Raw genomic sequence first — 57,671 nt, forward strand, 5'->3', positions numbered from 1 at the left:
CGGTTATTGGCGCCGGACAGATAACCGAAGGTCATTTGATGGCAATGAATGAGCTGCAAGATCGATTGAAGCCTGTTGCCATTGCGGATATCAGGATTGATCGGGCTGAACAGCTATCTAAGACGTACGGAATGATTGCGTATGAGGATTATCGTGAAATGGTGCTGAGGGAGAAGCCGGATATCGTTGTCATTACGCTGCCTCATCATTTGCACATGGAAGCAGCGCTCTTTTGCGCCGAAGCAGGCTGTCATATACTGCTTGAGAAACCAATGGCATTAAATGCGAAGCAATGCGATGACATCATGGATGCTGTACAGCATAACAACGTTCGACTGATGGTCGGCCATACGCAGCATTTTCTTGCGGAAAACATGGCGGCAAAGAAGTTCATTAAAAATGAAGCAAAGCGATTAGGACAGCTTGTCATGATGAATGATACGCGCCACAAAGCATACTACAACACGGATCGCCCGGCCTGGTTTCTCGACAAGCAGCGTGCGGGAGGCGGTATCTTGTTTAATTTGGGATCGCACTCTATTGATCGAATGATGTGGCTCGGAAATGCGAGAATCGTGAAAGTTCGAGCATCAATCAGCCATTACGGACCGGCAGGCGATGTTGAGGGCAGCGGGGTTGTTTTCCTTGAGAATGAGTCGGGAGTGCCATCCACTATGGTACAATCGGGTTACGGAGGCGTGCCGAAGAACGAGCTTGAGCTTATTTTTACGGAGGCTATGATGAAAGTCATTCCGGGCAAAGGTGTGTGGCTCAGCCGTAACGGTGTTTACGAACAAATCCCAGTGCCTCGAGAGGATTCCCCCTTTGTCTTGCAATTCCGCGAGTTGCTTGCAAGCATCGAAGGGGAACGCGAACCAGAATGTTCAATGGATTATTCCAGAGATGTCATTGCAGTTCTGGAGGGCATCTATCGATCACATGAGTTAAAAGCCGAAGTGAATATTTCTACGCCAATGCTTTCCTAAGAGCTTGGGCACATTTAGATACTGTTTAATGCAGAATAGGCGCTAGCATTGTTTCGATGGTTCATGAGACCGTCTCACCTTCCGTAGAGTTTGTAGGGGTACAAACACTACACCGAAATGAGCGGTCTTTTTTCTGCCATTTTGTAGATAATCAACAGCTTTGCTCTTAATCGTACGCCCCTCGGGGCAGGATGATATAAACCATACTGAATTGAAAGAGAGGATCTTACCGTGAAAAAACATGTGTTCTCTATCATTGGATGCCAGCATGCCCATATTGATAGATTCATTCAGGAAATGCTGGAGCTTGGCCATGAATGCGCCGGTATTTATGATCCGAATCCTGCTGGAATCGCAGAAACGGTTGCCGATAAATATGGTGTTTCACTTGTTAGCAGCATGGAAGACATGCTCGCTCCTGATATCGATATTGTAGGGTGTGCTGCGATCAACAATCAAAAGATAGACATCGTGGAGATCTGTGAACGTAAAGGCAAGCACATTATGGTTGACAAACCTATTGTCACATGTAGAGGTGATTATCATCGTCTGGAAATGTTGAGTAGAAGGAGAATTATCCAAATTGGCATGCTGTTGACGGAACGCTTCAGCCCGCCGGTCTACACGTTGAAAAAACAAATCGAACGCGGTACGTTCGGAAGGATCGTTAGCATTGGGATGCGCAAGCCGCATCTCCTTTCTTCAAATGAAAGGCCGCATTGGTTTTTTTCGAAAGAACAGTCGGGAGGTATCTTGATAGATCTTCTCATTCATGACTTTGATCTCTTGCGTTGGCTTACAGGAAGTGAGGTTGTAGGCTCTGAAGGCTATCTAGCCAAAAACATTTTGCCAGATCACACCACTTTCTTTGACATGGTTGGTTTGCAGGTGCTATTAGAAAATGGGATAACGGCGCAGCTTTATGCAGATTGGCATACTCCTCTTTCAAGCTGGACATGGGGCGATTGCAGGATTTTCGTTTCAGGTACTGAGGGCAGCGCCGAGCTTCGTTTGACGGGAGATCCTTTTGTTTCCAGGAAGCCTCTTTATATGCACGTCACCAATCAGGAGGCGCCTTCCATTATGGAGGTGGCGACACCGCCCTGCACGATTACCGAGGATTTTTTGAATCGCATCAATGGTAAAAAATCTATTCTAGATGCAGAAGATATTCTCGCTGCTACACTGGCAACAATTGAAGCAGACGAACGGGTTCATGTTATCAATCTTTCTGAACGAGGGCAAGTGCGTTGAAATTGCAGTAGAAGATGGCGTTATAAGGTCTGTAACCGAAGGTGTCATGCTGGAGGATGCTCTATGGATATCGCCTGGCTGGATAGATCTGAGGGGGGATTTCAGAGCACAAGCAGCTTTTCTCTTGTGATACGTCGAGCTATTAAATAGCTATGAGTATGATATCTGGGGCAGGCCTATAATCGCTGCAGAGATGGTTGCGAATTCCTTCCGCTACTCGGGCGAATATTGGGTTAGTGCGACAGAGCTGCAACACCTTCGAGCCCGCTGGTACAATCCGAGTATGGGACGGTTTAATAATTAGGATACATATGAAGGAGAGAGCACGAATAGGCGGAGTCAGAACCTTTATACTTATGTGCATAATGCGAAACATGACGTCACGGCGAAAGAAACCAAAAACAGTCGCAATGGGAAAAGCAAGAAAACCGTCATGAGCGAATACGGTGAACAAGAAATCTCCGTGCCGCGCGACCGTCTTGGTGAGTTTGAACCGCTCGTAGTGAAGAAGCACCAGTCGAACGTAAACGGCATTGAAGAGCAGATTATCGCGCTGTATGCCAAGGGTGTCAGTACACGTGAAATCCAGGATCATTTGCACCAGTTATACGGCATAGAGGTCTCTCCGACACTGATCTCAAACGTGACGAACAAGATCGTCCCTATGATTAAGGAATGGCAGAATCGACCACTGCAAAGCGTTTATGCGGTCGTCTTTCTCGACGCCATTCACTTCAAAGTGAAGCAGGACGGGGCCATTGTGAACAAAGCCGCATACAGGGTTATCGGCATCGACCTGGACGGAAACAAGGACGTACTGGGCATGTGAATTGGCGAGAACGAGTTCGCCAAGTTCTGGCTTAGCGTCTTAAACGAGCTTAAGAACCGCGGCGTACAAGACATTCTCATCACATGCGTGGATAATCTGACGGGCTTCTCACAAGCCATTGCCGCCTGCTATCCACAGACGGAAATCCAAAAGTGTATCATCCACCAAATCCGTAATTCAACTCGCTTTGTGTCGTACAAAGACCTCAAGAAGGTGACGGCGGCGTTAAAGCCGATCTACAAGGCAGCAACGGAGGAAGCAGATCTTGTCGAGCTTGACCGCTTCGAGGAAGAATGGGGTACGAAGTACCCGCTGGCTAAGCAGGTATGGCTGCGCGCCGAAAGCGAAGGCCGCTTCTCCGACAACTTCTTCGACTTCGTGCCGGGCAAGCCGGTCGAGGTGGAATTCCAGCACCGCGCCCCGGGTCAGGCATCCAGCGTTCCGGCTGCGGCCGGAGTCGTAACCGCAACCTCGATGAAAGATTATTTGGCTTAAGATATATTTCGAACAGCCGGGAGATGAAGCAGAGCTTGTTTCTGCTTCATCTGTTCGTCTCTGGATTGATGTTTTCCCTACCCGAAGTTGACTTGTGGGAAGTTAGTGTTATAATTTGTTTGAACGTTCATTCAATATTAGGAGGTTTATATGGGACCAAAAACAGATAACAACACCAAGATCAGACTTGTTGCAGCAGCCTTGAAAGTGCTTGCCGAGCAAGGATATCATAAAACCTCGATGAAGGAAATTGCCAGAGAGGCTGGCGTCGCGCAGGGCTTGATCAATTATTATTTTCCCAGCAAGGACGATCTGATGTTTGAAGTATTCCAGATGGAGAGTCTTAAATATGCGGAGGAGATGCAACGGATCGCGGACATCCCGAAGGGCGAGCATTTCATACGGCATGCCCTGGAGGTTCCCAAGGGGATGGTGAATGCCTACCCGGACTGGCATCGATTGCGTTACGAGCTGTTTGCGATCGGACTTCGCAGCGAGGCTGGTAGACAAAAAATAAAAGAAAGCCTGGCTGCAGGACGTCGTCTTGTCCATCAATCTTTGGATACTTTTTCGAATAACGATCATGTCAACAAATCGGCATTGGCCTCGATTATAAACGCGGTCATCGATGGATTTGCGCTAGAGCTTATGGCGGACCCGAATTATGATATTGAAGCCGCCTATCTTACATTCGCAGAGCTGCTCGAAGCTTATTTGTCGGAGGGAAGGAGATGATTTTTTTTTGAAATATTATTGAATGAACGTTCAAACAAAAAAAGGAGGAGATAAGCAATGCTAGAGTATGCAAGCCTGGTTTTATGGCTGCCTTATATCGCTTTATTGGTACACACAATAGAGGAACTGCCCGAATTCTCATCGTGGTCGACCCGTCATTTTCGAGATATGTCTGCCATGCAGCATGCCGTCATCCAATCTATTATGTTGATTGTTTTGTTAGTATGCTCCGTCATGGCAACGGCCGAGGAGAGCAATGGCGTCTGGATCATTATAGTTGCAGGATTTCAGCTTCATGTCGGTCTTAATGCATTGTTTCATATCGTCATGGCCGTTCGTTTTCGTGAATATTCTCCAGGGATGCTGACGGGCATCGCGGTGTCTCTTCCGACTACCTTCGTGTTTTTTGGTTATGTAAGCCAGCATGCCATCCTGACAGGGACGGCATACGCGATTGCGATAACGGCCGGAGTGCTGCTGGCCGCTGCTGCTGTCGGAACTTTATTTCTACCCCGCAAGTCCAACAAAAAAACGATGAGGGCGGAGATATAATATGATTTTGTTCCTTGTAGTGCAAATGCTTCTCGCTATTCTTTTCCTTTTCTCCGGCTTTGGCAAGCTACTCGGCTGGTCTTCATACAAAAGAAGCTTTAAGCATTTGCGATTGCCCAAACGCATTCGCATCCTGGCAGGAATTGTTCAATTAATGGGGAGCATTGGATTAATTACAGGCTTTTGGTTCTCCTCGGCGACGGCAGCATCTGGCCTATTATTGTCGTTTACGATGTTTGCGGCCATTGCATCGCATATTCGAGTCAAGGATACACTGGTTCAAACCGCGCCTGCGATCTTTGTATGCATGCTCACTGTTTTACTGCTCTTCATATAGGCAGCGTTGCATCTGATGACCGGTCTCAAAAAGAGTTTTCAAAAACTATGAGGTGTGCCGTTTTCGCGAATCCAAACGTAAGCAACCCGCCTTCCAAGGGGCAACACAGACGCATTTCAAGTCGGGCAAGAGGTTTTAGTGACTGGCTTTGAAATGGGAATGACACATACGGGCTGTTTTTCGGAGTATGTGCAAGTTCCCGAAAGATGGATTGTTCCACTTCCAAGCGGGCTTTCCTTGCGTGATGCAATGGTCATCGGTACAGCTGGTTTTACTGCCGCCCTCTCAATTGATGCGTTGGAAAGCAAAGGGATGACAAAATCTGAACAGCCTGAAATTTTGGTAACCGGAGCTTCTGGCGGTGTGGGTAGTGTGGCACTTCGGCTTTTATCGCAAAGCGGCTATAAAAATATATTTGCACTAAGTCGCAAAAAACAAGAAGAAAGGCTGTTTTTATCACTTGGAGCGAAAGAAGTTGTTTACCCGGAAGATGTGATAGCAGAGAAATCAAAACCTTTGGGGCAGCAGCGATTCCATTATGTGTGAATATACTTGGCGTTGATTACGTAAATTATCCCATAGAAAAGCGCACTTATATATGGAAGGCGATTTGCGGATGAATGGCATATCATGGACTCATTATTCATTCATGAAATTGAATTAGATGAATTAGGCAGTACGTTCTCCGCAATTGAACAGGGAACGCATGTCGGGAGAACTATAGTTAAAATTAATTAATAGATTCGGTGAACTACCAAGCACAAAGTTAACGAAAAAGAGGGCGCCAAATCAGGTGTCCTCTTTGCGTTGTACAGCTAGCCGTTAGACCGCCACAGCGGGATAGTGGAAACATTGTAATATTCTAAAATTTAGCAATAAGACTGCTTATTCGAGTTTCTGCAAGGAGTAATGGTAAATCATCAGTATAGGAAAGGCTTCATGAAAATTTCATGGCTCTCAAGTTAGCTCAGAGTCGTATTGCTGCTCAGTTGCCCTGTAGAGAAACGAGCTGCTTTTTCATGCCAAGGTTGACTTAGGTAGAGGACAAAAAGGAATGTGTTCGAAGCCGAGCTGGAAGTGACTGGGTAGGCCGTATGTCCAATGATAGTTTTCAGCAAAAAGGCGTTAGCACCCTATAGCGGCTTTTTGCTTTCAAGATTTTTCGATTGAGCGAGAAAACTATTGCCTCTCCTACCCGATTCTGCCCCCAAAATGAACAGGCTTATAGAAAGAGAAATTCGATGCTGCTCCTTGTTACGGAGAGCAGCAGATTTGCAGCAAGGAGGCATGTGTGATGGATAACAGCAGGAAAGCGGATCAATACGCGAGATTCAACAGGGCCGAACTCCATACATCGTGCACAGCCATTACAGTGGAACGGATACCATGAGGGAGAAACTCAGGAGGGGAATCCTTACACGGACGACGGCTGGAGCGGCACCAACTTCGACCGTCCTGATTTTCAGCGGATGAAGCGTCGCCATGCCGACATGGCCAATGAGGAAGAACAGGAATTTGTGGACATGCTGGCGAATCAGCACGAGAGCCAACAAGAGATACAGTGGAAAGCTGCGAGGAAGGAACGCGGGCAATTGGAAAAGAGGGATATCGAGCTTCAAACCATTATAAAGAAGTTGTATGAAGACAATGCGCTAGGACGGATTTCCAATGAGCAATATGCATCGCTATCGCGAGACTTCGTAGAAGAACAGGCTCAAATGAAGGAACGGTTCAAACTGCTGGAGGAACAACTCGGTCAATCCGAGAGCAAGCGGGAGAATTCGCTGCGCTTCTTGGATGCAGTACGGCAATACACCAATGTAAAAGAACTAACGAAACTTAACGGAACTGATCGACAGAGTTGTTGTGTTCGATGCCGAGCAGGTGAACGGCAAGCGTGAGCAGCGCATTGAAATCTACTACAGATTTGTAGGTTTACTTTCGTAAACGTCAAAAGTTATTAGTTCGCTAAAACCACCACACTCCGTTGATTTATATTGACCCTACAGGGCATTATTGTGTTTCTGCAGATGGAAAATGGGCACATCAGGGCAAGTGTAACTCTAGTTCGTCAATTTATTTGGGGGCAAGCAATGGCTTCAGAAAGCTTTTTATGGGGAAAGTCATCTGACGAGGTTGCAGACGTGCTGGGAGAAGGATGGGGAAAAGGTGTTTACGGAACAAATGATTTAGGATGAAAGTTTACAAAATATGCAATGTCAGTCTTTTATTATACAAGTGTAGGAAATCACAAAGGTTCATATTGGAGCTTGTTTACTAGAGCGTAAAAGGAATAAGGTAGTAGATTCAGGAACATAAGTACTAACTTGGGATGATAAAGCAACTATCTTTTATATTGAGAAATGTGGTTGTGTTGAAGTGGTTTATGAGACAACAGTAACAGAAAGAATGGAACTATTTTTGGATACTCTGCAGAAGTGTGGTACATATTTATTAGATGCAGATAAAACTACGATTGAGTACAATATTTTCGAAGAGTTTGATATTGGAGCGATTTCGTTTCTCCACATTAATAATTTGATTATTTTAAAAGATGCTGGACTCATTAATGAACTCGTTATGAGTAAAAGTATTGAACTTCGTGATAAATTCATGGAGCTGCAAGGTAATGAAAAATGGAATATAGAGTCTGTGAAAAATTCAACTGAATGGTTGGAAATATTAGAGCTTTCAGATGAAATGAAAAGAATGTTGCAATAATAATTTGTGTGGATTGATTCAGAATTAGCCACATGCGATTGTAACAACTCCATGTGGTTTTTCTATCGCCCAAAAGTCATAACCACCGACTTAGCCGGTGGTTATGACATATTTGCTTCTGCCTGCATGCACGTCATTAGGCAATCTCTAGAAAATCGTACCGTAAGCCCGGAAGTAGGCAAGCGGGCCGACTTCTTGCCAGGTTACCGTCCCGTCGGAGACCGTCGCCCCTGAGCCGTTCGGCCATGCCGGCGAAGTTGTCCCCGACGTGCCGGAGTTCATGGCCTCGTAGACGCGCCCGGAAGCGAAGACGCGATCTCCACGAATCCGAGCTGCCGAAGCTCTCCAAGGGATGTCGCTTGCCGGGCCCGGGGATACGCAAACCCATCCCACGTTGCCTCCTGCCGATGGAGCGGCGTTGCCGTAAATGTCGCCCTTGAACCAGACGCCGTCAGTCGGCGGAGCGAGACCTTCGATATCGGGATCATATTCGATGACAATCCCTGCTTCGGGAGCCGGAGGGTTAATATTCCGCAAAATGTTCCGGCTGGTCGCGAAGAGCCTCACGGCTCGTTTGTTGGTTGGATTGTAATATTGCAGGTTTAATCGTCCCGTTCCCGTATAAGTCAAAGTGGAGCGTTTGATGGAAAAAATGATCGTGCTGGCGACGTTAAATACATTCGTCAACAGATAAGCGAAAGTCGAGTTCGCAATGATGATTCGACAACGGTTGACCTCGATTCTACCCACCCCTGTGTTAAACTCTCCTTGGAACATATAGGTGATCGTACTCACGTACAAGTCGCATTCATTCAACGTGGTGAGAGGCGACTCCTCGGGCGTATTGATGTTGCCGAGCTTTACCACGGTATCCGTCAGCTTGCTGCCGTTAATCTGCACTTGCCGCTGTCTCGTGGATAACTGATGGTTGTTAAGAATGCAACGCGTAAACGAGGATGAACGGAAAAGAACATTCTCCGCCGTTTTAGCTCCGTTCCTCGTCTCGATGCGTACATTGAGATTGGTGAAAATGGAATCCGACGCCTCGTATGCCTTTAAGGTGAACTCCCTCTGAGCATTCCAGCCCTCGAACGAACATTGCTCCACACGGTTCGCCGTAATCGTAGGGATACCGCTGAATTGATCGGTCCAGACAAAATGGTTGCCTCTGCAAATAATCGTATCGTCATCCGCCATGGCGAAGGAATTCGTGTCGATCAACGTGTTGCCGTAAAAGTACACATCGTAACCCGTGCCCCCGAGTCCGGCATTACTTGCGTACGCGATCGTATTGTCTTCGATGTTGACATGCGCGTGAGGCAGATGGGCGTCCATTAAGCCGATGCCGGTCTGACAACGGTACAGGTAGTTCTCCCGTACGTTGGCCATATGAAGAGAATACAAGTTGATGCCGATGCCGCTTAAGTTGTAGAAATGATTATTATGAATTTCGATTGTCCAGCAGCCGACCAGAGCGCCATGGAACAGATTGTAGAACAGATTATTCCGAATAACGCAGTTGTCGCCGTAGGAATCTTCTTGATTAATGCCGTACCGGGTCGGATCGGGGAAAATGGGCTTGCGGTCCAGCACGCCGGTCCCGTCATGGATACTGTTGTGCTGTACAATATTGTAATTGCCTCCGAGCGTAATGCCGCCGCGATGCAGATTGTATACTTCGTTAAATTCAATCGTGTTATGGTGCGGCGTCAATCCGAATTTCAAGGTCATTTGCATGTTTTTGGCCGTGTTGGTTTCGTTGTTGAAGAGGAAACGGAATTTACGCGCTTCCGGCGGAATGGAGATCGGCGTATATATTTTTTTGTTGCTGTAGTAGCCAAGATAGGTGTTGTCTACAGCATAATAGGCAACGTCGACTTCCTTGTTGGTTATGGCCGTCTGGCGCGAATAGCCTGCTCCGGCAACCAGAAAGCTGCTGTAGCCTGTCGTTGGGATGGTCAGCAGCTGAGACACAAGCGTCTTGCCCGTAGCGGGGATGACGGCTCCCGTAGTGCGGTTGATATCGTTTACCGTCAGACCGAGAGCAAATTCCGCATAATCGAAAAATCCTGTACTGTCAAGCGATATGCCGTCACCCATGTAGCTGCTTATGGTGCAATTGCGGACGGAGCAATAGGAAGAACCGCGAACGATTTGAATCCCGTAAGTCCATTCAATGGCGGCTTCGGCCGAGTTCGTGAAACTCCGATCCGCCTTGTCTCCGATCAGGATCAGATTGCGGATATGGGAGTCGGTAACGCTTTGAAGCTTGATGCTGACTCCGTCGTTGCCACTGGAATCGCGTCCAGGAAAGTTGTAGAAGTCGGTTACGCCGGTTCTCGTATCGAACGGAGACTTGCGCGTCGAATCATAGATGACTTTTAGCGTGGAGCCTCCGAAGTCGAACGTCATATTGTTCTGCGTGACCATTATGGTGCGCGGGTAACAGATCGCATAGCTGCCGGTCGGTACGATTACCATTCTGTAACCGTTCTCGTAAGCCCATTGCAGGGCATTGTTGAAGCCCTGAACGTTTTTGTCGGCTTGAAGGTAGTTGGCATCCGTATAAGGTTTGGCAGGAAGGCCTGCCATGATGCCCCAGCGGGCCAACTCCAATGTGTAGCTTATTGGGCTTCCCGATCCGGAGCTTGTTCCCGGCGGTCCTTGCGGGCCGACGGGTCCTTGCGGACCGACATCCCCCTTCGGTCCTTGCAGACCTTGCGGCCCGGCAGCGCCAGTTACGCCGGTAGCTCCGGTTGACCCGGTGGCGCCTTTAGCGCCATCAGCACCAACAGCTCCCTGAGGGCCAGCGGGTCCGACAGCGCCAGCAGCGCCAACAAGACCCTGAGGGCCTGCAGCCCCAGTAGCACCAGTGTTGCCGGTAGCCCCCGTCGCCCCAGTTGCGCCTTTAGCGCCTGCAGCCCCGATAGGACCCTGAGGGCCCGTGGCCCCGGTAACGCCAGTATTGCCGGTCGCCCCTGTCGCCCCAGTTGCGCCTTTAGCGCCTGCAGCCCCGATAGGACCCTGAGGGCCCGTGGCCCCGGTAACGCCAGTATTGCCGGTCGCCCCTGTCGCCCCGGTGGCTCCTTTGGCGCCAGCAGCACCAACAGGACCTGCCGGCCCTTGCGGGCCAATAGCCCCGGCAGTGCCTGCGGGTCCGACCGCACCTGTCGGGCCGACCGGGCCCGTGGCGCCCGTCGCCCCGGTAGGACCCGTAGCTCCGGTCGCTCCGTAGTCGCTCGGCAACGCCGATGTTCTAATTTTTCCCGTAGCGGAATCGTAGATCGTGTTCATTTTCTCTTGCAGCTCTCTATCATCATATACGAGGAAATTTTGACCGTTCACGTTCAGATATCCGTTATCTGGCATGCGCTCACCTCTCGTCTCTATGAATTAGGGGATATGATTACTATATGAAGGGACGGCGATCGTCGGAAGTGTAATCGTCTAGTGTCGGACAGAGATAGGGACTCGTCTAATGCTGCCAGATGGTGCAGCGACGCCGGAACGACGGTCTAATCTTCTTTTAAGCTTTATCCTTTATACTAGGACCACCAGTTGATAGACGGGAAGGTTGGGGCGAATGTGCAAGTGTTGGTCATAGAGGACGACGAATCTCTTAATCACGCTGTATCAAGCGTGCTGCGCGAGGAAGGTTTCCAGGTGCATGTTTCGCTGCGCGGGGATGACGGGGCTTTCATGGCGGAGCAAAATATTTACGATCTCATCATTCTGGATTTAATGCTGCCCGGCATGACGGGTATCGCGATCATCCATTATTTGCGCGCAAGGGGGATCGATACCCCGATCCTGTTGCTGACGGCGCTCGACGCGGTGGAACGGAGGGTTGAGGGGCTCGACGCCGGAGCAGACGATTACGTCGTGAAGCCGGTCGCCTTTCAGGAGCTGCTGGCGCGGGCGAGAGCGATATTGCGCAGGCACGGTACGTTGACCGAGAACGGCGATATCGGCATAGGTCCATTGACGGTACGGCCGCGCCTTCAGGAGGGTTACTATAACCAGGTACCGCTTAAGCTTTCGGCGAAGGAATTCGAGCTGCTAGAATTTCTGGTCATTAACCGCAATCAAATTCTGACCCGCGAGCAAATTCTCGATCGCGTATGGGGGTTCGACTCGGACACGGGCATAGGCATCGTGGAGCTGTATGTCCATTATTTGCGCAAGAAACTGACTGCAGCAGGTTGTCCGGAGCTGATCCATACGGTGCGTGGCATCGGCTATATGATGAAGGAGAAGGCGCATGTTCCAAAAGACGAAAATTAGGCTGACGCTGCTCAATGCCACCGTTTTGTTCCTCATATTGACCGTACTGGGGACAAGCTTGTACTTGTATATGAGGACGACGATTATCGGCGGCATCGACAAGGCGCTGGAGGAACGTTCTGTCATGTGGAGACCCGTGACGACGATTTCGACTATGCCGACGCAGGGCTTGCCGTTTGTCATGGCGCAGGAAACGAAGCTTTCCCTCGCTACCGTCAGTTCGGCCAGCAGCGTTTTCGCGCGCAATGTGGACATTCTCTTCTGGAACGATGAGGGACAACTGCTGAATATGGATATTACCTATTCTTATCCGCCCAATCTGCTGGACGTGCTGCAGCGTTCGCTGCAAAAGGAAGGTCTCTATTCCATTAGTCATAAGGGAGCCGAATATAGACTGTTAAACATACGGGCTAACGGCGGCGATTCCGAAGTGGGTTATTATCAATACGTGAGCGACATCAGCTCGGAGATCAGCATGCTTAACACGATTATGACCCTTATCATCGTAGGCATCATATTCGGGGGAGGCATATCGATTCTCGCCGGCTTGTATTTGGCCAAGCGGGCGCTCGTGCCGATCCGTTCCTCCTGGGAGAAGCAGCAGCAGTTCATGGCGGACGCTTCTCATGAGCTGCGGACTCCGCTTGCGGTTCTCCAGACGCATACGGAGCTGTTGCTTCGCCATCCGGGTCATACGATTGAAGAGGAGAGCATGGAGATATCGACGATGCTGAAGGAGATCAAACGGATGAACAAACTTGTAAATGGGCTCCTGACGTTGGCGCAAAGCGATTCCGAAGGACTCGAGCTTCAGATGCGGCCGGTCAGGCTCGACGATTTGACAAGGGGAGCCGCCAAGCAATTTCTGCCGCTGGCCGCCATGAAGAACATCCTGTTATCGGTGTATCTTCCCGAAGAATCGACGATATCCGGCGATGAAGAGCGGCTGCAGCAACTGCTCATGATCCTGCTCGATAACGCGATCAAATATACGCTTCACGGAGGCAAGGTTCGGGCGTCTTGCAAGAAGACGGCGTCAGGCGTCGTGCTTAAGATCCAGGATACAGGGCCGGGCATTCCGAGAGAAGAGCTACCGTTTATATTCGAGCGCTTTTACCGTGGAGACAAGACGAGAAATCGGACGGAAGGCGGCACGGGGCTCGGGCTTTCGATCGCGCAATGGATCGTAACCCGTCATGGCGGCAAGATCGAAGCGGACAGCGTGCTTCATAAGGGTACGACGATCGTGATGACGTTTCCGACATAGTAACCACATAGATCAGCTGGAACGTCGTTAGACATTTTGGAAGGCCACCTTCGTTTTATCTTTGAAGGTGGCTTTTCATATGCCTCTTAACTACAGGAATGACAATATCGTACAAAACGGGCTTGCTCACTGCTGTCATTTTGCCGTTTCCCGGCGAATCCTCTTGCTCGAGAGGCGTATCTATTGTAAAGACTTCCCGCTTCTCCGGATGTACACTTTACTGGAGTCAAATAACTGCACTTAAAGAGGGGTGATGAATGGACGGATTTTTGAAATCGTTTAATGTAAGCGCATTATAATTGGTTGTTAGGTGCGCAATACACAGTAACGGAAACAAAATAAGGATGAACATCAAGAAGGAGGAGTCAATTTGTTTACCAAAAAAATTTTAAAGGTATCCCTTGCGTTATTAATGGTATTTTCCGTGTTGCCGCTTTATGCAGCAGCAGAGCCTGTTGCGCCTATAGAGATCACTCCTGTTGCAGTTTCAGATACGCTAGCGATTAATGACAGCGATCGAACAGCAGGGAGCGCTTTAAATAGCAAGACGACGTCTACCGGCGATAAAGCGTGGCGTTCAGTTAGCGGGTTTAGTTTTGCTCAAGATGAAATCAATAGCTTGGATAGCTACATTACAAGCGATGGCGTAGATCACCCCTATGCATATGTTCCATATAATCCGACTGTTGAGACCAATATAGAAGCGGATATTGTTCTGCAGAACTCGAGCTGGGTAGCGATTGGCTATAGCAACGATAATAATTATTTGTGGACAACGGGCCAACTATGGGCATACGTTTCTCCATCGGGTACCTATCAAATTTTAAAGAATGGTTCAAATGCCATCGTTACTGGGCATGCAGCTGTATCCAGCGGCACGGACTATACGAATGTGAAGCTGCAATATAATAAAGCGACGGATATGGCGTCTTTATGGATAAACGGAACAGAAGTTGTGGCAAGCCTTCAGGTAGGCGGCATAGGAGAGATCAACTACGCTGGCTTTATGATCGCTTATCCTACTGCCTCCGAACAACGAATTAAAAATGTAGTCATTCGTGGCGAAGAGCAACAATCACTTGCTATAGCAGATGATTTGGCCGCTAATGCCCCCAATCGTTCTTTGGGTAGCTCCTTAAATGGACAAATTACTCCAGTGGCTGCCGAGAAATGGACGGCTAGTCCCCAGCTTGTATTCGCTGAAACAGAGGGCAAACAATATGTGACCAGTAACGCGGGGGGATATCCTACGGCATTCGTACCTTATCGCCCAGCAGCTGATGCGACAAGTATTGAATCCGATATCGTATTAGGTTCAGAGGATTGGTCGGCGATTGGATATGCATCTGATATAGGCGAATTGTGGACCTCTGGCGTGGGCGCGCTATGGGCTCATATTAATAAAAATGGTACTTATCGGGTCTATAAGAATGGGATAGAAATGATAGCAGGCGGAGATGCTGCTGTATCTGCCGAGGGTAATCCAACACATGTGAAGCTAGCCTACAATCTTGCAGCAGATACGATATCCCTGTGGGTTAATGGGGTGAAGTACGTGGATAATGTAGAAATAGGTGATTTGGATGGCGAGATTCTGTACGCGGGCTTTATGATTTGCACCGCAAGTAATGGCGAACAGAACTTCTCTAATTTTGCTGTACGTGGAGAAGCAAGGACGCCAGAGTCGGCGCTGGAGGTATTTGATGATCTGGCGATGAACGACACTAACCGCACGGAAGGAAAAAAACTAAATTATTTGGAAACTTTGGTAGATGGACGTTGGTGGGAAGCTTCTCCTGAATTTGTATTTGCAGGAGATCCGTCCGATAGCTATATTACGAGTAAGGATGGCGGGAATAATCATTATCCGCTGGCGCAAGTAGCCTATACTCCAATAGATCCGGTGACTAGTATTTCCTATGACATTCAAATAGGCGATATGCCTTCTGGATGGGTTGCATTAGGATATGCCGGTGATTTGAATTATTTTTGGTTTACAGGCCAGGTATGGGCATTGCTTGGCGCATCAGGGAATTATGTGATTTACACAGAGGGCGCAGACAAGGTATTGGCCTCTGGAACGGCAGAAATTGATGTCGATAGTTATACCAACGTAAAGTTGGAGTATAATGCGAATACTCAAACCGTATCGTTATGGATCAATGACGCGCGCTATGTGAACTCGCTGAATGTGGGCGATGAGCCTTTAAATATTCAAACCGCCGGTTTTATGATGACGTCGCCAACGGCATACGGGCAGAAGGTCAAAAATTTTACAGTCAAGGGTGAATCAGAGGATGTCCCTCCATTTTATCCGGAAGACATTGTAAAGCCTGATCCAAGCGACTTCCCGATCGGGGTATTTGAAGATGCCAATCTAATACGCGGTAAGAAAGGGCTATTCAAGGATATCGTTAATGATCTTCAGTCAAGAGGCCTTAATGCGATTATGTTATCCAACGGCAACGCTGAACGCGATGCAGAAATGATGGAAGTGTCCGATAAATATGGACTTGATGTTTACTTTGGCGCGCACGTTGATTTTTATCCATGGCTGCATGATACTGCAGTGTCAGGCGATCTGGATGCCGCAAGAGAAATTGTTACGCCAGTCGTAGACTTGCTCAAGGATCATCCTAGCGTGAAAGGGATTAACATTTCGGATGAGCCAGAGCTGTACACGCTGGAGAAGCATGTGAATGCAGCGGATATTATTCATGAACTTGCCCCTGATATTAAAGTTTCTACACCTATTATCGGTTTTGATCGTGCGGGTCCGATGGCTGCCGCGCTTGATCAGGATGTTTATATTGTAGACGTTTATCCGGCAGCCCAGATTAATCCATTGGGCGACTTTACGATGAATGCCTATGGATACGGCGGCTGGGATTTTATCAGCTATACACGTGAAATTATTAAGGAAAGATCAGAGGATACACCGCTTTGGATGATTTTACAGACCCATGCCTATAATGCAGGTCGTTTCTCTTTACGTGAGCCGCTCCCGGCTGAGGTTCGCGAGCAGCAGTGGTTAGCCATTGGAGAAGGGGCTACAGGTATATTCTGGTTTGTATATGGCACACAACTGGATTCAGGTTGGACGGGTTTGAGTGACAATGAAGTGTTGTTTGCCGAGGTAGAGGATCTGACCGGAAGATTGAATCCGCTACGCGAGACATTCCTGGGCACAAAAAAGGATAAAGATCGTTTTACGGCGACTGCTACAGGTTCTGCCAAGCCTTATGTCAGTACATTAGTAGAGAAGAATGGGGATAAGCATTATGTTGTTGCCGTCAATACGGACGTGCTGTCCGATCAGTTGTTGACTATTGATTCCAAGCAATTTAAAGGACAATTGAAGGACTTGGAAACAGATGAGCTATTTACAATAGGAGTCTCGGAGATCGAAGTGCGTCCTGGAGACGGGAGAATATTCGAAGTGATTCCATCACAATCCTACAATGAGCCTACAGTAGAGATTACGACTTTGAATTCCGGACTTACTTTAAATGTAGGTGCTCAGCTTGGGTTGGGATCAGAGGCTGCTGCGCCGGAAGGGATTTCCAAAGTAACCTACTACGCTAATGGAGATGAAGTAGGTTCATCGACAGCTGTTCCATATATCGCTAATTGGACCGTAAACCGTTCGGGAAGCTATTCGATTACGGCAGTAGCGACTACAACAAAAGGGCTGGAAACCACTTCGGCACCTATTGAAATCATGGTCAATGGCCAAGATAATATGATTCGGAATGCATCCTTTGAAGCATGGAACAGTAATAGTCCAACAAGCTGGAATATGGGTTCAGAAATTACGGCGACCCTGGATCAGAATGTATACCGTACAGGAGGCACCTCGTTGAAGTTGTCTGGCGTAGTTGATGAGGTCGTTCTACGGCAAGATGTGACCTTACAGCCTAACAAGGAATATGAACTAAGCGCATGGATCAAAACAGATGATGTGAGAGGCTCCGGAGCACTGCTTCGTACGGTAGTAACAGGGCCGGCTGCTTATAACAATATAACGCAGCCTATCTATGGAACGAAGGATTGGACCAGGGTAAATGTGAAATTTACAACCCCATCCGTTGTTACGTCAAGCAATGTTTCCTTGTATCTGGATGCGCGAATGGTGCCCGGGATCGTATGGATTGATGATGTAAGCTTTGTAGCTACAGGCGCAGCCCAGGTTAGCGACGGGCTCGCACTGCACTGGTCCTTCGATGAAAGCAGGGGTACCCAAGTCTATGATTGGTCAGGCAATGGACATACAGGTGATATTATCCGATATGTTAATGGGGAATTGACAGAATTTGTCCCATGGGCTATAGCCTTTGATTCAGGTGCCAAATTTGGTTCAAGCGGTCTTTTTTTCGATGGTGTTGTCAATTATATACAGACTCAGAAAGATTTTAGCTTGAATAACGACACATTCACCTGGTCATTATGGATGAATCCACAGGAGTTTAGAGATCAGATCATCATGACGAGCGAGCAACTTGTAGTAGAAATAGCAGATGGACACCTGCAGGCAAGTGTGCAGGCGGACGGTGGAGAATGGTATACGTTAGTAGGTCCTGAGGTTAACACACCGGGCTGGCGCCATGTTGCAGTTGTATACGACCAAGCGGATGCCATGGAACTCTATATCGATGGCGAACAGGTTGCGACATCAATTGCTGTAGGGCCTTTAACTGAAGCGAGTGGAGTGTTAATCGTAGGCGCTTCACTAGAGGATGCCAGCTTGAACTTACACGGATATATCGATGATTTGCGTATATTCGAACGCAAATTAACAGGCGATGAGTTGAAGCGCTTGGCTCTGAAGCTGGCTAATCCAATTGAACCGGATCTGGAGACTCCGCCAACCGAATGGCCAACAAATCCTAATACGGTTCCGCCGAAGGAAGGTACAGTTACTATACAGGCAGGTCAAGCAGGTCAAGTCCATCTGAAGCAACTGATTCAGATGTATATTCCGGCTGGCGCTTTGGATACAACAGCAACAATTACGATTACGGAAGTAACAGATACAGACGACCTGATTGCTGACTCATCCCATACCCCGGCTAGTCGCATATACGAGGTATTGAAGACGGTAAACGGCAACTTTAAAAAACCTGTCACCGTACGTATGGTTTATGATCCTAATGTTGTTGGTAACAATAAGCCAGTAATATTCTACTATGATGAGGCTGCCAAGACATGGCTTGAAGTTGGCGGTACCGTTGTTGAAGGCAATTTAGTAGAAGCAACAGTGAATCATTTCACGAAGTTTGCGGTGTTTGCAGTAGAGGATTCAACTATTCCTGCTATATTTACCGACCTGCAAGGACACTGGGCAGAGCAATCCATCGCGCAAGCGAGCAAATCTGGCTTCGTGTCCGGGTATCCGGACGGTACGTTCCGTCCAGATGGTAAGGTGACACGGGCAGAATTTGTGAAGTTGCTTGCAGGGGCTTTGCAACTGGATACTACTGGAAATAGAGCGTTAACGTTTACTGATCAAGATCAAATAGGGGCATGGGCGAAGGAGGCGATTGCTGCAGCCGTACAATTGGACTGGATTCAGGGGTATGAGGACAACACCTTCCGTCCAAACCAAACGATTAGCCGGGCCGAGATGGCCGTGATTGTGGCAAGGGCGCTGGGACTAGCTTCAAGAATTGCTAGTGGTGCGACCTCATTTGTCGATGATCAAGATATCCCGGTATGGGCGAAAACGGGGATTCATGCTTTAATAAACAGTGGTCTCCTGACCGGTAAAAATGGCAATCTTCTTGCTCCTAATGCTTCAACAACAAGAGCTGAAGCGGTCGTATTGATTCTTCGGGCATTAAAATAGCATATACCATCTAGCAGACTGTTACTTTCGTAAGGAAATGAGCACAGAGAGATAATCCCGGGATAGAGGGGATTATCTTCTTGTGCTCCTTCATTTTTCTTTACTTGTCAATGCATGAGCTTCGGATTTCACAGTGGAGAATTGGTTGCGCCAGTCGGTTGGACTTTTTCCGGTGTGTTTTTTGAAAGCGCTGCTAAAATGATGAATGTTTGGATAACCACATTCTTCTGCTATCTGATTGATTTTTAGCGTCGTTGTGGTCAAGTAGTTGGCGGCAGCGCGCATTCGAAGCTCATTTAGGTAACTCATCGGCGTAAATCCACTGTATTCTTTAAACTTTTTGATCAGATAGGAGTTTTGGAAATGAGATAATGAGGACAAATAACCCAAGGTGATGTCATCTCTAAATGTTGACTCCATATTGATCATTAATGTTTTGATAATGTCTTGTGTGGGTGTTTGGCTCAGGGGTTGCTTTAAAATATCCTGAAAGTCAACACCCTGCTTATGGGATTGGAGGAGTTCGTTTACAATGATGAACAGCTTCGAAATATCAAGCATTAAAAGATCGGAGCCGCACGTCATGTTTTTTATGTCATGCCTCAATAGATCATTAATTCCCATGATGGTATGAGTCATGACGTCGGGCATGTGGCTTGATATATCGGATTCACATTGCAAGCGGTTCCAGACCAGAATATTCTCCAGACTCGGGAATAAAGAGGTGGTAAATGCCTCGTCCAGCTCGATATACCAGAATGTTGCTTTGCTCGAAAGGATGATGACGTCATGAGGAGTGTTCGGAGTAATAAAAAATAGTGAGTTTGGTTTAATATGATAGGTTTCGCCTAACCACTGCATTTGATAGCTTCCTTCCGCCAAATACAAGATCTCGAAAGAAGGGTGAATACCACCGGTCTTGAAATCCGATGGGGAATAGTGATCGACATACTTAAAGGTACGAATACGCATAACGATTCTCCTAGGGAATATGACTTGTGGTAGACCTATTGTAGTATGCCTCAATCGGATTGTAAATGCAGACAGTTGATAAGTTCAATTATTTGCAAACGGTTTCGGAACAAGGCGTCATTGGCAAGCTTTATCGTTGTGCATGAGAACAAAGAACATTATCTGATGCAAATACGTTTCCGGATCTACAAGGTATACTCAAGTTAGCAGTAAATCAATTATATTAGGAGGGTCAACAAAGATGAAATCAAAAGTGAAAAAATCATCGTTGCTCGTTTTTTCAGCCTTGACTGTGCTGCTCGCTGCATGCTCAGGCAATAACGGCAATAACCCTGCAACAGAAAGTGCAAATCCGACAAATGGCAATACTCCGGCAGCGGAAGCGCCCGCTGTGTATGACAATGGTTTGCCTAAAGATGAGAAGGTTACCTTGAAGGTCGGGTTTCTGGAAGCTGGTTACGGAAGAGAATGGTTTGATCATGCAACTGCTTTATTTACTGAGCGGTATCCGAACGTCACATTCGATATAACGGCTTCACCCAAAATTCCAGATCTGATCACAACGAAGGCGGCAGCAGGAGACGACAAAGACATGTTCGATATTCTCTACGGACTAGCTTACACGGAGTTTGTAGATGCAAATAAGCTGGAGCCGCTTACAGACATCTTTCAGATGAAGCCTTCCGACGGCGGCGGCAAAACATTGGACGAGCTAATCGTTCCGGGCTACAATGTGCCCGAGCAATACTACAAAGGCGAGAACTGGCTGTTCCCTATCGCCAACTACATCGGCGGCATGTTCTATGATCAGAAGCTGTTCGAAGACAATGGCTGGAACAAATCACCGAAAACGTACGATGAGTTCCTGGCATTATGTGAAGCGATCATGAGCAAAGGGATCGATCCGATCGTGTACTCCGGGCTTTATAACTACTCGATATTCTCCTTCGATACGAAGGTGTTCGAGTTGGCGATTGATAATGGCAACAAGGAGTTCCGAAATCACTACGAGAACTATTCGGGGCCGGAGTTTACATCAGCCGAAAGCGTAGAGGTGTACAATCGTCTTTACGATATGGGGAAAAAGGGATATATCAGCAAACAAAGTGTAGGTATGAATCATACCCAATCCCAAATGCTTGCACTGCAAGGCAAAGCGGCCATGGTGCCTTCGGGCGATTGGATCGAGAATGAGATGAAGGAATCTGCGCCGGAGGACTTCAAGTGGGGTTATATGGCCGTTCCGTTTTCCAATAACCCCGAAACACCGATCCACATCAATAATGGTCTCAGCTATGCTTTTCAAATTTGGGCGAACAAACCTGATCTGACGAAGCAATGGGCAAAACAATTTTTGGTATCGTTGCTGACGAATGAGGTTCAGCAGATCTTGGTTGATAAAGGCGGCGCGTTCCCTCTGAGATCCGACTTCATGGATGATTCCGCGCGAGCGGCTAATATGAAGCCGTTGCAGAAGTCGATCGCTACCTATATGAGCGAGAACAATGTGGTACTCGAATTGAAAAGTCGTAAGGTCGTACTAAACTCGCCTGACTTTGTCGCGGCTAATAAGCACGTTCAAGATAATACCGCGCTTATCTTGACAGGTCAGAAGGAGCCGTTGCCGATTCTCGAAGAGGGAGAGCGCTTGCTTCAGAAGGCTGTACAGGAAGCCGGGAAGTAATACAATCTCCGTATCGCTAACCAGCAACTAATCGAGCCAAGCAGACCGTTGATCAATAAGTCAACGGTCTGTGCGGCGACTTGGACAGGAGAGAGATCGCTTTGAAGACATTAACCCGGACGAATATTCATATTCAAAAAAAAGTGTTTTTATTCCTGGCGGTATTGCCGCCCTTTGCTGCGTATGTGTTGTTTACTCTATATCCCAATGTACTTTCCATCTATTATTCGTTCCTGGACTGGAACGGAATCGGGGAGAAAAAATATATTGGCCTGGATAACTACATCCGATTATTTCAAGATCCAGTCGTCTTGAACGCGCTTAAGCATAATCTTATTCTCGTCGCCACTGTCATTCCCATTACACTAATCATTTCGTTGGTACTGGCTGACCTGCTTGTGAACCGCCAATATAAGGAAAACAAATTTTATAAGGTATTATTCTTCTTCCCGAACGTCTTGTCACTCGTCGTAATCGCACTGATCTGGAGCTTTATCTATGACGGTACATTCGGATTATTAAATAGTGTGCTGCGGGTATTAGGCATAGGAGGGGATCACAACTGGCTGGGTAGTCCAAAGACTGCGCTGGCATCAACGATTCCGTTATACGTCTGGTGTTACGTTGGTTTCTATGTCGTTATTTTTATGAATGCAATGAGCGCGATTCCGAAGACGATCTATGAATCTGCCACGCTTGATGGCATTACGAGTTTTCAACGATTTACGAAGATTACTTTGCCTTTAATGTCAGGTATCATTCGTGTGGGAATGATTTTCTTAATGCTGAATGTCATTAAGGAATTTGAATATATGTTTATTATGACGAAAGGCGGCCCTGGCGGCGCAACGGAAGTTATATCGCTTTACATGTTTAACCTGGCCTTTGGCACGGAAAGTTTAAGTCAGCACTTTTACGGATATGCGTCTACGATCGGGATGCTCATTTTCGTCCTGTTGGTGCTGCTCAAGGTTGTCATCGATAAAGTATTCTCGAAAGATAGCGTAGAATTTTGAAGGGCGGGTTTTCATGACAAGAAGGATAGGATCTCTCGTATGGCGTATCATATTGTTGCTATGGGCTTTAAGTGTCATTCTTCCGATCATCTGGATTGTCTATCAATCATTTAAAACAAATCAACAATTTTTTGCCGATATTTGGTCATTGCCAAGCACGTTTCAATGGTCCAATTATAGCAAGGCATGGACGAACCTCGGTGTAGGACAATCGATGCTGAATACCGTGTACTATGTCGGCTTAAGCTTGTTCATTAGTTTAACATTGGCAGTTGTGAACGCCTATGCCTTTACGAAAATGGAGTGGAAGCTTCGCAACATCGTATGGAGTCTCATTATGCTGTCGCTGTTCTTGCCGGGCATCAACATCCTGGTTCCACAGTATACGCTCATGAGAGCGCTTGATCTGACAAACAGCTTGAATGGCCTTGTACTTCTTGCCAGCTTGCCGCTGGGCGCTTTTGAATTGCTGTTGCTTGGAAGCTTTATGCGTTCCCTGCCTAAGGAACTAGAGGAGAGTGCGTTCATCGATGGGGCAACAATATTCCAGGTCGTTAGAAAAATTATAGTTCCGCTTGCTATGCCTGGGCTCGTCACAATTGGTATATTCAAGTTTGTCGCATTATATAATGACTTCCTGGGCCCGTTCATTTTGCTGAGTGATCCGGACAAGTACACGGTCAGTGTTAATATGTATGCGGCGAATGCGATGATGGAATACAAGTCGGACTGGGTTACTCTTCTTGCCGGTCTTGTCATTACGGTCATTCCTACAATTATCGTGTATATGTTATTCCAGCGTAAAATTATTGAAGGAGCAACGTTAGGCGGGGTCAAAGGATAGACCATGGCAGTCCTCTTAAAAACAACGTTCATTTTCACGTTAATCGTGTAACGAACGTTGTTTTTTGGCGTCTCCACCGACTTAAAGGCATCATTCAACCTGGTATCTCATGCCCGGTAAACTTTTTACTCAAATCGCTTTTGTAAGCTGTATGACACGCGGTAATTGCTGCAGGGAGAGGAGCAAACCTAATTTAAGCTTCATTTAAGCTAATCAAATTCAATTCAAAGAGTAGGGCCTCATAATGGCAGGAGTGAACAACTTTAATTTGAAGCCAAGAGGGGAGAACGATTGTATGAAGATTTGGAACGGGAAGTGGAGTGCCGGAAGTGTAGTTGCTGTTCCTTTAATTGCGGCGATGCTGGCTGGCTGCACATCGGGAGGGGAAAGCAAGGACAAGGTGCCGGATCCGGGAGAACCCGTTACGCTCAAAGTCGCTTATTTCAACGAGCAATCTTTTTATCAAAGTTACGGCAACGTGTTTAACGCCAAATATCCGAACGTAGAGTTCGAGATCATTCCGACGATGGACGTCTCCATGCAAAAGGATCCCGCACAGGCCATGTCCGATCTCATTGACGCCGAGCAGCCGGATGTGGTGCTGCTGACGATGGAGCAATACGAGACGCTGGCGGCGGACGGGAAGCTGTACGATCTCGACGCGATGGTTCAGCAATCCGGCTTCGATATCGAGAATATCGTGGAAGGTGTCGTTCAATTGCTGCGGGATTCCGGGGGAGGCAAGCTGTACGGTCTGTCTCCATCCTTTAATACGAAGGCGCTCTACTACAACAAGGACCTGTTCGCGAAATACGGGGTGCCGGAACCAAGCGACGGCATGACGTGGGAAGAGGTGCTTCAGCTCGCGGCCCGTTTCCCTGCGGACGGAGACGACGAGAGCCGCATCTACGGATTTGCGCCCTCCATGTTCGATCAGAATGCCTTTAAGCTTATTCAGGATATGGCCGCCGCCAAGGGGTTGAATTACTTGAACGCGGACGCGACGGAGCTGACGTTGTCGGATCCGGAATGGAAGGAAATCTTCGAAGCCGTAGTAGGCGGTTATGCGGGGAAAACGGTGTTCATGCCGCAAAACTCCGAGCAGGGCTTCTCGCTGGACGGCATGTTGTTCCAGCAAGGCCGGGCGGCCATGACGGTCGACAATCCCATGCTGATGAATATGAGCAACGGTGGCATGGCGGGCGGTGCCGTTTCGTTCCGAGCTGCGTCGGGGTCGGACGAAGCCGTACAAGAAGTCAAGTCTCCCGAGCCGATCAACATGGGCGTCGTGACGGCGCCGGTGGACGCCAGCGCGCCGGATCAGACCAGCGAATACGAAATCTCCCAAATTTTCGCGATTAACGCGGCTTCCGCGCAAAGCGACCAAGCATGGATGTTTGTCCAATACGTGCACAGCGAAGAAGCGGCAAAGATTCGGGCCAAAACGTCGATGGGACTGGAGTCGAGAAAGGGATACGAGACCAGCGCGAGCGGAGCCGATTTGTCGCCTTTCTATCAATTGAAGCCGTTGCCCAAGGAGTCGACGAATTGGTACCCCAAAGGGTTCCGCAACAGCTTTGCTAAGATCGCGGGAGAGGAGATCGGAGCGGCGGCGAGCGGCAGCAAAAGCCCGGACGAGGCGTTTAAAGATTTGATGGACAGAGCCGTGGACGCGCTGGCCGAAGCAAATTTGAGCGGCGAGAAGGAACGCGGCGACGGCGGATTCGGAGGTATGGCCACTTCCATCTTCATTGGCGGGTAAGTCATGGAGACGGGGAGCATAGTGGAATCGCCGATCGTTCAGCTTAGCGGAGTAGAAAAGTCATTCGGAGCAGGGGCAGCGCGCGTTGAAGTGCTGAAGGGAATCGACTTGACCCTGACGGCCGGCAGCCTGGTTATGCTTAGAGGACGGTCAGGCTCGGGGAAGACGACATTGCTGAACATTATGGGGGGACTGGATCTGGCCTCGGAAGGATCGGCAATCGTGGATGGACAACCGCTTCAGGCTCTTGGCGATAAAGGCCGGACGAAGCTGCGGCAAAGACAAATTGGATTCGTGTTCCAATCCTACGCGTTGCATCCGCTGCTGTCCGTAAAGGAGAACGTGGAGCTGGGCCTGCGCATGGCAGGCACGCCGTCCGGCTTATGGGAGGAGAGAATTAATCTTTGCCTGGAGCTTGTCGGCATGGCCAATCGGCCGCTGCACCGCCCATACGAGCTGTCCGGCGGAGAGCAACAGAGGGTGGCGATCGCGAAAGCGGTCGCTCCTTCTCCGAAGCTGCTGCTGGCGGACGAACCTACTGCCGAGCTGGATACGGCAATGTCGAAGCGGATATTGGCTCTTTTCCGGCAGCTGCAGGGCGATGGCATGACGATCTGCATGACGACACATGATCAAACGATGCTGGAGGTAGCGGATAATGTTTATGAAATGGCCGATGGCAGGCTGGGGAAGTAAGAAATGGAGGTTCATGCTGGCGTTAGCGCTCGCGTCGATATGGATGACAGCATCGGGCTGCAGTCTGTCCCCCGAAGCGTCGGATGCGGAGCTGATTCAATTGATCGAGCCTCCCAAGCTTTCGAAAAAACCGGAATTTACCGTGGCCAGGGCGGACATAGAGACGAAGGTAAGCGCTACGGGCAAGCTGATGTCCGCCCGGCAAGAAGAACTGAAATTCGGGGGCGAAAGCGGACAGATTTCGGAGCTCATGGTCAAAGCGGGCGACACGGTGAAAAAGGGTCAGACCATCGCGAAGCTTGCGACCGGTACGCTGGAGACGCAGTTAAAGCGCAAAAATATCGAGGTTCGGCAAGCGGAGCTTGCCATGATCGAGAAGCTCAGGGACGACAGCCGCACGCCAATGCAGAAAGAGCTTGACGAGCTGAATTTCAAGCTGCTTGTAAGCGAGAGGGATGAGCTGCAGGCAAAGCTGGACGCGTCGGAGCTAACGGCCCCTTTCGACGGAACGATCGTATCCTTCGCGAAGGAAGTCGGCGATATGGCAAACGCGTACGAGACAATCGGCGAGCTTGCGGATTGGACGAAGCTTGTCGTGGCGGCGGGGTTCTCCGCTTCCGACCAGGAGAAGATAGCGATCGGCATGGAAGCGCAGGTGCAGATCAATACGCTGGGCAGCTTCAAGGGGAAGGTGTCGCGGATGCCCATTGCTTCCGCTTCGGGCGGGAAGGGAGGAGCGCTCGACGCGTTCGTGCTTATCGAACTCGATGATTTTCCCAAGGACGCGAAGTCCGGCACCCCGCTAAGCGCAGCCGTCGTTACGGAGAGGAAGAAGGATGCCGTGCTCATTCCTCCCGCCGCGCTGCGCACGGGCTCGGGCAGAAATTACGTGCAGGTGGTCGATGCGGAGGGCAACAAACGCGAGGTGGATGTGGAGGTTGGCGTGTCTACCTCGACCGAGGTGGAGATCTTGAAAGGGCTTGAGCCCGGACAGAAGGTGGTTGGGCGATGAAGGGGATGCTCCGGTTCGTCCGGCGAAAAATGTGGAATAACCGGATATTGACGGCCAGCACGATGCTGGGCTTGTTGATTGCCGTAGCGTTTACCGCCTGCATACCGGTCTATACGGAGCATGCGCTAAAGAAATTGATGGTTTCGTCGCTGACGGAGGACGCAGGCTCGTCGCCGCCGGGTTCGCTGCTGCTTCGTTATCAGGCCGCGCGGGGTACGCATACGAAGGTAGAGGAGCTGCAGACGGTTAACGATTATGTCGCGAACCTGCTGCCATCGCAAATCGGATATCCCAGAAAACAATCCGTCGAGGCGTATTCGCTGGCGCAATCGCAGCTTCGACCCGGCGGCGAGGGGAAGGCCGACAACCGCAGACGGCAGATGACGTTAATGTCGCAGACCGGCATGAAGGAGCAGGTGGAGCTGACGGACGGCCGGATGTACGGGGACGTCTCCAAGGAAGGCCCGATCGAAGCCATCGTATCGGAAGAGGCGCTTGCTCGCCAATTCCTGAAGGTCGGGGATAGCTATTCCTACACGGTACAGACGCGTACCGGCAACCAGAAGGCAGAATTCGTCATTGTCGGGGTGTTTCGTCCGAAGGATGAAGCTTCGCCGTACTGGTACCAGGGATTAGCCTCGCTCTCCGGCATGCTGATGATATCGCCGCAAGCCATGGAGGAGAGAGTGCTGGGGGAGCTGGGAGGCAATGTAGCCTCAGCCAATTGGTACGGCTTATTCGAGCTGGCGAATTTGGATCGCGGCGACTTGGCGCGTCTCGAGAACGGCATGAAGCGGCTGGAGAGCGATCTGTTCCGAATGCTGCGCGAGCTGCGCGTCGATATAAGCTTCCTTGGCCTTATCGAGAAGTTTCGGAGCGAAGACGTTAAACTGCAGGCGCAGCTTGTTGCGTTGGCCGTGCCGATGCTCGCCATGTGTTTCTATTTCATCTATATGAACGCCGGTCAGGCGCTGGAGCGGCAGCGCAACGACATTGCCGTTCTCCGGAGCAGGGGCGCCCGGATGCGACTGATCTATGGAATCTTCCTCCTGGAGAGCGCCATGCTGGGAGCGATCGCCTGGTTGGTCGGCATGCTGCTGGCGATCGGGATGGCGCGCGTCATGGTGTGGACGGACGGCTTTATGCAATTCCAGCCGGGCAAGGAAGCGGCAGTCGGCTGGAGCGTCTTGTCCGGCTGGTATGGCTTCTCTGCCGTCGTCGTTGCCATAGTCGCGGGCACGCTTCCGTTAGGCTCGTTCGGGAAGCAGTCGATCGTGGCCTACAAGAAGCGGCAGGCGAGGAGCGACCGGCCGCCGCTGTGGCAGCGATGGTATCTCGATGCGGCTCTGCTGGCGCTGGCTGGGTTAGGTTGGTACGGCTTCGAAAGCGGGCGAGTATTGACCGGGGGCGCAGGAGAAGGAGGCGCAATGCAGGTGCAGCAGCTATTTTTTCTCATTCCCGCGGCAGCCATGTTCGCAGCAGGACTTGTCGCCTTAAGGTTGTTCCCGCTAGCGCTGCAACTGTTGCATTCGTTGTTCCGACGCTTGCTCCCGGTATCGCTCCATCTGGTATTCGTTCAGCTGTCGCGCTCGCAGCGCTCGTATTATCCGCTGATGCTTCTTCTGATCATGACGCTGGGTCTCGGCATCTTCCACGCTTCCGCCGCTAGAACGATGGATCGCAATGAAAGCGAAAGGCTCCTGTACGGCAACGGCGCCGATGTCGTGCTGCAGCCCGTATGGGAAGGGGAGGTCCAACTGTTTGACGAGGAGGGCAACTATATTCCGGAGGATCAGCCGCGGGATACCGTCTACACGGAGCCTCCCCAGACACCGTTCGAGAATATGCCGGGGGTGAGATCGTCGGCTCGCGTCCTGCAATTGGAAGGCGAACTGTCGATCGCGGGCAAGGGACTTGGCAAGGGCAAGCTGATGGGCATCGATAATGCCGATTTTGCCCGGAGCTCTTGGTGGCGTATCGACCTCTACGAGAGCGCCCATCCTTTCACCTTGCTTCGCTGGATGGGCGAATACGAGCAAGGCGCGATTATTTCCGGCATGTTCGCGGAGAAACACGGCTTAAAGCAAGGCGACCTTCTCCAAATGACGGTGCAAGGCACCCCTATCGAATTAGTGATCGCGGGCATTTCCGATTATTGGCCGTCGCTGGATCCCGACACGCCTTTCGTCGTGGCGCATTTGGATTACTTGTACGAGCATATCCCGCTGACCCCTTACGCGTTGTGGCTTGACATGGAGGATGACGCCAAGGCAATGCCGATCGTCGAACATTTGCGGGCCCAAGGCATAGAGACGTCCGCGCTTAGCGACGCGCGCAACGAATGGAAGCTGAGAAAGCTCCTTCCCGAGCGGGAAGGTACCTATGGCATCCTGTCGCTGGGATTTATCGTCTCGGTGGCGATTTCCTTTATCGGTTATTTGCTTTTCTGGGTATTCAGCCTGGCAAGGCGTACGGTGCAGCTCGGCATCCTGCGGGCGACGGGGCTGATGCGCGGCCAGTTGACGCTCATGCTGCTGCTGGAGCAGCTGCTCTCGACAGGTCTCGCGATCGTTCTGGGACTTGGCATCGGCCGAGCGGCGAGCCGGCTCTTTATCCCGTTCCTTCAATCGGGAGCGAGCGGTCAAGTACCGCCGTTCGTTATCGTTTTCGATTTAAAGGATACCTTGCAGCTTCTTATCATCGTAGTAGCCATGATTACGGTTGGGGGGAGTCTGCTGATCGCGCAAATCTTGAAGCTTCGCGTTCATCAAGCGGTTAAGCTGGGGGAGGAGAGATAAGGATGATCCAGTGCGAAGGATTAGTGAAAATATTCAAGTCGGACGATGTGGAGGTCGTTGCACTGCAGGGGCTTAATCTTCAAGTGAATGCGGGCGAAATGATTGCGATCATCGGCAATAGCGGAAGCGGCAAGTCGACGCTCCTTAACGTGCTTGGCGGCCTTGACGTCCCTACTGCCGGCAAGGCCTTGATCGGCGATTGGGATCTTCTGCAAATGACCGAGAAGGAGCGAGTATTCTATAAGCAGCGTACGGTCGGCTTCATCTGGCAAAATAATTCGCGCAACCTGCTTCCCTATCTGACCGTGCTGGAGAATGTGGAGACGGCGATGATGGTTGCGGGGCGCATTGACGAGACGTATGCCAAGCAGCTTATCGAATGGGTAGGGCTGACGCATCGCAGCGGCAATAAGCTGGTTCAGCTGTCGGGAGGCGAGCAGCAGCGCACGGCCATTGCCATCTCCCTCGCAAACCGCCCGTCGCTGTTGCTGGCGGACGAACCTACCGGATCTGTCGACGCGGGGACCGCCGATACCATTATGGGCATCTTCCGCAAGCTAAACGAAGAGACCGGCGTCACGATTGTCATCGTCACCCACGACATGGGTCTTGCGGGCAAGGTAGATCGCGTCGTAGCGATTCGCGACGGGATGACCAGCTCCGAGCTGATTAAGCGGGAAGCCGAAAGAGGGCAAGAAGGGAAAGCTGCGGAAGACTCAGCCAACGAAGCAGCTGAAGTATCCGCCGGAGCGTTCCGCGATTACGAGGAATACGCTGTCGTGGACAGGTTCGGGAGGCTGCAAATCCCGGCTGAGTACAGGGAGCGGCTTGCCATCAGAGATAAAGTCAAGTTGATCATAGACGATACCGGAATTCGGCTGGAGCCTCAAGCGGCGGGGGACGCAACGGAAAGGAGAGACTCGTCATGACGAGCGGAAACGCATTCGAAGAAGCCGTTAAGCCCTGGCTGCGGGAGCTTCGGCAATATTGCGTCTATTTGACGGGCTCGACCTGGGACGGAGAGGATCTGTTGCAGGAGACGGTGGCGCTGGCATTCCGTTATTATAAGCGGCGGGGAGAGATCAAGGAGATACGGCCTTTCCTGATGAAGGTCGCAAGAAACAAGCGGATCGACGGGTACAGGAAACGAAGGATACGCGAGACGTCTGGCGATTTGGCACTGGAAGAGGGGCGCCGGGACAGCTGCTATTTTGAGATCAAAGGTTGGATGGAATGGCTGGCCGCCAAGCTGCCCGCCAATCAATTGAAAGTCTGGCTGCTCGCCGATTATTTCGGCTATACGATGAACGAGATTGCCCTAGGTCTGGGGTACACGATGTCCGCCGTCCGCTCCCTGTTATTCCGCGCGCGGGAGAAATTGCGGTCATGTCGGTCCGGGAGCGAAATCGAGCCAGGCGAGATCAACGCGGACACTCAACGGGGGACTTCTGCGAAGCATGTCTCTTTAAATGGAATGAAGATATTGATCGAACGTTGGGCAAACGGGATTATGAAGGACGATCCGCAAGACTTGTTATTAAAGGCAGCCCGGACGGGATCTTAAGGATTGCGAGCCGTATGCCTATTGCCCTCTTGCTGCTTCTAAAGGCGGCGGGAGGGCTTTTGTTTATTATACAAACTGTATCATGTTATAGCAGACAAAAGAACAAACGTATGTTACAATGTTCTTAATTAAGAACAATAAAACTATAAAATGTTCTTTGTAAGGAATTCAAGCTGATCGGAGGAGTTCTGCAATGGCCATATTAGTAACAGGCGGAGCGGGATATATCGGAAGCCATACCTGCGTCGAGTTATTGAGTCAAGGGAAGGACATCGTCGTCATTGATAATCTGTCCAATAGCCACGGAGAAGCACTTCGTCGGGTAGCCGAAATCGCAAACAGGTCTTTCCCGGTCTATATCCAGGACTTGGTGGACAGGGAGGCGCTGCGGACGGTATTCCGCAATCACGACATCGAGGCGGTCATCCACTTCGCCGGACTAAAGGCCGTTGGAGAATCGGTGCAGCTGCCGCTTAAGTATTACCATCAAAATCTGATGAGTACAATGACGTTATGCAGTGTGATGGAGGAGTTCGGCGTCCGCCGGCTGCTCTTTAGCTCGTCTGCTACCGTATACGGCATGCCCAAGCAGGTGCCGATTTCCGAGGAAGCCCCCGTGGGGGCCATTAATCCATATGGCCGAACGAAACAAATGATCGAGCAAATGCTGGATGATCTCGTATGCTCCGATCCGCGTTGGAGCATTGGCATTCTTCGTTACTTTAATCCCGTCGGCGCACATGAGAGCGGCCGGATCGGAGAGGACCCGAGCGGAGTGCCGGGCAATCTGATGCCTTATATCGCGCAGGTCGCGGTGGGCAAGCTCAAGGAAGTTGCCGTATTCGGCGACGATTACGATACGCCCGACGGTACGGGCGTCAGGGATTATATCCACGTCGTCGATCTGGCACAGGGACATCTTAAGGCCATCGATAAGCTGGCTTCCGCCGCAGGCATCCATGTTTATAATCTAGGCACGGGATGCGGCTATAGCGTACTGGAGATGATCCGGGCTTTCGAACGGGCGTCGGGAAAAACGATTCCATACCGAGTTGCGGGAAGACGGCCAGGCGATATTGGTGCCTGCTACGCCAATCCGAACAAAGCGAATGCGGAGCTGGGATGGCAGGCGACGCGAGGCATTGCGGAGATGTGTGCGGACGCCTGGAGGTGGCAGCTAGCTAATCCGAGAGGTTACGCGGGCAGCGTCGTATACGCAGAGCCTATCTAGAGGTTTATGGAGGTCATACAGCGTCCCGATGCCGACATTGTGTCAACCATGAGCCGTCAGCCTCACAGCGCTTCAGGAAATGGATACTTGCCCCTTTTTCTTCATTTGATTCCAAGAAATTCGACAAATTGAGAAGCAATCTCTCAAAATCCGGAGACAGAAAGCGACAGCATCTTCGTTCCAGATAAGCTATTATTTGGTTTGTGGACAATTTGGATACATATTATATGGGAGACGAAGAAGTGCGTTTAGTATCTGGGCACCTTACAACGCATGGAGTCAGTGGTGCAACCGCCCCAACGAAGTGGGGGATTTTAGGATGACACGATTTATATCGGACAACCAGCAGGATTTGGATGCGGAGTGGGTAGAGCTTATGTTAAGCGCGCGTTCGAAGGGACTCACGACGGAAGAAGTGAGCAAGGTACTGCGTATCCTTCAGGAGCAGGGGCAATCCATTATAAAAGAAAACGCTGTATAAAAATACAGCGTTATTCGCGGTTAAATTTCCACTTATTAAATTCCAGAAATTCCTTGAATTGTTCCTTGCTTACGCCGGAAGCCATCGCTTCCCGAACTAAATTCTCCCAATCCCGGTCTAAGTGGACGGCGCTGCCTTCCGCTTGTTCCTGTCCTACAAACTCCTCGACAGGCACGCCAAGCACTTCCCCGATCTTCTCAAGAAACTGAATGGAAGGGTTCTGCTGAAGCCCTCTTTCGATGGAGCTCAAATACGATTTCGCAACCCCTGCTCTTTGGGAGAGCTCAGTTAACGAAAAACCTTTCCGTTTGCGAAACATTTGAATTCTTTCTCCAATCATGGCAGATGCCTCCTTGGCCAGCGCAATAGCAACAATATGAATTCTATTATAACGAATTTGTTGCAATTACGAAAGCAAATGAATGGAGTTTGGTTCATTTGATGCAAAGGAACAGGACTAATTGGAATTATAAGTAAATTTAAAACGATGAAACATGGGCGGGAGACATCTTGTCTAACGATTTGCCTAAATAACCGTCACGATCGGCGGCAAGATTTGCAAAATCTCCTTCCTCCACGATCCGGCCTCCCTGGAGAACATAGACCCGATCGGCGCCGCGCAGCGTGGTCAAGCGATGCGCGATAACGATAATCGTCATGGACCCCTTAAGACGGTCGATGGCTTCTTGAATATTGCTCTCATTTTCCGTATCGAGGGCGCTGGTCGCCTCGTCCAGCACAAGTACAGAGGGCTTGCGGATAATAGCTCTCGCCAGGACAAGGCGCTGCCGTTCGCCGCCGGATAAGCGGACGCCCCGATCGCCGATGACGGTATTTAGTCCTTCCGGCAGCCTGGCTACGAAGTCCTCGCATGATGCGAATCGAAGCGCTTCCCAGATTTGTTCATCATTTGCGTCCGGCAGGACCAGCGTCATGTTTTCCCTGATCGTTGCGTTGAACAGGAACGGATCCTGAGGCACATAACCGATCGACCTGCGATAAGCGGCCAGCGTTTCGCCGACTAGCGGCGTGCCGTCAACGACGATTTCGCCCGTGCTCGGGACCATTAGTCCCATAATGACGTCGATCAGCGTGCTTTTGCCTGCTCCGGACGGTCCGGCGATTGCGGTCATGGAGCCTGCCGGCAAGGTCATATCGACGCCTTGGAGCGAATAAGGGGAGTCGTGACTGTATTGAAAATGGATATTGCGGCACTGGATGCCTAATCTTACAGTCAGGGATGCATGTTCCCCGGCAGTCGGAGCAAACAGTTCCGCGGCTTCTTTACATTCCTTGCGCAGCGATGTGACAGCCCTGCAGGCCGGAGCCATGGATGCAATCGACTCCAGATTGGCTTGAATGGCCGTGAATCTCGGCCAAAGCCGGGCGAAGATAACGGTAATCGTAAGCAGTTGTATGCCTTGCGTCTTGAAGAGAAGGAACGCAGCTAAAATGAAACCAGCAACCAGGAGCGTGGAAGCCAGCTTATAGACCAGTTGGGAGTTCATACGCAAAGTAATATAGGACACTTGCTCGCGCAGCATCGCGCCTGTTAGCTCATGCATCCACGCCAGCCGGGACCGTTCCAGCGAATTGCTCTTAATATCCTTGATTCCAGTAATTCCGTCGGTAATGCCAGCCATATATCGCTGAGCCAGCTGGGAGGTCTGGCTGCCAAGCTGCTTTGCTCTGCGGATGAAGCTGCGGGAAAGCAGGCCCAGCAGCGCGCCGCATACCAGCACGAACACCGTCAGCATGGGGGAAATCCAGAATGCTACGACGATCTGGATCGCCGTAAAGATCGCGGAGGCTGCCAGTTGAAAGGATGTATTAAGCGCGCCAAGAACGCGGGCTAATTCGATTGTAAGGACGTTGACGAGATCCGAACCGCGCTTGCGCAAGAAGTAAGGCCATCCCGCTCCGAGCAGATCGCGGTAGGTGTCTTGGCGAAGCTCGCGGACATAACGATGCTGCAGCTCGACATTCTGAATCATGACGCTGCGGTAGATAAAGCTTTGGGCGATGGTCGTCGCGGCATAGATAAAGAGCACGATACATAAGGCTGCAACCGTGGAGAAGCCGCTCAACAGCTGGTCTATCCATGCAAAATATCCTCCGCCGACGTCCAGGCTGACCAGGCCGATGAGACCTAAGAGAGGGACGAGGAGAAGGATGCCGACACTCTCCAGCATGCTGGAGGCGACCATGCCGAACAGATTCACATATATCGCGGCTCCAGAATAAGACAACATTTGTTTCATATATTTCCATACCTCGTGCATGGGGCACCTCTCTAACCGGCCCTGCGGGCGTGTTTGGCGAATTTCTCGACGACGACGAACTGATTCATAACCTCGTGCCCGCTTACATACATAGAGCCGCTGCGCAGCCAAGCGTGCGCGATCAGCTTGCCGTGCTCATCACGAGCGGTTCCGAGATACAAGGTGCTTGAGATGCCGCGACGCTCAAGCATTTGCATGCCAGCCATCGCTTGCACCATACATTTGCTCTCCCATGGCGTATTTCGGCTAATGACGGAAATGGCGGACCGGATATGCTTAAGGGTCTTGACATGTCGCTCATCGGAGTCGAGAGAGGTTTCTTCGCTTTTAGCCCCAAGTCCCGGCGCAATCTTGGCGAATTCGCGGCGGAACCTCAGCTTGGCCCATCCCAAAAAAAGAAAAGCCTCTATTAATAAGAGGACGGTAAGCCGATCAAACGTTAGCAGCGTTCTTATTCTCTTCGTTAACAAGGAGCAATCCTTCCCCTCGAAGCTGCTCCAGGAACGAGAAAACTTGCTCCGCGCATGCCGAGTCGTCCACGTCGAATTCTTCCGTCAGTCTGCCTATCAGCTCTTCTACAGACACGGGGTCATGGATGCAGTCCCATATTCGGCCGCCGATTTGGCCCAGATTATAATAATTGCCGTTTTTCACGTTGAGCATCACTTTTTCTCCGCCCATGTCGCTCACTATATTTTGTTTGCAGGAGGATACAAGATCGGTTAACGTCAGAGGCATGATTGACATCATAACAACATCTCCTTTTTGGTCGATTGAACCATGAGTCGGTACAGGTCGGCGAGACTGTCGCCGTCAAGCGGACGGGATAGCCGGAGCATGTCGATTCGCCCCGCGAATTTGGACAATGTCCGGAAGTGCCACTCCATAAGTCCGAGCGGTTCCAAAAGAAAACCTCGAAAGGTATGCCGCAGCAGCGCATGAAAACGTTCCAGCCCTACGATAGGAACGATCTCAGCATTTTTATCGTGTTTGGTGAGTTCGAATACGCCCGCTAACGGCAGCGGCGTATCCAGAAATGCGCCTTCGACCGGGACGGCGAACTTCGTTTCCCGCTTGTAGATGGGTTTTAAGCCTGCGGTGGATTTGCCTAGCAATTGCATGGACTCCTGCCATATTTTTTGCTGCGGATAGGCAGGCATGACGATGGGGGTGCCTCCTTCGCCAACATGGACGGCGATAAGATCGTCGCTAAGCAGCTCGTGGCCTCGCTCCATGAGGTAGGAGGAGAGCGTCGACTTGCCCGCCCCGGATGCGCCGACAATGGCGTAAGCCTGGCCGTCAATGGCGACCGCGCTGCCATGCAGCGGGAGAATCCGCTTCTGCATCAGCAGAATGCCCATACAGCTGCCAAGCAAATAAAGTCTGATTTTGTCCTCATCGGCCGTGGGGGAAGACGAGACCTCTATCGTACGGCCGTCCTTGATACCGAAGATGGCCGTATCCGGCACGCGAATAAGAACACTGTTTTCTCCTACGGCAAGAAATTCGTTTACTTTCGTAAGCTCCTGCCACAGCTTCTCGAGAGGCTGGCGAGTTATAACCACATCAGGCATGTTTCCATTCATACCGCTGTCGGTACTGTCGATTAAGCGAAGCTCAGGCAAGCGGAACTCGCTCTCGATGATCAGGCCGAACGAGCGATAACGTGCCGTCTTCTCCGGTAAATTCATCATAATCACTCCCTGCTGTCGGTAATGGATCGCAGCCCGTCAGGCGGGCCGCCCTTGTACGATGATGTACAAGGGCGGCCCGTACAGTTGCGGCAGAACGAATGCAAATGACGACGGACTAACTGTAGTGGATGACTTCCGTCGGATCCGGTTGAATATCATCCGGCAATCTGACACCGGGTCCGGCCATTGTCATATTGACATTTAGCACCTCCAACTGCGGTTGCTGCCACGACTTTTTCGTTTGTTTTTCCATATCATCACCTCCTCTCAAGCGCTGAATATGACTTGCGGGCTTTAACCGCAACGCTGCAGAAATCGACGCAATATAACGGACCGCATCAGAATGCGGAACTCATTATCGAATACGATCTCCGGTCGCGGCGAGGCTTTAATGGCCTGCCAAGCTTGGTTCAGCCCCGTTACGTCCAAATATCCGGCGATACAAGGATCATCGATCGTATCCCTGAATTCCTGCACAAGCTCATTCCATGCCGGAAGCATGCGATATAAGCCGTCCGCTCCCTGAATGCCTCTCACTTGCTGATTCAGTCGAACGGAGTCGGGTAAATAACCGGAAGTTGCCCTCCGTATCAACGAGCGGCCGTAACCGTTTTGCACATACTGGTTCTCCGGCAATGACAAGCAGAATCGTATAACTCTAAGGTCATTAGTAGGATCGCGGTCCCACAACGAGTGGCGCAAGGATTGCATGCAGCCTACCTTGCCGGTTACCGTCCAGTAATAGGGCTTCTCGAATTGCTTGCGTCTGACATCGTACACGTTCTGTGAAGGATCGCCCCAGAAGTCGTAGCCATGCTCCCTTAAGCGTTCATATACATGGGTTCGTTCGGCGAACTCCGGATGAATCCATTCGGGCGAATCACCTCTTTGCTGAGAGTCGCTCCGGCCGGAAAGGCGAGGGAACGCCTTGCGGGTAATGACGCGCGACATCTTTTTCCTGCTGACTCCGATGTTCTCGCAGAAGGAATTAAATTCTTGATACAGCGTAATCAGCTTGAATTTGCGCAGCAGCTCCACATGATAATCTTGGACGGGTCCCCAGGAGATCGTCCAATTGCCGCGACTGCCGCTGAGCAATACGCCCATGCCCGCTTCGCTTGCTTTTTCGTAAATGCCCTTCGTCCAGAATGAATTCTCGTAAAATTTATATGGCGACTCCAGAATATCCAGCCAGTCGTCGATTGCCGAGAGCGGATTATAGTCGGGAAAGTCGAAATAACTGTCCTGAATATTGCCTACATAATCAACGGTTGCCTTAATGTTGTTCCGCTCGTTCGCAATCCGGCTTTTCGGCGTCCAGTCCGTGAAACCTTCCAGTGGCACGTAGCTGAACGTGTACAGCAATTTATTGTGATTCTGCAATTCACGGGCAGCAAAGCTCGCGACCGATCCGGAATCCAGGCCGCCGCTTAACTTGGAGCCGGCCTTTTTGAAGGTGCGAACCTTGGAGGAAACGGCATTCCGGAAAACGTCGCGAAACGCCTCGACATATTCCTCGTTGGAACGCAAAATCAGCTTCTTTTTCGGCGTAATCGTACAGTATCTGGCGAAGGTGAGGCGGCCGTCCCTGAGAAGGAAGCTATGGGCGGGAGGCAGCTGTCGGATCGATTTATATACAGTAGAGAAAACGTCGACCGATTCCGTAGAGATCGGAATTGCCAGAAACTCGGATAACCATAGTTCGTTAAGTCCGCGCTCTACGCCAGGCAGCGACAGCAGCGGCGCAATCGTCGTGCTAAATGCCGCGAATTCACCCGTTGTCGTGTAATAAAGCGTACGATTGCCGGAGAAGTCTCGCGCGCCGAACAAAGTGCGTTTTCTGGCATCCCAGATCATAAACGCGAAATCGCCGACAAGGTGCGCGGGACTTTCGTTGCCCCACTTCTCATAAGCAAGCAGCAACAGGCGGCTGTCTGTCATGGCAGCCCGATCCGAAGCATGAATATGCAGAAGATCGAACAACTCCGTGCGGTTATCGATAATTGCGTCGGCCGTAATGGCGAGGCCGGATGCTTCATCCCAAGAAGGAAGCCGCTCCGACAGCGATTCCGGAGTAATCCATTGGCCGTGGCAGCCAAGGAAGACATCATTTTGCTGCCACATGCCGACATAATCGGCCGGAAATTTCGCGAAGCCATCCATCACGCGAGGACCGTATTCAACAGCCAAGGGCTGCCCGTTCAAACTGCAAATGCTACTGATTGCGCTCATAAGGCCTCCATGTTGTTCTTGTTATAGAACAGTCAGACGAATAAGTGAACATCCCGTAAATATAAGGATATATCAATTGTTTATTTCAAATTAATTCGTGTTTAAAATCGTATAATGTTCGTTTTTGTTCTTAATTAAGAACTCGAGTTAAGGTTATCATCAACGTTATTCGTTGTCAACAGTTCCATGCAGATTTTGAGGGGAAAACTTGGAACCGAGAAGGACATTGACAGTCTGGAAGATCGAATGATAGAATTTTTACGATTGTTCTTTATAAAGAACGAATGGAGATAGAGGTGTTTGCATTGCATTCAGCTTCGGAATTGTTTATGCCGGGAGAACCTTCGTTCTCGCTTTCCTTATTCCTGCCTATTGTAAGGCTGGAAAGCGGGAGGTGCGTCGAGGGAGGGAACGCCGAAGGAGCTTTGTCCGTGTTGTGGCCGGATCGGAGCCTGGCTTTTTACTTTAACGAAACGGGGAGCCGCATCTGGGGACTCTTAAGGGAATCGGTCACGGTCGGCGAAGTTGTCAACGCGCTTCTGATTGAGTATGATATTGATCGAACGACATGCGAGTCCGAAGTATTCGGCTTTCTCGCTAAGCTGTCCGGGGAGCGCTTGATTCAATTCGGCTTATCCTTCTAGGACGCAGGGAGGTGCTCAAGAGGCTGAGTGATCTTATAATCGTGCTGATTGCCTTAATAGGCATGTCGGCGCTCTTCTACTTATTATTGATAATGCCGACGCAATGGCTCAAAATCGAACGCGTCGCTCATCCTATTGGCCTGGGAAAACGTTTTTTGCAGATCAGCGATCTTCACGTCGATATGCTTCGAATTGGGCCTGATAAGATGGAAGCCGTCGTCCGGGCGGAGAAGCCGGATTATATCGTGCTTACAGGTGATTATACATACAGACGGGAGTATTTGCCCAGGCTGGCTCTATATTTGAAAGCCATTACTGCGGTCGGGGTCCCTGTCTATGCCGTGCTCGGCAATCATGATTACCAGCAGCCGCGCCCTCGGGAGATGTTGACGCTGTTCCGGGAGCAAGGCATTGCGATATTAAGGAACGGCAGCGTGTCGCTTCCCGAGTTTACATTGATTGGCATTGACAATTACAGTACAGGGCATAGCCGAATATCGGAGGCGTTCCTGAACATTGAGCGGAGCAAACCCGCGGTCGTCATTACCCATGACCCTAATGTCGTATTAAAAATTAAGCAAAATTATGATTATTTGATGGCGGGACATTTCCATGGCAAGCAGTTCAATATTCCTTTTTTCTTTAAGTTGAAGCCGAAGGGTCCGTTGTCTCAGCGGGGAATCTATCGTGGCCTTCATAGAAGCGAACAAGGAGCTTATTATATTTCGAAGGGAATCGGTCAGGCCGGCGTAAACGCAAGGTTTATGGTACGGAGCGAGGTGACGGTTCACGAACTTTGAAAAACGGCGCCCGTAAATGGCTGCCGGCTCATGCCGGCTGCCACTACGGGCGCTCTTTAATGCGAATAGGGCTTACGGCTCGTCATGCACCTCGGGAACGCCAGCTCGATAATCGTCCTCGCCGGGATACTCCCGCGGCAGATCCTTGTGCAGCGACTTGTTCTCATAGCCGTAAGCGCTCTGTTTATGCTGCCCCATCCGCCAAGGCGAGCTTTTGCCAAGGGATTCTCTAAGCAAGTCCGAGCCGTAGGGTCCTTCGGGAAACTCCTCCGCGAACAGATCATTCTCATGAGATTGTTCGGTCAATAGCTCATCGTGATAATCGCGGTCGTCATAATCACCGTGAAACACTGGCTGTTTCCTCCCTGAATAAATAGTCATGGTTGTACATTAATAACGTACCCCGATTAATCGGTAAAATTCACCGTGCCAACGACAAAATATAAAAATTGCCTCAGCTCATCGCCTTCTTCCTGCGTCAGATTGAAGACATGTTCCAAATAACCTTCCTCTTCGAGATCGTCAGGACCGATGATGGCCGTTTTGCCGAACTGCAGATCCGTTACAAGCTTCTTGCCATAGAATCGATTGGTCGTCAAGATGGCCAGGTCGAACCGCTTTAGGCCGGGCGTAATAAAAGTGACGAATCTGGTGGACGTATCCTCCAAGGAATCCGACAAAAAATCATAATTGGGCAGCTGCATAGAAATCCCTCCGTTAATGGATGCTGGTAGTCATTATACCCTACTCCCCGGAAAGCCGGCAGTACGAATTTAAAGAGGTTGTTCAAATTCGGCTTGTAAATCTCTTGATGATATGGTAGCATGTAACCAATCGAATAGATGAACGGACTGTGTGAGAACGAGGAAGCACCTCTTTTGCCATAATGGCGGAAGAGGTGCTTTTTTTTGTTCAAATCTAGGAAAGTATATGATTTCGCCATACTTTCTCTATATTTCTCGGAATGAAACGCGCCGCGCCGCCAAAGGACGGCGTAGCCGTTTCACCTTGTTATCCACGGTACGTTGTCGTTATTCGCTACCAATGATGAGATGAAAGGTGAGTGACGTATGCAAATCGTATTCATGAACACATTTGAGAAATCGGCGGGGGATGCGGGGATCGAAAGCGCAAAGCTGTTCATTGGGGAGGATCAAGGCAGGTGGTCCGTCGAATGGCGGGAGGATGCGGAAGAAGGGGAACGGATGGCGGTCTGGTTCGAGGGCACGTCATGGGAAGAGATGATGATTGCTTTCCGGCTTGGCATCGCCCGGATGATGGGAGCTGGTTATATGCCCATTATTGACGGCATGCTGGAGAGCCCTCGCGCGGGTAACGGCGGGTACTTGACGATGCTGCAATGTTATGGAGAGCTGCATGCCGACCAGGAGCTGTTCCAAAGCCTTCGCGAATGGCGCAGAAAGGCGGCGGGGGCGGAGAAAAAGTCTGCCTACCTTGTGGCGACGAACCGGATGCTGTGGATGATCAGCGCATTCGTGCCTCAATCGGACGAGGAGCTGCGTCAAATTCCGGGCTGGGGCCAGGTCAAGCATGCCGCATACGGCGCAGATGTGTTAGCCGTTACAGCGGGCGCTTCGCGCACGACGACCTTCCCTCTGGATTGGGTGGCGGAACGGCTGGATCCTGACGTGTTCGCCACATGGCAATGCAAGCAGAAGGAAAACAAATATAAGCTGCTGATGGACCGCCAGCAAGAGAAGAAACAAATATTGAGCGTTCTTCAGCAAGGCGGACAACTAAGCCAGTTGGAAGAGCAATTATCGCTGTCCAGACGGGAGCTGCTCATTCGAATCGAAGGATTGGAGGCGGAAGGGTACGATGTCGAGCCGTTTGTGGAACGCGAGCTTAGCGAAGTGCCTGAATCCGAGAGGCAGATGATTTGGGAAGCGATGTCTGCAATGGGCGACCGTTATCTTAAGCCCGTGCTTGAGCAAGTATACGGACAGCAGGAGGAAGGGAAGTCCGGCCGTCAGGTCGAGCAGCTCTACGAACGTCTTCGTCTGATGCGAATTCGTTATCGCCGACAAGCCGGCAGCAAGGCCGTTTGAAATAATCAACCTCACGGTGCAGGACCAACGGGCTTAGGTCTTAAGGAGCGTATCGCCATTTAATAGTATACTTGTCCTAGTGATTCGAGTATAATAAGTCTCAAAAAGACAAACTGCGAATTTTGTCGAGAAAAAAGGAGCGCTTCCCTGTTATGAAGGCAGAGTATATAAACCCGTTTCTTGAATCTGCAAAAATCGTAATCGAGCAAGTCGTGCAAATTCGGCCTGCGACAGGACAGCTAGGTCTCAAGGACATTAAGTTTGTTGAGAATTATATCTGGATTCAGATCGGTCTCAATGGGCAGATGAAGGGCGATATTGTATTCGGACTAAGCGAACAGGTAGCACTCAAGATGGTGTCGGCTATGATGGGAGGCTTCGTGATTGCTGAGCTTGACGAGATATCCCGCAGCGCAATCTCCGAGCTGGGCAACATGATCAGCGGCAACGCCAGTACGATGTTGTACAATCAGGGTGTTAAGGTTGACATTACGCCGCCCAAGGTCATCCATTCCGCACAGACAGCCGGCTTTAACGCCAAGCAGGCACTGACGATTCCGCTAATAATGGAAGGAATCGGCGAGCTGGACATTCAAGTCCTCATCGCTTCATAATCGCAAGAAAGCTCCTTAGGGAGCTTTTTTTTGCTTCCGGGGTGAGAGTGAAGTAAACTTATGGATAATAGAGGTTATTCAAAAAGTGAATCGCAACCAATTCGGAGTGGTGATGTGAGATGCTGAAGGGGAAAATCGTTCTTATATCGGGAGCATCCAGCGGTATCGGGGCCCTTACTGCCGGCTTAATCGCGCGCAGAGGAGGCATTCCTGTACTGACAGGGCGCAATGAAGCCAGGTTGGCCAGGACGTCTGGGGCAATCGGAGGCCAGAGCTCCTACTTTGTCATGGATGTGACCGATATGAAGCAAGTGGAGGATGTAGTAGAGAAAGTCATCCGCCAATACGGTAGAATTGATATTCTGCTGAACAACGCCGGCTATGGTCAATTCGAGAGATTCGAGGATATGCCCGTGGAGAGCTTCGAATCGATGATGGATACGAATTACATGGGCGTTGTGCGCTGCACAAAAGCCGTGCTTCCTCACATGCGCAAGCAGGGCGGAGGACATATCGTTAATATCGCTTCCATGGCGGGCAAGATCGGATCGGCGAAATCGACGAGCTACACCGCGACGAAACATGCCTTGCTTGGTTTTACAAATTCGCTGCGGATGGAGCTGCGGAGCGAAGGGATTGTCGTGTCGGCCGTGAATCCGGGACCTATCGACACGGAATTTTTTGCTATTGCTGATCCATCCGGCTCCTATACTAAAAATATTGGCTGGTTCATGATGAAGCCGGCTTATGTGGCCAAGGCGATCGTCCGTGTCATGGAGAGACGGAAGGCGGAGCTGGACCTGCCGCATGCCGCTTCGGTTGGAATCAAACTGTATGGATTAATGCCGCGGGTCGCGGACCGGCTGTTCGGCGGACTGCTTAATCGAAAATAAAGGAAGCTACAAGAGGGGCTAACAAGAAATGGAAAACGGCAAAACATGGGTAGAACTTGGCTTAAACGAAAAGCTGACAAAGCTGTTGGCGGAACGCGGAATGGCGGCGCCAACTGACGTGCAGGCGGATACGATTCCGGCCCTGCTTCAGGGGAAGGATGTATCTGCCCGCTCGCAGACGGGAACGGGCAAGACGCTGGCGTTCCTGCTTCCAATGCTGCAGCGAATCGATGCGGAACTGGGCCATATTCAAGGCATCGTTATCTCGCCGACTCAGGAACTGGCGATGCAGATCGTCCGCGTAGCGGAAGTATATGCTGAGCCGCTTGGCATTCGCGTTCAACAGCTTATTGGAGGAGCCGCGATGAAGCGCCAGGTGGAAAAGCTTAAGTTGCGTCCCCAGCTTGTCATCGGAACTCCGGGACGTATTCACGAGCTGCTGAAGAACAAGAAGCTGAAGCTGAACGAGATCCGTCTCGCCGTCGTTGACGAAGCGGATCAATCCTTTCAGCTGGGCTCCGAGAAGGATCTGGAAACGGTGCTGTTTGCCATGGGCAAGAATCGTCAGCTTGCATTTTTCTCTGCTACGTATCCGGAAGAGATGGCCAGATACGAGGGGCGCTGGATGAAGGAGCCTGTCCGCTTCCAGCTCGCCATGGAGCATCGCGTATCGTCGACAATCGAGAACTTGTACGTCGTGAGCGACCGTCGAGATAAAACAGACACAACGCGGCGTCTTATCCGGCTGCTAAATCCAGCTTCCGCGCTGCTGTTCCTAAATGACACGAATGAGATCGGGAACTGGGAATCCAAGCTGAAATACGAGGGTTTCGCCGTAGAAACATTGTATGGCGACTCCGACAAGCAGCGCCGCGCGGCAACGTTGGCCAGGTTCCGGGAAGGGACATGCCAGTTGCTGCTTGCAACGGATGTCGCCGCGAGGGGTCTCGACATCGAGGGACTTCCGCTTGTGCTGCAACTGGATCCCGCCGTGGATGCGGATCATTATGTGCATCGCGCAGGACGTACGGGAAGAATGGGCAAGCGGGGGACGGTTATTACGATCGTGACGCCGCAGGAGTTGTTCATCATGGAGAAGTTCCGCAAGTCGCTGGGGATCGATCTCTCGGAGCGATCGATGTACAGGGGCAAGCTGCTGTCTGATGAGCAGCTTCGAGAGGCGACTAGACCAAGATCGCTCCGGAACGGGAGCAAGCAAGACAGCGCGGGAAGCGAGCCGGCCCAGCAGGCGGGAGAGCGGGGTGACGTCAGCGGCAGTCGTGCGGCAATCTCGGCTGCCGCAGGTAAACAATCGGGACGGTCCGAAACGGGCGGGCGGTCCGTTCGGCCTGGAGGTTTAAGCCGCGAGGTCGCAAGTTCGCGGACGGGTTCCAAGCCGGCACCAAGCAGGACTCAATCCCCCGGAAAAAAAACGGAGAAATCTGCGATGAATCCGGCTGCGAAGCCCGCTGCCAAGCCTGTCACGAAGGCTCAGGCCAAGGAGCAGAAGAAACGCGAGGGCAAAAATAAAGGCGCTCCTAAGTGGTTAAAAGAGAAACGGGATTCGGCGAAAAAGCAATAAAAAGAGTGCGTGATTTTACCAGTTTGGGAACAATCACAAAAATGATCTGAAATATTAGAGGCGGGGCTCCCGCCTCTATTTTGCTTCAAAAAAGCATTAAAGTATGCTTCAATGAGCAGATCAGGTACTGTATCCGTACCAATAAAGTAGGCGAATGAGCAGCTGTAGGCGTTAAAAACGCCGATGGATCGTAAAGTAACTCTGATTAGCGCCCATAGACGTTAGTAGCGCCTATAGCTCCCAAAAGTAAGCGAACGAGCAGCTATAGGCGTTAAAAACGCCGATGGATCGTAAAGTAACTCTGATTAGTGTCCATAGGCGTTATTAGCGCCTATGGCTCCAAAAAGTAGGCGAACGAGCATCTATAGGCGTTAAAAACGCCGATGGACCGGAAAATAACTTTGATTAGTGTCCATAGGCGTTATTAGCGCCTATGGCTCCAAAAAGTAGGCGAACGAGCAGCTGTAGACGTTAAAAACGCCGATGGATCGAAAAGTAACTCTGATTAGTGTCCATAGGCGTTAGTAGCGCCTATGGCTCCAAAAAGTAGGCGAACGAGCAGCTATAGGCGTTAAAAACGCCGATGGATCGAAAAGTAACTTTGATTAGTGTCCATTGGCGTTAGTAGCGCCTATGGCTCCAAAAAGTAGGCGAACGAGCAGCTGTAGGCGTTAAAAACGCCGATGGACCGGAAAATAACTTTGATTAGTGTCCATAGGCGTTATTAGCGCCTATGGCTCCAAAAAGTAGGCGAACGAGCAGCTGTAGGCGTTAAAAACGCCGATGGACCGGAAAATAACTTTGATTAGTGTCCATAGGCGTTATTGGCGCCTATGGCTCCAAAAAGTAGGCATACGAGCAGCTATAGGCGTTAAAAACGCCGATGGATCGAAATGTAGGCGAACGAGCAGCTGTAGGCAACGCAAACGATTGGTGGAGAAAAGAAATAGAAGAATGGAGCGTGTTTGGCGGCGGCGTCATCTAATCAAACGGATGCGAATCTCAGGTGCGAATAGGCAGTGAACAGTGGTGTGAAATCGCTTATGGAGATTGTCCCCGAAAACCGCTTTTTGGTCACAGAGCAGGCCGCCAAGCGTACCCGACATAAAATTATTTTAATAGCCACCCCCCTTAAACGGACTTCCCCATGCGAAAGGTATGGGCGAAGGTATAAAGCGGCATGTCCCGCTAACGTTTAAAGGAGAGTGGCTATTATGACGAAAAAGACTTTATGGAAAAAGACGGCGGTTACCGCGACTGCGGTACTGATGCTGGCAAGCGGCGCGACGTCCGCATTCGCGCACTCGAACGATTACGATAATGGCAAGAATGGTAAAGGTAAAAACTGGGATCAGCACGATAAGAAGAACAAAAACGACAAGGACGATGACAGAGACGACGATGACAAGTGGGACAAAAACAAAGGTTGGGGCGACAACGACAACAAATATAAGGTCAAGTGGAACTTCGAGGATGAAGACCAACTGGAGTGGGCGCTTGAATACATTATGCGTCTCGCGGCGAAAGGCGTGTTCACGGGTTACGAGGATGGCACGTTCAAGCCGAAGCAGCATATCTCCCGCATTGAGACGCTGACGGCTGCCGTCAGGCTGATGGGGCTGCGCGCACAAGCGGAATCCGCAGAGGAAATGGGTACGGAGCTGAACTTCAAGGATGCAGACAAGCTGAAGAAAAAATATCCTTGGGCAGTCGGTTACGTATCCGTAGCACTGGAAAATGATTTGTTCGCCGAAACGGAGACGGAGATTAAACCGGAGCAAAACGCTACACGGTTATGGTCGACGATCTTGTTGATCAAATCGCTTAAGCTGGAGGATGAAGCAAAAGCTCTGAACAACACGAAGCTGGATTTCAAGGACGCGAAGGAAATTCCGGCAGGCTCTGTCGGCTATGTAGCGCTTGCCTTGCAGAAGGGCATCATTACGGGTTATGAGGACAAACATGGCAATAAGACGTTCCGTCCGAACCAGCCAGTAACGCGCGCCGAGCTGGCGGCGCTGCTCGACCGTACAGACAACGAGATGCCGGATCACGACGCACGCGCCATTCAAGGTACGCTGAAGACTGCAGCCAATGGTGCTCTGACGATCGTTCAATCCGATAATACCGAATTGGCGCTTGCCGTTGATCCTACGGTCTTTATCTTCCGCGATGACAAAAAAGCGACGATCGCCGATCTGAAAGCCGGTGACAAGCTGTTCATCCGTACTTACCAGAACAAGGTCGTGTTTATCGAAGTTACAGAGAAGGCGCCGGTATCGACGGCGTTTACGGAGCTTGGCGTCATCAACACGCTGAATTTCAACGCTCAGGCGAAGCTGGCTACGATTACGGTTACTCGCACGGAGTCCAACAATTCGACGACTACGCTCATCTATAACGTGGATGGCAACGTATCCGTCGTAGGCGACGCCACCAAGCTGAAGATCGGCCAACTGGTCGAAGTCAAGGGCGAAAACGGCATCGTCAAAACGATAACGATCAAATAATAATGCAATCATTGTCCGGCAATACGCCGGTCACAAGCTGGGGCTGTCCAATCGGGCAGCCTCTTTTCTATTTTTGAAATTTGCCTCCAACTTCGGTATGCTGATAGATAGTAAACATGCAGGGTAATTAAGGAAAACCGTGGAGAGGATGCTGGATGTTATGAACAAAATGGACAAAGTGCTGCAAGTAAGCGGCTTGACCGGCGGATATAGTCCAAAGAGGCCAGTGCTGCATGAAATTGAATTCAGCATCAGACCGGGCGAGATGGTGGGGCTGATCGGTCTCAACGGAGCGGGCAAAAGCACGACGATCAAACATATTCTGGGGCTGCTCACCCCGCAGCAGGGCGAGGTGGAGGTGGCGGGTGTGAGGCTGGCGCAGCATCCCGAGCAATATCGATCGGCGTTCGCATACGTGCCGGAATCCCCGGTGCTGTTTGACGAACTGACGGTGGAGGAACATCTCCGACTCGCCGGGATGGCTTACGGCGTACCCGGACAAGACTATGAGGCACGCTCCGAGGAGCTGCTTATCGAGTTCCAGATGGTGCCGAAGCGCCGTGCATTCGCCGCTCATCTCTCCAAGGGAATGCGGCAGAAGGTGATGATCATGAGCGCGCTGCTGGCTTCGCCGCCTTTGTATATTATCGACGAACCCTTTTTGGGACTGGACCCGCTTGGCATTCGGTCGCTGTTGGACAGACTGGTTGAGGTAAAACGCAGCGGGGCTGCCATTTTGATGAGCTCGCATATTCTGTCCACGGTGGAAGCCTATTGCGATTCCTTTATCGTCATGCATCAGGGACGTATCGCCGCACAAGGAAAGCTGGAGAATATTCGGTCCGCTGCGGGCTTTCAAGAAGGGACGGGGTCCCTGGAGGATGCGTTCTACCGGCTCGTTGCAGGAGGGGAGAGCTGATGGCGGAGGCTGGAGCCCGGCTTGCGGTGACTTGGAGCGAACGTGCCCGCGCGTTCCGCAAGGAGATATTTCCTTATTTGCGTTATATGGCGCAGAGCGGTTTTCCCGCTTTCCTATCCTTATTGTTCATTGCTTCCGCCATCGGATATTTTGGTCTGATTCGGGACGTGCCGCCAGACTTCCCCTTAATAGAAGTTGGCGTCGTCTTCCTGACGCCCGTACTCTGCTGGAGTCCTCTTCGTACTTGGCTTGCCCCGGCGGATGTTGTTTATTTGATGCCGAGAGAGCATGAGATGAATGTATATCTAAATCGATCATTACGCTATTCGGTCATCTGGAGCAGTATTCTGGCCGCGGCCGTATTTTTGCTTTATGTGCCGGTCTACCAGCGCGGAGGCGGCGAGAACGATGTCTGGCTGTTGGCCGTGGCTCTGCTGCTCTTGAAAGGAGCCGGACATTACGGGGCTTGGCGCGAGCGGCGAATGTCATGGGGGGCTGCCCGGATTTTCTTTCGGCTTGGCCGTTGGCTGCTGACGGCAGGCGTCATCGGAGCTTGGCTCCTCTATCCGGAATGGCAAGCAGCCTTGTTTATGTTTATTTGCATGGCGCTGCTCGCTGCCGCATATCGTCTGCCGCGCAATCAGCGGTTCCCTTGGGAGCGGCTCATCCGGGAGGAAGAAAGGACGCGGAAGCGGTATTATTCGGCCTTCGGCATGTTTATCGATGTGCCTGTCGTCTCGGCGAGCATTGCCCGCAGGCCTTATCTGTCCTGGCTATTGCCGCGGATCCGCTACGGGCAGAACCATGCATATGTGTATCTGTACGCGGCATCGCTTATACGCACGGAGATCGGAGGCATCCTGATCCGTCTAGTGCTGCTTGGCGGACTGGTATCCTATTGGGCTGCAGACGCCGCGACCCTCGAAGGATGGGGAGCTGCGATCTCCTATGCCATCTTCGCATTCGTTATGACGCTCCAGCTTGGAGGTCTGCGTTATGTGAACCGTTACACGGTTTGGAAAAACATTTATCCGCTCCCTTTGGATGGCCAGCGAGAGCAATTCGCCAGATTGGATAGGGCAGCATTGCTGACGGGACTCTCCATCCTGTGGTTGCCCGCGTCGTTGCCGCTGCTTCTCGGCGGTTATTACGTTGCGCCGATCTCCATTGCCGCAGCGATGTTGATCTATGTTCTTGCGATCCGTCCGGCGCGCATGCGGAGAAAGCTCCTGCTTGAAGCGGAGGAGGATTAACGAACCAAAAAAGCTCGAACAATCTTTCACAGACTTGGCCCGCAACCCCGCCAGTTCCTTACGGAACCGCGGCTCGCCGGCCAGGTCTGTTTTTTTGCGGGCAATGGACTTATAGCGGTCGGACTCGCGCTACGGCGATAATCCGACAGGAGAGTGGGCTCGCTGGCAGGTTCGGAATCCGATTCGAGTTCTATTTGCGCTTCTAACAGGCGATTAGCACATTTCGGACTGTTCAGAGGCGGCTCTGCTGGCCTATTGTAGGAGTCAGCCCGTGAAACGTCACTGGACATGAGGAAGGAGCAGAATACGGATGGGATTCATCAGGGAACTAACGAAGAATCGCCAGCTTTACGCGTTGGCTATTCCGGGTATTATTTTTTTGGCACTGTTCTCTTACATCCCCATGGTCGGGCATCTGATTGCGTTTCAGCGTTTTCAGCCTGTCAAGGGAATTTGGGGTAGCGATTGGAGCGGACTTGCCAATTTCGAGTTTTTTTTCGGAGGACAGGATTGGCTGCGAGTTACCTTCAACACGGTTTATTTGAACGCGTTGTTTCTGGTGTTCGGCATCGGGGCGGCGCTGCTGCTGGCAATCTTCATAAACGAGGCGGGTTCGGTCCTGCTGCGAAAGCTTAGCCAGTCGCTCATCTTTCTTCCTTACTTTATTTCGTGGCTGGTCGTCAGCTTGATGATGCTTGCGTTTATGAGCTCGGACGGGCTGCTTAACGATTGGCTCGGCCGATTGGGTTTGGAAGGGGTGAACTGGTATCAGAACGCGAAGTTATGGCCGTTCATTCTGACTGTCGTCTACGTCTGGAAGTTTTCCGGTTATTATTCGATTATTTTTATGGCCGCCATTGTCGGCATTCCGAATGACTATTACGAATCGGCGCGAATCGACGGAGCGACACGGCTGCAGCAGATCGTTTACATTACGATTCCGTCGATCCGCTCCGTCATCGTCGTGTTGATGCTGCTCGGCGTCGGCCGAATTTTCTTTGGTGACTTCGGCATGATTTACGGTATTATCGGCGACAACTCGATCTTGTATCCGACGACCGACGTTATCGATACGTATTCGTTCCGGGCTTTGCGTCAATTAGGCAACTTCGGCATGTCTTCGGCCGTCGTGGTGTATCAATCCATTATGGGTTTGGCGACGATTTTGCTGTTTAACCGGCTTGCGCGGCGCATCGATCCCGATTCGAAACTGTTCTAGGAGGATGATGTTTATGGGCAATCAGCCGCAGCAATCTATCGTTCCGTCGCCTTCCGGGCAAACTCGTCAATCCGCTGGAAGGAGCGCGGGCGAATCCATCTTTTTAACCGTCGTGTACGCGGTCATTGTTTTATTCGGCGTCGTGTGCGTCGTGCCTTTTTGGCTCGTGCTTGCGAATTCTTTTGCGACGGAGGGCAGCTTTCTGGCGAACGGCTATCAACTGCTGCCGGAGGCCTGGAGCCTTGACGCCTATTCGTTCCTGCTGAAAGGCAAGCAACTGCTGCTCAGCTACCGCAACTCGCTGACGGTTGCCGTCGCGGGTACGGTCATCGCGGTGACGATTACGTCGATGTTCGCTTATGTAATTGCGCATCCGAAGGTGAAATACCGCAACATTATGGCATTTCTGACCTACCTCGCCATGGTGCTCGGCGGCGGGCTGGTCGGCTTCTATATTATGGTCGCCAATTGGCTTCATCTTAAGGACAGCCTGTGGGCGCTCATCCTGCCTTATGTATTGAATCCGTTTTACGCTTTTATTCTGGTCGCCTTTTACAAGTCGCTACCTTACGAGATCAACGAAGCGGCAACGATCGACGGAGCGGGCGATATGCGGCTGTTCTGGAGCATCATCATCCCCGTCTCCACGCCGGTTATCGCCACGGTATCGTTGTTCTACGCCATTCAATTCTGGAACGACTGGTATTTGTCGCTGCTGTTCATCGACGATTACAAGCTGCATCCGCTGCAGCTCATGATCCGGCAATTGATCTCGAATCTGAACATGTCCGCTTATGTCGGCGGCGGCGCGAGCTACCGGGTGGCCGCTCCGGCCAGCTCGATCCAGCTCGCGACAGTCTGTTTGACCATCGGCCCAATCGTGCTGCTCTATCCGTTTTTACAGAAATATTTTGTCAAAGGCATTACGATCGGCGCCGTCAAGGGCTGACGCCAAACTTGATTTAGCCGGAAATCTCGGTTAAATATACAATATACACTCAGGAGGTCGTAACAATGAATATTCGAAAAGGAATGGCGGGGACGCTGGCTCTGCTGCTGACGACGAGCATGCTTGCCGCGTGTTCTTCGAACGGCGGCACGGACGCTCCCGCCGCGAGTCCCGGCTCCACGGCGGCTACGCAAGAAGGCAAGCTGGATCCCGTCACGCTGAAAATTATGATTCCGGGCGACAGGCCGCGAGACTTCGACGCCGTCATCGCGGAAGCGGAGAAACGGATGGCGGACTCCCTGAACGTGAAGCTGGACGTCGTGTTCGTCCCGTTTGCGGATCTCGCCCAGAAGACGCAGGTGACGTTGTCTTCGGGCGAACCGATCGATCTTATTTTCGATGCCCCGTGGCTCCATATTACCCAACAGATCGCCGCGGGCAGCTATGCGCAGCTGGATGATCTGCTGCAGCAATACGGCCCGAACATTTTGAAGAACCGGCCCCAGGAAATGTGGGACGCGAACAAGTTCGACGACAAAATTATGGCCATCCCGAACGGCGTTACGTTCGTCCAGGGCCGCGTCTACTATGTGAGGAAGGATCTGCGCGAGCAGCTTGGCATTGCGCCGATCGAGACGTATGATGATCTTATTAAGTTCGCTTATGCGGTCAAGGAGAACATGCCGGACATCGTGCCGCTCCTTCCGTCGGGTCAGGATGTCAGCAAAGGGTTGTCGGAAGGCGCCTACCGCCGCTATTGGAAGGAAAACGTCGACAATGTGATGCCAAGTCCGGTGCTGCCGGAATCGCTGGTGCTGTATACGAAAAACAACGACGGAAAAATTTACAACCTTTTCGAAGAGATGGAACCGTCGGTATGGTCCTGGATCGAAAACTCGCGCAAGCTCTATCAGGATCAAATTATTAGCCAGGACGTTTTGGCCATCAAAGAAGTGCTTGAGCCTGCCAAACAAGGAAGAGTGGCGATCATTCCAAGCAACGAATTTGGCGTAGGCACCGACACGCAGCAAGCGCTCAAGAGCGTCAATCCCGAAGCTGAATTCGAGGCGGTTACGTTTATGAACGAGGAGAAAGGCGCCATCTTGACGAATGCGCTACAGTACAATTTTATAAGCGTGCCGGCCGTCAGCAAAAACAAGGAGCGCGCCATCCAGTTCCTGGATTGGGCGAATCGAAAAGAAAATTACGATCTGCTCGCCTACGGCATCGAAGGCACCAACTGGGAAGCGGTCGGCGATAACCAATACAAAGTGCTGGGCGACGGCTACGCCTGGTTCCCGTACGCGTGGATCTGGAATCCGACGCTGGACCGCCAGGATGCCGCCCAGGACGAAGAGACGTCGCGGCTCGACGCGTGGAGCGCGGACGTCGGCAACTTTACGATGGACGTGCTTGCCGGGTTTACGTTCGACAGCGCGCCGGTCGTCAACGAAATTTCGCAATACGTCAGCATCGAAGCCAAATATTATACGGCCATCTTTAACGGCGTTGTCGATCCGGACGATTATTGGAACCGTTTTAAGGCGGAAGCGGCGCCGCTGGCCAAAAAAATCCAGACGGAATTGCAGAGCCAGATCGACGCTTTTCTCGTTTCCCGCTAACGGCGATAGAGAAAACGCAGCAGGCAGTCAGCGGTTTTTCTCCAATAAGCAGCCGGTAGTCGACTTTCGGGAGCGGGAATAAGAACAGATGAAGGGGAGTTACGATTGCGACTGTTGCCTGAACAGACATACCTTCGGAATTTTTTGAAAATCGGAATTGGGTTCGCGATTATTATTCTGATCTTCTCCTTTTTCCTGAGACGGGAATATGCCGAGCAAGCTTATGGCGACGTGAACCGGCTGATGAGCGCCAAAACCTTGAGCGTCAGCCAGGGACTGGAATACCAGTTGGATCAGCTGCGAGCGTACGCGCTCAACATGTACCAGGACCCGGATATTTTCCATTGGCTGATGGCGGATAGCGGCGAGCCGTTGGTTGCGTCTTCCGCGCTGAAGTCGATATCGAAATTTTTGAGCTTGCAGTCCTTTATCGATACGACCTATTTGATCAATATGAAGACGCGGCAGGTGATCGACTCCGGCGACGGCATTCATACCTTCGACAATTTTGCCGATCGGGGGGTACTGGATCGCATTCTCGAGCAACCTCCGTCTACGCTGCGGTTTTACAATCACGAAAGCCCGGACGGGAATGCCCGCCTCGCCCTGATCGCGCCGGCGTACAAAAGCGGGATCAGCAGCCAAGGTTATGTCGTGATTTTGCTGGACAAAGAGCTGCTTGAGACGTATTTGCTGCAAAATTTGAACGAGGCATCCACCAATATCATGGTTGTGGACGAATCCGGAGCCGTCATTCTCGGCGGTTCTCCGGATATCGACGCCGAACAGATTATCCGACGCGATCCGGCTACCCATGAAACGAAGTCGGGCGATCAAATTTATTTGGTTCACTCTTACGCGTTCAAGGCCGAGGAATGGACGCTCCATTCTACCGTGCGGGTAAAGGACATCAGCAAAAATATCGATAGGATCCAGTTCCGCTTATTCGGCATGTGCCTGTTTCTGCTGATCGTATTGTCCGTCCTGTCCTACTGGAACTCGCGTCGCCAATTCAAGCCGTTCAGCCAGCTCGCAAGGCAGATCAGGAAGACGGTCGCGCCGGATGCGCAGATGGCCGAACAACGCAATTATTCGGAGTTCGCCGTTATTAAGACGGGACTCGACCATATGGTAAAAACGATGGATGAAATGAACAACATCATTCGCAATCATCGCGACGTGGTCAAAAACGAGCTTCTGCGGCAATGGCTGCTGCAGGGCGGCTACAGCAAGGAAATGGAGGAAAATGAAGCGCTGAGGCCGTTTCTGGTTTCGGACATTCGGCTTGCGGTCATTCGGATCAACCGGTTCCAATCGTTTTCGGAACGGTATTCGTACGCCTCCAGGAAACTCCTCCTGTATGCCATGGGCAATATCGCGGGCGAAATATTGAGCCGGCACGGCTTCGCGGCAGAGAACGTGGATCTCGGCAGCGATCAGCTGGTTTTGCTGGTCGGGGGAGGCGCGGAAGACGCCGATCCCGTGCTTGCGCTCAAAGAATCGGACGCGGCGATCGGGCAGTGGCTCAATCTGAATGTCACCTCGGCGATCAGCGATCGAACCCCGATAAAGGCGAATATGCGCGCCCTGTATGAAAGAATCAGCGATTTGACGCTGCTGCGGTTTTTTGACGCGGACGACAAGGTTTACGTGGAAGCCGATCTCGCACCTTATTTGCCTGAGCGGCAGTCGGATCTGGACGAAGGCGCCATCCATCAATTGATCGAGTCGACGCGCAAGGCGCAGAAGGAAGCGGTGCGCGAGCAGCTCGACGTCATGTTCGAAGAGCTCCAGAAGCTGACGTACGCGGAATGCCAATTCCGGCTTAAGCTGCTGTTGTTCCACGTCTTCAAGGCGTTCAGCAAGGCGATAGGCGAGCGGGAACAAGGCGCGGATCAACTGCTTCGGCAATTCGACACCTTGATGGACGTCAAAGATTGGCTCTACAGGCAGCTCGAAGCTCTCATTGACAGCACGGCGCTTCAACATTCGTCTTCCACGCGCAGAGAAGAGCTCGCCGCCGAAATATTCGATTACGTAAAGCAGCATTTGCACGATCCCATGCTGACGCTCGAAAGCATCGCGGACTATATGATGCTGTCAGGGAGTTATGTCCGTCTGGTATTCAAAGAGACTTATCACATCACGCTTTCCGGCTTCATCCATCAAGAACGTCTGGAGCAGGCGAAGCAGCTGCTGGTGTCCACGGACTGGCCGGTGCTCGACATTGCGGAGCGATCGGGTTTTCAATCCAAAACGACGTTTTTTACCTCGTTCAAAAAATATACCGGGCTTACGCCTAATCAATACCGCGAGCAGAATCGGGAATAGCCGGCTCTCGACTGGCCGTATCGGAATCCATCCGAAATCGGCCGGCTTTATCCATGAGTGAAAACGCTTTCAAAATAGGAGGTTACGAATGATATGAGAACAGCTGCTGGAAAGAAAGGGATTCATCTGCTTCTTGCCTTTTTGCTTGCCATCGGGTTATGGCCGCCCGCGCCCGCCGCGGCTGCGGAACCGCAAGAGACGAGAACCAATCTGCTCGCCGCGGATATGGACACGGGGTTCGACGGGGGGACAAGTCCGTTTACCCTCGAGATTCCGACGTCCGGCGGTTCGCAGCAGATTGTGCAGATCGGCGGCAATAACGCGCTGGAATTTCGCGACGCGTCGCTTGGCGCGAATGCAAACAGCTATTTCTTTTACGAGCTGACAAGCGGAGCTTTGCTGTCCCGGATCAATGACATTTACCGAATGCCGGTCGGGACGACCCCGACGGAATTTGTATTCGAATACAAGCTGCTCCGCAGCGCGGCGAGCAGCAAGCCGGTGCCGGGCAATACATACGCCCAGCTGCAGATGGCGCCTTACGACAACGTGAGCGTTCCGAGATTTCCCGCGGATTATCCGAGCATAACGGGAACGGCGGCTTACACCAATACGACGCCAAACGAGCTGAAGACGATTAACGACGAGGATCTCCCAAGCTACCGGTTCAGCATCGTGCCGAACGGGGGACAG

The 57,671-nt window shown here is 51.1% G+C and carries 49 protein-coding genes, 2 pseudogenes and 1 riboswitch (2 of these 52 only partly in view); of the genes and pseudogenes, 39 read left to right on the forward strand and 12 right to left on the reverse strand.

The annotated features are described in order from the left end of the window. The 11 genes and pseudogenes from KJW29_RS02690 to KJW29_RS02735 form a co-directional block, all read left to right on the forward strand. On the forward strand, positions 1-986 hold the 3' portion of the coding sequence (locus tag KJW29_RS02690; RefSeq protein ID WP_214628660.1) for a Gfo/Idh/MocA family protein. 16 nt of this gene lie to the left of the window's left edge; 986 of the gene's 1,002 nt are visible here — the last part of the coding sequence; its start codon lies off the left edge, out of view; it ends in the stop codon at positions 984-986. Positions 987-1,217: 231 nt separating this feature from the next. Next, positions 1,218-2,240, forward strand: a complete 1,023-nt coding sequence (locus KJW29_RS02695) for a Gfo/Idh/MocA family protein (protein WP_246608552.1) — start codon at positions 1,218-1,220, stop codon at positions 2,238-2,240. A 163-nt stretch (positions 2,241-2,403) separates the two neighbouring features. Beyond that, positions 2,404-2,544 carry an RHS repeat-associated core domain-containing protein gene (locus KJW29_RS36695; RefSeq protein WP_425517547.1) on the forward strand — a complete coding sequence of 47 codons (141 nt, stop codon included), beginning with the start codon at positions 2,404-2,406 and terminating at the stop codon, positions 2,542-2,544. 63 nt (positions 2,545-2,607) lie between these two features. Continuing rightward, positions 2,608-3,564: pseudogene (locus KJW29_RS02705) on the forward strand (IS256 family transposase); the annotation flags it as partial. Positions 3,565-3,714: 150 nt separating this feature from the next. Further along, the gene (locus KJW29_RS02710; protein WP_214628662.1) at positions 3,715-4,299 is read left to right on the forward strand and encodes a TetR/AcrR family transcriptional regulator; all 585 of its coding nucleotides are present in this window, start codon (positions 3,715-3,717) and stop codon (positions 4,297-4,299) included. A 57-nt stretch (positions 4,300-4,356) separates the two neighbouring features. Then, the gene (locus KJW29_RS02715; protein WP_214628663.1) at positions 4,357-4,851 is read left to right on the forward strand and encodes an HXXEE domain-containing protein; all 495 of its coding nucleotides are present in this window, start codon (positions 4,357-4,359) and stop codon (positions 4,849-4,851) included. 1 nt (position 4,852) lies between these two features. Further along, entirely contained in the window at positions 4,853-5,188 is a 336-nt protein-coding gene (locus KJW29_RS02720) for a DoxX family protein (protein WP_214628664.1), read from the forward strand. A gap of 138 nt (positions 5,189-5,326) precedes the next feature. Continuing rightward, positions 5,327-5,734 (forward strand): MDR/zinc-dependent alcohol dehydrogenase-like family protein, encoded by a 408-nt coding sequence (locus KJW29_RS02725; protein ID WP_214628665.1) that lies wholly within the window; start codon positions 5,327-5,329, stop codon positions 5,732-5,734. Positions 5,735-6,657: 923 nt separating this feature from the next. Next, positions 6,658-7,089: a hypothetical protein gene (locus tag KJW29_RS35915; protein WP_246608553.1), complete on the forward strand. Its 432-nt coding sequence runs from the start codon at positions 6,658-6,660 to the stop codon at positions 7,087-7,089. Further along, a complete protein-coding gene (locus KJW29_RS35920) occupies positions 7,073-7,135 on the forward strand; it encodes a DUF4368 domain-containing protein (protein ID WP_246608794.1) in 63 nt (20 codons plus the stop codon). Before KJW29_RS35915 ends, KJW29_RS35920 begins: the two co-directional genes overlap by 17 nt. Before the next feature lie 432 nt (positions 7,136-7,567). Continuing rightward, positions 7,568-7,909 carry a hypothetical protein gene (locus KJW29_RS02735; protein ID WP_214628666.1) on the forward strand — a complete coding sequence of 114 codons (342 nt, stop codon included), beginning with the start codon at positions 7,568-7,570 and terminating at the stop codon, positions 7,907-7,909. Positions 7,910-8,056: 147 nt separating this feature from the next. Here the strand turns inward: KJW29_RS02735 and KJW29_RS02740 are convergent, their stop codons facing one another. Further along, positions 8,057-10,501, reverse strand: a complete 2,445-nt coding sequence (locus tag KJW29_RS02740; protein WP_343222825.1) for a right-handed parallel beta-helix repeat-containing protein — start codon at positions 10,499-10,501, stop codon at positions 8,057-8,059. A 54-nt stretch (positions 10,502-10,555) separates the two neighbouring features. Next, positions 10,556-11,203 (reverse strand): annotated as a pseudogene (locus KJW29_RS36600) (collagen-like domain-containing protein); the annotation flags it as partial. Between the two features lie 291 nt (positions 11,204-11,494). On the opposite strand from KJW29_RS36600, the gene KJW29_RS02745 reads away from it, so the two are divergent. From KJW29_RS02745 to KJW29_RS02755, 3 genes are all read left to right on the forward strand, one after another. Further along, positions 11,495-12,193 carry a response regulator transcription factor gene (locus KJW29_RS02745; RefSeq protein WP_214628668.1) on the forward strand — a complete coding sequence of 233 codons (699 nt, stop codon included), beginning with the start codon at positions 11,495-11,497 and terminating at the stop codon, positions 12,191-12,193. Continuing rightward, positions 12,171-13,460 carry a sensor histidine kinase gene (locus tag KJW29_RS02750; protein ID WP_214628669.1) on the forward strand — a complete coding sequence of 430 codons (1,290 nt, stop codon included), beginning with the start codon at positions 12,171-12,173 and terminating at the stop codon, positions 13,458-13,460. The genes KJW29_RS02745 and KJW29_RS02750 overlap by 23 nt, the downstream gene beginning before the upstream one ends. Positions 13,461-13,830: 370 nt before the next feature. Then, complete coding sequence (locus tag KJW29_RS02755; protein ID WP_214628670.1) at positions 13,831-19,305, forward strand: S-layer homology domain-containing protein; 5,475 nt, start codon at positions 13,831-13,833, stop codon at positions 19,303-19,305. Positions 19,306-19,395: 90 nt separating this feature from the next. Here KJW29_RS02755 and KJW29_RS02760 read toward each other — a convergent pair whose 3' ends face one another. Beyond that, entirely contained in the window at positions 19,396-20,277 is an 882-nt protein-coding gene (locus KJW29_RS02760) for a helix-turn-helix domain-containing protein (RefSeq protein ID WP_214628671.1), read from the reverse strand. A gap of 241 nt (positions 20,278-20,518) precedes the next feature. Between KJW29_RS02760 and KJW29_RS02765 the strand changes: the two genes are divergently transcribed. From KJW29_RS02765 to KJW29_RS02815, 11 genes are all read left to right on the forward strand, one after another. Then, entirely contained in the window at positions 20,519-21,961 is a 1,443-nt protein-coding gene (locus KJW29_RS02765) for an extracellular solute-binding protein (protein WP_214628672.1), read from the forward strand. A gap of 101 nt (positions 21,962-22,062) precedes the next feature. Beyond that, positions 22,063-22,977, forward strand: a complete 915-nt coding sequence (locus tag KJW29_RS02770; RefSeq protein WP_214628673.1) for a carbohydrate ABC transporter permease — start codon at positions 22,063-22,065, stop codon at positions 22,975-22,977. 13 nt (positions 22,978-22,990) lie between these two features. Further along, on the forward strand, positions 22,991-23,821 hold the full coding sequence (locus KJW29_RS02775; RefSeq protein WP_214628674.1) for a carbohydrate ABC transporter permease: 831 nt from the start codon (positions 22,991-22,993) through the stop codon (positions 23,819-23,821). Positions 23,822-24,116: 295 nt separating this feature from the next. Continuing rightward, a complete protein-coding gene (locus tag KJW29_RS02780; protein WP_214628675.1) occupies positions 24,117-25,583 on the forward strand; it encodes an ABC transporter substrate-binding protein in 1,467 nt (488 codons plus the stop codon). 3 nt (positions 25,584-25,586) lie between these two features. Beyond that, positions 25,587-26,279 (forward strand): ABC transporter ATP-binding protein, encoded by a 693-nt coding sequence (locus KJW29_RS02785; RefSeq protein WP_214628676.1) that lies wholly within the window; start codon positions 25,587-25,589, stop codon positions 26,277-26,279. Beyond that, the gene (locus KJW29_RS02790; RefSeq protein ID WP_214628677.1) at positions 26,242-27,291 is read left to right on the forward strand and encodes an efflux RND transporter periplasmic adaptor subunit; all 1,050 of its coding nucleotides are present in this window, start codon (positions 26,242-26,244) and stop codon (positions 27,289-27,291) included. The genes KJW29_RS02785 and KJW29_RS02790 overlap by 38 nt, the downstream gene beginning before the upstream one ends. Continuing rightward, positions 27,288-30,089, forward strand: a complete 2,802-nt coding sequence (locus tag KJW29_RS02795; protein WP_214628678.1) for an ABC transporter permease — start codon at positions 27,288-27,290, stop codon at positions 30,087-30,089. Before KJW29_RS02790 ends, KJW29_RS02795 begins: the two co-directional genes overlap by 4 nt. Positions 30,090-30,091: 2 nt before the next feature. Beyond that, positions 30,092-31,018 carry an ATP-binding cassette domain-containing protein gene (locus KJW29_RS02800; protein ID WP_214628679.1) on the forward strand — a complete coding sequence of 309 codons (927 nt, stop codon included), beginning with the start codon at positions 30,092-30,094 and terminating at the stop codon, positions 31,016-31,018. Beyond that, entirely contained in the window at positions 31,015-31,653 is a 639-nt protein-coding gene (locus KJW29_RS02805; protein WP_214628680.1) for an RNA polymerase sigma factor, read from the forward strand. The genes KJW29_RS02800 and KJW29_RS02805 overlap by 4 nt, the downstream gene beginning before the upstream one ends. Before the next feature lie 193 nt (positions 31,654-31,846). Then, positions 31,847-32,884 carry a UDP-glucose 4-epimerase GalE gene (gene galE / locus KJW29_RS02810; protein ID WP_214628681.1) on the forward strand — a complete coding sequence of 346 codons (1,038 nt, stop codon included), beginning with the start codon at positions 31,847-31,849 and terminating at the stop codon, positions 32,882-32,884. Positions 32,885-33,105: 221 nt separating this feature from the next. Next, positions 33,106-33,190, forward strand: a riboswitch (cyclic di-GMP riboswitch). Positions 33,191-33,203: 13 nt separating this feature from the next. Then, positions 33,204-33,365, forward strand: coding sequence for a hypothetical protein (locus KJW29_RS02815; RefSeq protein ID WP_179215383.1), 162 nt, complete (start codon positions 33,204-33,206; stop codon positions 33,363-33,365). 10 nt (positions 33,366-33,375) lie between these two features. Here KJW29_RS02815 and KJW29_RS02820 read toward each other — a convergent pair whose 3' ends face one another. The 7 genes from KJW29_RS02820 to KJW29_RS02850 all read right to left on the reverse strand — a co-directional run bounded on the left by KJW29_RS02820 (position 33,376) and on the right by KJW29_RS02850 (position 39,573). Beyond that, positions 33,376-33,705 carry a helix-turn-helix domain-containing protein gene (locus KJW29_RS02820; RefSeq protein ID WP_087566664.1) on the reverse strand — a complete coding sequence of 110 codons (330 nt, stop codon included), beginning with the start codon at positions 33,703-33,705 and terminating at the stop codon, positions 33,376-33,378. Positions 33,706-33,844: 139 nt separating this feature from the next. Further along, positions 33,845-35,647, reverse strand: coding sequence for an ABC transporter ATP-binding protein (locus tag KJW29_RS02825; RefSeq protein ID WP_214628682.1), 1,803 nt, complete (start codon positions 35,645-35,647; stop codon positions 33,845-33,847). 11 nt (positions 35,648-35,658) lie between these two features. Beyond that, positions 35,659-36,117: a lasso peptide biosynthesis B2 protein gene (locus KJW29_RS02830; RefSeq protein ID WP_214628683.1), complete on the reverse strand. Its 459-nt coding sequence runs from the start codon at positions 36,115-36,117 to the stop codon at positions 35,659-35,661. Beyond that, the gene (locus KJW29_RS02835) at positions 36,080-36,397 is read right to left on the reverse strand and encodes a lasso peptide biosynthesis PqqD family chaperone (protein WP_214628684.1); all 318 of its coding nucleotides are present in this window, start codon (positions 36,395-36,397) and stop codon (positions 36,080-36,082) included. The genes KJW29_RS02830 and KJW29_RS02835 overlap by 38 nt, the downstream gene beginning before the upstream one ends. Continuing rightward, positions 36,394-37,341 (reverse strand): HPr kinase/phosphorylase, encoded by a 948-nt coding sequence (locus KJW29_RS02840; RefSeq protein ID WP_214628685.1) that lies wholly within the window; start codon positions 37,339-37,341, stop codon positions 36,394-36,396. Before KJW29_RS02840 ends, KJW29_RS02835 begins: the two co-directional genes overlap by 4 nt. A 115-nt stretch (positions 37,342-37,456) precedes the next feature. Continuing rightward, entirely contained in the window at positions 37,457-37,594 is a 138-nt protein-coding gene (locus tag KJW29_RS02845) for a paeninodin family lasso peptide (protein ID WP_108993708.1), read from the reverse strand. A 41-nt stretch (positions 37,595-37,635) separates the two neighbouring features. Then, the gene (locus tag KJW29_RS02850; RefSeq protein WP_214628686.1) at positions 37,636-39,573 is read right to left on the reverse strand and encodes an asparagine synthase-related protein; all 1,938 of its coding nucleotides are present in this window, start codon (positions 39,571-39,573) and stop codon (positions 37,636-37,638) included. Between the two features lie 296 nt (positions 39,574-39,869). On the opposite strand from KJW29_RS02850, the gene KJW29_RS02855 reads away from it, so the two are divergent. Beyond that, the gene (locus KJW29_RS02855; RefSeq protein ID WP_214628687.1) at positions 39,870-40,217 is read left to right on the forward strand and encodes a PqqD family peptide modification chaperone; all 348 of its coding nucleotides are present in this window, start codon (positions 39,870-39,872) and stop codon (positions 40,215-40,217) included. 11 nt (positions 40,218-40,228) lie between these two features. Further along, on the forward strand, positions 40,229-41,017 hold the full coding sequence (locus tag KJW29_RS02860; protein WP_246608554.1) for a metallophosphoesterase: 789 nt from the start codon (positions 40,229-40,231) through the stop codon (positions 41,015-41,017). Positions 41,018-41,089: 72 nt separating this feature from the next. Here KJW29_RS02860 and KJW29_RS02865 read toward each other — a convergent pair whose 3' ends face one another. After that, positions 41,090-41,368, reverse strand: coding sequence for a hypothetical protein (locus KJW29_RS02865; protein WP_187104706.1), 279 nt, complete (start codon positions 41,366-41,368; stop codon positions 41,090-41,092). Between the two features lie 56 nt (positions 41,369-41,424). Continuing rightward, the gene (locus KJW29_RS02870; protein ID WP_214628688.1) at positions 41,425-41,721 is read right to left on the reverse strand and encodes a DUF3055 domain-containing protein; all 297 of its coding nucleotides are present in this window, start codon (positions 41,719-41,721) and stop codon (positions 41,425-41,427) included. Between the two features lie 366 nt (positions 41,722-42,087). On the opposite strand from KJW29_RS02870, the gene KJW29_RS02875 reads away from it, so the two are divergent. From KJW29_RS02875 to KJW29_RS02930, 12 genes are all read left to right on the forward strand, one after another. Continuing rightward, positions 42,088-43,086 carry an HRDC domain-containing protein gene (locus KJW29_RS02875; protein WP_214628689.1) on the forward strand — a complete coding sequence of 333 codons (999 nt, stop codon included), beginning with the start codon at positions 42,088-42,090 and terminating at the stop codon, positions 43,084-43,086. Between the two features lie 152 nt (positions 43,087-43,238). After that, positions 43,239-43,700, forward strand: a complete 462-nt coding sequence (locus KJW29_RS02880; protein WP_087566656.1) for a chemotaxis protein CheX — start codon at positions 43,239-43,241, stop codon at positions 43,698-43,700. 119 nt (positions 43,701-43,819) lie between these two features. Then, the gene (locus KJW29_RS02885; protein WP_214628690.1) at positions 43,820-44,593 is read left to right on the forward strand and encodes an SDR family NAD(P)-dependent oxidoreductase; all 774 of its coding nucleotides are present in this window, start codon (positions 43,820-43,822) and stop codon (positions 44,591-44,593) included. A 28-nt stretch (positions 44,594-44,621) separates the two neighbouring features. Then, entirely contained in the window at positions 44,622-46,175 is a 1,554-nt protein-coding gene (locus tag KJW29_RS02890; protein WP_214628691.1) for a DEAD/DEAH box helicase, read from the forward strand. Positions 46,176-47,389: 1,214 nt separating this feature from the next. Continuing rightward, complete coding sequence (locus KJW29_RS02895; protein WP_214628692.1) at positions 47,390-48,685, forward strand: S-layer homology domain-containing protein; 1,296 nt, start codon at positions 47,390-47,392, stop codon at positions 48,683-48,685. 169 nt (positions 48,686-48,854) lie between these two features. Beyond that, entirely contained in the window at positions 48,855-49,604 is a 750-nt protein-coding gene (locus tag KJW29_RS02900) for an ABC transporter ATP-binding protein (RefSeq protein ID WP_214630963.1), read from the forward strand. Continuing rightward, positions 49,604-50,857 (forward strand): ABC transporter permease, encoded by a 1,254-nt coding sequence (locus KJW29_RS02905; protein ID WP_214628693.1) that lies wholly within the window; start codon positions 49,604-49,606, stop codon positions 50,855-50,857. Before KJW29_RS02900 ends, KJW29_RS02905 begins: the two co-directional genes overlap by 1 nt. Before the next feature lie 310 nt (positions 50,858-51,167). Next, positions 51,168-52,076 carry an ABC transporter permease gene (locus tag KJW29_RS02910; RefSeq protein WP_214628694.1) on the forward strand — a complete coding sequence of 303 codons (909 nt, stop codon included), beginning with the start codon at positions 51,168-51,170 and terminating at the stop codon, positions 52,074-52,076. Between the two features lie 13 nt (positions 52,077-52,089). Next, a complete protein-coding gene (locus KJW29_RS02915) occupies positions 52,090-53,025 on the forward strand; it encodes a carbohydrate ABC transporter permease (RefSeq protein ID WP_214628695.1) in 936 nt (311 codons plus the stop codon). A 65-nt stretch (positions 53,026-53,090) separates the two neighbouring features. Beyond that, positions 53,091-54,647: an extracellular solute-binding protein gene (locus KJW29_RS02920; protein WP_214628696.1), complete on the forward strand. Its 1,557-nt coding sequence runs from the start codon at positions 53,091-53,093 to the stop codon at positions 54,645-54,647. 105 nt (positions 54,648-54,752) lie between these two features. After that, positions 54,753-56,978, forward strand: a complete 2,226-nt coding sequence (locus tag KJW29_RS02925; RefSeq protein WP_214628697.1) for an AraC family transcriptional regulator — start codon at positions 54,753-54,755, stop codon at positions 56,976-56,978. Positions 56,979-57,071: 93 nt separating this feature from the next. Beyond that, positions 57,072-57,671, forward strand: partial view of an S-layer homology domain-containing protein gene (locus KJW29_RS02930; RefSeq protein ID WP_214628698.1) — the beginning only. Its footprint extends 4,800 nt past the window's final position; the window shows 600 of its 5,400 coding nt (coding positions 1-600); the start codon lies at positions 57,072-57,074; the stop codon falls past the right edge of the window.

The organism is Paenibacillus agaridevorans (assembly GCF_018604145.1).
Lineage (GTDB): Bacteria > Bacillota > Bacilli > Paenibacillales > Paenibacillaceae > Pristimantibacillus > Pristimantibacillus agaridevorans.

Bases quoted from the DNA above. Each gene is read 5' to 3' on its own strand.
- KJW29_RS02805 (WP_214628680.1), top strand. From the start codon at position 31,015: ATGACGAGCGGAAACGCATTCGAAGAAGCCGTTAAGCCCTGGCTGCGG.
- KJW29_RS02835 (WP_214628684.1), bottom strand. From the start codon at position 36,397: ATGATGTCAATCATGCCTCTGACGTTAACCGATCTTGTATCCTCCTGC.
- KJW29_RS02720 (WP_214628664.1), top strand. From the start codon at position 4,853: ATGATTTTGTTCCTTGTAGTGCAAATGCTTCTCGCTATTCTTTTCCTT.
- KJW29_RS02850 (WP_214628686.1), bottom strand. From the start codon at position 39,573: ATGAGCGCAATCAGTAGCATTTGCAGTTTGAACGGGCAGCCCTTGGCT.
- KJW29_RS02815 (WP_179215383.1), top strand. From the start codon at position 33,204: ATGACACGATTTATATCGGACAACCAGCAGGATTTGGATGCGGAGTGG.
- KJW29_RS02900 (WP_214630963.1), top strand. From the start codon at position 48,855: ATGGACAAAGTGCTGCAAGTAAGCGGCTTGACCGGCGGATATAGTCCA.
- KJW29_RS02910 (WP_214628694.1), top strand. From the start codon at position 51,168: ATGGGATTCATCAGGGAACTAACGAAGAATCGCCAGCTTTACGCGTTG.
- KJW29_RS02800 (WP_214628679.1), top strand. From the start codon at position 30,092: ATGATCCAGTGCGAAGGATTAGTGAAAATATTCAAGTCGGACGATGTG.
- KJW29_RS02885 (WP_214628690.1), top strand. From the start codon at position 43,820: ATGCTGAAGGGGAAAATCGTTCTTATATCGGGAGCATCCAGCGGTATC.
- KJW29_RS02870 (WP_214628688.1), bottom strand. From the start codon at position 41,721: ATGCAGCTGCCCAATTATGATTTTTTGTCGGATTCCTTGGAGGATACG.
- KJW29_RS02905 (WP_214628693.1), top strand. From the start codon at position 49,604: ATGGCGGAGGCTGGAGCCCGGCTTGCGGTGACTTGGAGCGAACGTGCC.
- KJW29_RS02765 (WP_214628672.1), top strand. From the start codon at position 20,519: ATGAAATCAAAAGTGAAAAAATCATCGTTGCTCGTTTTTTCAGCCTTG.
- KJW29_RS35915 (WP_246608553.1), top strand. From the start codon at position 6,658: ATGAAGCGTCGCCATGCCGACATGGCCAATGAGGAAGAACAGGAATTT.
- KJW29_RS02785 (WP_214628676.1), top strand. From the start codon at position 25,587: ATGGAGACGGGGAGCATAGTGGAATCGCCGATCGTTCAGCTTAGCGGA.
- KJW29_RS02780 (WP_214628675.1), top strand. From the start codon at position 24,117: ATGAAGATTTGGAACGGGAAGTGGAGTGCCGGAAGTGTAGTTGCTGTT.
- KJW29_RS02840 (WP_214628685.1), bottom strand. From the start codon at position 37,341: ATGATGAATTTACCGGAGAAGACGGCACGTTATCGCTCGTTCGGCCTG.
- KJW29_RS02890 (WP_214628691.1), top strand. From the start codon at position 44,622: ATGGAAAACGGCAAAACATGGGTAGAACTTGGCTTAAACGAAAAGCTG.
- KJW29_RS02915 (WP_214628695.1), top strand. From the start codon at position 52,090: ATGGGCAATCAGCCGCAGCAATCTATCGTTCCGTCGCCTTCCGGGCAA.
- KJW29_RS02710 (WP_214628662.1), top strand. From the start codon at position 3,715: ATGGGACCAAAAACAGATAACAACACCAAGATCAGACTTGTTGCAGCA.
- galE (WP_214628681.1), top strand. From the start codon at position 31,847: ATGGCCATATTAGTAACAGGCGGAGCGGGATATATCGGAAGCCATACC.
- KJW29_RS02795 (WP_214628678.1), top strand. From the start codon at position 27,288: ATGAAGGGGATGCTCCGGTTCGTCCGGCGAAAAATGTGGAATAACCGG.
- KJW29_RS02895 (WP_214628692.1), top strand. From the start codon at position 47,390: ATGACGAAAAAGACTTTATGGAAAAAGACGGCGGTTACCGCGACTGCG.
- KJW29_RS02790 (WP_214628677.1), top strand. From the start codon at position 26,242: ATGTTTATGAAATGGCCGATGGCAGGCTGGGGAAGTAAGAAATGGAGG.
- KJW29_RS02880 (WP_087566656.1), top strand. From the start codon at position 43,239: ATGAAGGCAGAGTATATAAACCCGTTTCTTGAATCTGCAAAAATCGTA.
- KJW29_RS02845 (WP_108993708.1), bottom strand. From the start codon at position 37,594: ATGGAAAAACAAACGAAAAAGTCGTGGCAGCAACCGCAGTTGGAGGTG.
- KJW29_RS02875 (WP_214628689.1), top strand. From the start codon at position 42,088: ATGCAAATCGTATTCATGAACACATTTGAGAAATCGGCGGGGGATGCG.
- KJW29_RS02750 (WP_214628669.1), top strand. From the start codon at position 12,171: ATGTTCCAAAAGACGAAAATTAGGCTGACGCTGCTCAATGCCACCGTT.
- KJW29_RS02760 (WP_214628671.1), bottom strand. From the start codon at position 20,277: ATGCGTATTCGTACCTTTAAGTATGTCGATCACTATTCCCCATCGGAT.
- KJW29_RS02920 (WP_214628696.1), top strand. From the start codon at position 53,091: ATGAATATTCGAAAAGGAATGGCGGGGACGCTGGCTCTGCTGCTGACG.
- KJW29_RS02740 (WP_343222825.1), bottom strand. From the start codon at position 10,501: ATGGCAGGCCTTCCTGCCAAACCTTATACGGATGCCAACTACCTTCAA.
- KJW29_RS02820 (WP_087566664.1), bottom strand. From the start codon at position 33,705: ATGATTGGAGAAAGAATTCAAATGTTTCGCAAACGGAAAGGTTTTTCG.
- KJW29_RS02775 (WP_214628674.1), top strand. From the start codon at position 22,991: ATGACAAGAAGGATAGGATCTCTCGTATGGCGTATCATATTGTTGCTA.
- KJW29_RS02715 (WP_214628663.1), top strand. From the start codon at position 4,357: ATGCTAGAGTATGCAAGCCTGGTTTTATGGCTGCCTTATATCGCTTTA.
- KJW29_RS02825 (WP_214628682.1), bottom strand. From the start codon at position 35,647: ATGCACGAGGTATGGAAATATATGAAACAAATGTTGTCTTATTCTGGA.